Below are 57,671 nucleotides of genomic sequence, written 5' to 3'. Positions count from 1 at the left end.
GTAAATAATCGTCACACGGTTTTCTACGTCGGCGTCACGTCAGACCTATACGCCAGGGTCACCGAGCACAGAGAAAAAGCTTATCCGCGGAGCTTTACTGCCAAATACGATGTCAGCAAGCTTGTTTATTATGAAACTTTTTATTCCATAGAAGAAGCTATCGATCGGAAAAAACAAATCAAGACTTATTCGAGAATAAAAAAAATTGAACTCATCGTGGCGTTTAATCCTGGATGGGATGATCTGTATGAGACGGTCAAGTATTGGTAACGATGTTGCTTTACGAACTGAAATGAGCACGGCGGATGCCGATAGCGCTATCCCCGATTTGAAATGCAGCACAGATCCAGCGTGCTATCCACGGGGTTCCTTGAAAGCGTGTGAGGCCAGAGGAAGCTTGTGCCTGCGGAACGACGTGCCTTGTCGGAAGGCTTGCAGGACTTAACGACATTCTTTAGTCCTCCCCTCCAAATTGGAACATTCTCCGCAAAAAAAATGTATATAACCAAACCTACTGGGAACATCTTCATGGAAATTGGAATTGACAGTTTTGCGGCCATACAAAAAGATAAAGTTGACAACACGGGCATTTATGCGATCGAGGCCATGGGCCAACTGCTCGAAAAGATAGAGCAGGCCGACCAAGTGGGGTTGGATGTGTTTGGTGTGGGCGAACATCATCGAAAGGAGTTTCTGGACTCGGCGCCCACGGTGATCCTGGCGGCCGCCGCGGCCCGCACCCGGAACATCCGGCTGACCAGCGCAGTCACCGTATTGAGCGCCGCCGACCCGGTGAGGGTGTTTCAGAACTTTGCCACATTGGATCTGATCTCAAAGGGTCGTGCCGAAATGGTGGTGGGGCGGGGTTCGTTTACGGAGTCGTTCCCGCTTTTTGGATTGAACATCCAGGACTACGACAAGCTCTTTGCCGAGAAACTTGACTTGTTGCTGACCATTCGCGACAACGAGCGCGTGAATTGGTCGGGCAAATTCCGCGCGCCACTGACCGGCCAGGCGGTTTATCCACGCCCCGTACAAAATCCCATACCGATATGGCTAGGCGTTGGTGGCACCCCCGCCTCGTTTGTGCGCGCCGGAGTGCTTGGCCTTCCGTTGATGGTGGCCGTCATTGGTGGCGAAACCCATCGGTTCCGCCCGCTGATCGACATGTATCGCGAAGCGGGAAGCAAGGCCGGTCATTCACCCGACCGCTTGAAAGTGGGTCTGCACTCCCTGGGCTATGTGGCCGACACCACGAAAGAAGCCCTTGATGATTTCTATCCCGGCTATGCCCGCACCTTTACCGAGATCGGCAGAGAGCGCGGCTGGCCGCCGGTGACCAGAGCGCATTTCGACGCGCAGGCAAGCGCGCGCGGGGCTTTGATCGTAGGCAATCCGGAGGAAGTAGCAGAGAAGATCATCCGCCACAGCGAAGCACTGGGAGGTATCTCCCGCCTGACGTTCCAAATGGACAACGCGCATTTGCCGCAGGAAAAACTGCTGAAGTCCATCGAACTTATCGGCACGCGTGTAGCCCCCATCGTTAGAGGCAAATGATCGGAACGCCCGGTCTATTTTCCGGGGCAAGTTCGCTTCAGGATGCGGTCGGGCACTTTGGCACCGAGATCCTTTGCTTTTGTGTAGCTCTTGCAGGCGTTTGCCATGTCCTTCTGTTCGTCGTAAAGACTTCCCGCTAAGAAATAGACGAGGCTGTCATCCGGGTGGGCTGCCAACACTTTGTCGTAGTCGGCCAGGGCCAGTTCGAAAAGTGCCAGAAACTGGCTGCAATATCCGCGCACCAGGAGGGCTTCCCGATAGTTGGGCTTCAGGGCTATGGCTTTTTCAAACTCGGGAATAGATTCCAGGCATTGCTCTTTGAAATTGCGGACTTTTGTTTTGAAAAGGAATGTCAAGACAAGACCTTTTTGATAGAAAGCTTTTGCACTGTCGGGGCATTGCTTGATGTATTGCTCGATTTCTGACAGGGCGTTATAGCGGGAGCCTTGCATCATCCACAATTCGGAGAGATAGAAGTGCGCTTCATTTTCCTTGGGATCATTTCGCAACGCCCGCTCTATATCCGCTGTGGCGTCCAGCCACATGCTCAATTGCTTCTTCAACAGACCGCGCTCCAGAAAAAGTATGGCATTGGTCCGGTCGCGCGAGATGGAAACATTCAGATCATCGATCGCCTTCTCCATTCTTACGCGATCATCCTTGGGAATTTTTGTGGCCAGCAGTTCGAGGGATAATTCCCGTCGTCCTGAAGCGGCGTCTACGGAGGAAACGATCAGGTTCAGATCAAGGGGAGGAAATGTCTGGCAGGTTGCTCTTCCGGCAAGGGCTAAAAAGAGCAGCAAAGTAATTTTCTTCATAGACCGTTCATGATAGATAACGTGGCGTCAATAATAGATAAAAACTTTGAATTCTTTTAATACATATCTTTAACCGATCATTTGCCGATCCGGGGGCAAAACGTTTGACATCGTCTATCGCATTTCAAACGGGTGCGTCATGATTTTTAACGACTCAACGTATGAGCAACAAATTATTCAGTGGACTGGGATTACCGCAGGATGAACTGATCGTGTTTAAAGAATCCTTGTCGGCACGCCAGTTGAGAAGGGGGGAGTACTTTATCACCGAAGGACACAACCCAGCATTCACCTGGCGCTGATTGAAAGTGGATACCTGCGAACTTTTCACTTGGACAAACAAGGCAACGAGATCACCACCGAGTTTAATGGCCCCGGCAAATTTTGCAGTTCATACTATAGTTTCTATTCGCAGCTCCCCTCCTATGAATCCATCGAAGCGGTAACGGATTGCCGCCTGTTCCTGATCAGCTTCCCCGTGCTGCAGAAACTCTATGCGCATAGTCTTCAACTCAATGTCATGGGGCGAAAAGTGCTGGAGAAAGCCTGTATGGAGAGGGACTATTTTCTAAAAAGAATTATCCACCTTCCGGCCAAAGACAAATATGAATGGTTTCTGCAGGTGTACCCCGAGGTATATAAATCTGCCCGGCTGCAAGACATCGCCTCATTCCTGGGCATAAAGCCGGAGACGCTCAGCCGCATCAGGCGAAAACTATCCCTGAACCAATAGCACAAACCGCGTGGTTCACTTTTTGACCTAGGTCAAAAAATCCCCGGTATGGGCGGTGTTGCTTTGCATATAAATCAGAAACACCATGTATGCCATCAACCACGCGGCAACCAGCTTGCTGCTCAAAAAAGACCGGCAGGCCGTTCCCATCCTGCCCTTGCTCATCTCCACCCAGGTCGTTGAATTGTTCTGGGTCGTTTTTAACTACCTGGGCATCGAACACTTTTCCGTGTCGAACGGAAAGCTTCACCTGGACTTTCTTCCCTATTCACACTCCATCTTCTCCAGCGTCCTGTTGTCGCTGATCTCCTATGGCATCATCCGTTGGATCATCCGGAACAAGCCGTTGGCCTTGCCCTTCGCGCTGGGTGTGCTGTCGCACGTGGCGCTGGATATTCTTTTTCATGAGAAGGACATCCAGCTTTCGCCGTTTAGCCAGACGCCCGTGTGGGGGTTGGGCATCATCTCCTTTCCCTTCCTGAATTTTGTGCTTGAATTTCTCTACGGAATATTTTGCTGGTGGTATTTCAAAGGCAACACTCGCCTCCTGGCGGCCATCTTGATCTTTAACGTATTGGACTTGCCCGTCATGCTGGCATCGGGAGAATCGCTGGACATATTCATCGTCCATCCTGCCCTTTTACCCACATTTATTTTGCTCCAAATCCTGATCTCCTGGTACCTGGTGGCAAAATTCAGCAGGACCTAACCCGGACGCCATTGCTTTATATCCCAGTCTCCGCTTGGATCTGTCGAAAAGTCATCCCAATGTGGTAATCCGTTTCGATCCTGGTTTCCTATTGGAGCACGTCGCATATTATGTTTCACTTTTCTCCTCCGATTTTTATGAGGACATACGGAATTCGAAGGCATTTCGCTAATTTGCGGAGGCAGTTTTGTCGAATACGAAACGATGGAGTAAACGAGGTTAGCGAATTCTCAAACTGCCACACCCCCTATTTATTTGGCAGCCCTTGTTCATATGTTCATCCTGAAGGAAAATCCGAGGTCTAAGCATCCGAATGCTATTTTTGAATCCATGCCCGTAGTGTGGAGGACTGGCAAAGTATGAAGGACGAGTCCATTACCCTGGAAAGTCTTCAGAAAGAACTTTCTGCGGTGCGCCTGAAACTGAAAGAGAAAGAGGCGTTATTCAACAGCATTACCGAGAGCACACTGGCGGGCTACTGGATCTTTAACATCCCGGAGAACACCATGTTCATCAGCCCTCACCTGAAGGCGATGTTGGGTTATGAAGACTCGGAACTGGAGAACTCGACCGAGACCATCAACCGGCTCATGCATCCTTCCGATCTGCCCGACACCTATGCCCTGCTGGGAAAACACCTGGAGTCCGATGGCGCGATCCCCTTTGAGATCGAATGCCGGTATAAACACAAAGACGGGTCGATCGTGTGGGTGATCTGTTCGGGAAATATTGTTGAACGGGACGAGCAAGGAAAGCCGCTCATCATGATCGGTTGCCACATCGACAACACGGAACTAAAAAAAGCCGAGGGCATTGCCAAGTACGCCAACGAATTGGAGCGGAAAAATACAGAAATGGAACAGTTCGCCTATGTGGCGTCACACGATCTGCAGGAACCCCTGAACACCATACAAGGCTTTATCGCCTTGCTGACCAACAAGCTCTCGCAAAATCCGGATCCAGAAGTTTCGGCGTACATCGGCTACATCCAGCAGGGCGCGACCCGGATGTCGGGCCTGATCCGTGGACTACTGGAATATTCCAGGATTGGAAAAGACAACGTGATGTCGAAGGTCAATTGCCAGGATGTCTTGGAAGAGGTGAAAGCCGATCTCAGCCAGTTGATCAAAAACTGCGACGCCACGATCGAAGTGGACGAATTGCCCGCAGTGATGGGCTACAGCATGGAACTGCGGATCGTGTTTCAGAACCTGATCAGCAACGCCCTTAAATTCAGAAGCCATGAACCACCCCGGGTGAAAATTTCATGCACCAAGAAAGGGGAATATTGGAATTTTTCTGTGGCCGACAACGGCATTGGCATAGACCCCGCCCATCACGAAAAAATATTCAGGCTCTATCAACGGCTCCACCCGCGGGGTATGTACGACGGCAACGGCCTGGGGCTGGCCCAATGCCACAAGATCGTGACCGAACTTCACAACGGGCAGATCTGGGTTGAGCCGAATACACCCCAGGGAAGCGTCTTCAATTTTACCATACCTTAGGGGATATGACCAAAGAACAAAAACTGGATCTCGTCCTATTGATCGACGACGACGATGTGGTCAACATTCTCAACACCATCATGTTGCGTCAGACGGGGCAGGTGGAGTCCATACTCGCCATACAGTCGGCCGAAAAAGCATTGGAGACGCTGTCCACTTTCCAGCGCGAAAACAAATGGCCCGCGCTGATCTTTGTCGACATCAACATGCCCGGCATGGATGGCTGGGAATTCATCGACCAGTTCAGAGAAAATTTCTCACCCTATAAACAGAAATGTGTCATCTGCCTGCTCTCCAGCTCGCTCGATCCGCGCGACAAACAGAAGGCAACCCAATCGGACATGGTGGACCACTATGCTTCGAAACCTCTTACGAAGGAAGTCGTTCATACCCTCTGGAAGAAGTATGTCGACTTCGTGACCACGTAACACCAACCCCATGGCCTACAGCGAAAAATTGGCCGACCGCCTTCGCGAACGATTCAACGAGCTCCATCCCGTGGAAGAAAAAACCATGATGGGCGGGCTCGTCTTCATGTACAATGGGAAAATGTGTGTCGGCGTAATGAAGGACGAGTTGATGTGCCGCATCGACAAGAATTTTCATGCGCAGGCCATTGCAAAGAAAGGCTGCCGGACCATGGATTTTACAAACCGGCCAATGATCGGGTATGTTTTGATTGATGAAAGTGGGATGAAATCGAAAAAGGATTTCGATTATTGGATCGATCTTTCGCTGGCACATAACAAAGATGCGAAGGCGTCTAAAAAGACCCCGAACAAGAAATCTTCATTGAAGAAACCTAAAAAATAGGTAAGCTCAGACCATTATTACCTTCTGCGCAACGACACTAATTTACTTACTCCGACTGCTATTGAAAAGAAAATCAATACGTCTATTATCAATTTCCCATAGCGCAATCCCAAATCCAATTCAGCATAATTTCCTTTGCCGCTAAAACCTCTATAAAAAATGAAGGGGAAGCCGACTTCAAGGAATCCGTCAGAACTCATTTTATTTTTGCTGGTCATTATTAATAACAAAATCCACGAGAGAAATACGATCAACAGGATGGTGCTTCTTTTCATTGTCAAGTTGGATTTGTTTATTTCCCTGGCTTCGTTTTCGTTTGCCATGATTAATCCAAACCGAGATCACCGGTGATGCTATGGGACAACTGAATTTCGTTGGCGGGTATGCCCGAGGATTCACTTAAAATGCGGATGACTGTTTCTTCAATCTCCTTTATATGCACAGCCTTTTCGGGGCGCGCTGAGATTTTGGAGTAGACACAGTTCACAATATCCTGCACGGTATAGATTTGCCCAGCCTCCTGGTCGGGGATAGCGATATTAAAATGTTTCTCCATGTTGATGATCAGCTCAACGGTGTCTAGACTCATAGGCGGGTATTTTTGCTTCCAAAGATAGTCAACAGGAAGTACTCGAAGGTAGTCAACAGGGAAGTACTCGCGCCCCTTCCTACAAAGCACGTCGTTCCGCAGGCACGCCCTTTCTCTGGCTTCGCACGCGTTCAAGGAACCCCGTGGATAGCGCACTGCATCTGTGCAGCATTTCAAAGCGGGCGCAACGCACTCGGTGTTTGCCGGTTTTCGTTTCAGCCCACGTGCAAGTTATCCAGTCGCAGCGCTCTCGAAATTCGGGATGTCTTGAACTACTGGCGCAGGTTTTTATAACACTCGTGCCTGCGACATGACGAAGCACTGCCGGCCTTCCAACAAAGCATGTCGTTCCGCAGGCACGCCCTTGCTCTGGCTTCGCACGTGTTCAAGGAACCCCGCGGATAGCGCACTGCATCTGTGCAGCATTTCAAAGCGGGCGCAACGCACTCGGTGTTTGCTGGTTTTCGTTTCGGCTCGTGCGCAGGTTATCCACGTTCACTGCTCTCGAAATTCGGGATGCCTTGAACCGCGGACGTAGGTCTTTAAAAAACTCGTGCCTGCGGCATGACGCTGAACCCCCTTCACACCACCCCATAACCCACTTCCTTCACACCAAACACCCGCTCCCTCCCCTCCATCAAAACCCTCAACCTCCCCGACTCATCCACCCCTACGATCATTCCTTCCGCGAGCACACCTTCCACCTCAAACGACAAAGGCGTGTTCAATCCGTACAACACCTTCAAATAATCCTCCATCAACAAAGCCATCTTCCCCTCGCGCAATTGCAAGTAACGCGCCTCCAGAAATTTCAGTAAACTCTCCAACTCTGCCTGCAGATCAAATTGCATCCCGGTCAAAATGCTTAACGACGTCGCCGTCTCGGTGCCGAATTTCTGCTGATTCACATTCAATCCGATGCCCACCACCACGTGCGAGAACTTATTTCCCGAAATCTGGCTTTCCACCAGTATACCACATATTTTTTTGGAGCCGACGTAAATGTCATTGGGCCATTTTACACGAACGGCAGTGCATCCTTTGGCCGCCAGGTAATCGCGGAGCGCCAGCGAGGTGAAAATATTCAGGTAAAATTGGTCCTTTAGGGCCAGCGTGGCAGGTTTCAGGATCAGGGAGAACGTAAAATTCTTGCCGGGTTCGGCTTCCCAGCCGTTTCCGCGCTGGCCTCGGCCGGCCGTTTGATTCGGGGTGATCACCAAAGTGCCTTCCGCCGGCCCGGAATTCTGGCAAAGTTGCAGGGCCAGGGTGTTGGTGGAATGACATTCCGGCACAAAAACAAGGTTTTTTCCAAGGAAAAGCGTACTGGCGGGAATTTTATACAAGGTATTTTTGATTAGTTTTGTGGGTTAAACAAAAAACGAAGATAGATTAATGGCTAAAAAAAGGAAGGGAGCCAGCGCCGAAAAGCTTAGCGATGTGATTGTAAAGGGCATGCAGGAGAAAAAGGCCACGGATATTGTGATCATGGACCTTCGCAAGATAAAAAATGCCGTTGCTGACTTCTTCGTGATCTGTTCCGGAAACTCCGACAAACAACTGGATGCTATTTCAGACTCCGTAGACGCCGAAGTTTTCAAGACACTGAAAGAAAATCCCTGGCACACCGAAGGAAAAAACAATAAAGAGTGGATGCTACTCGACTATATTGATGTAGTGGTCCACATCTTCCGTAAAGACCGGCGCGAATTTTATGCGTTGGAAAGACTTTGGGGTGACGCGGACATTACCGAAATTGAAGACGGTAAATAAAAACCAATTCATTCACAACACGTTATTGATTTGATATTTTAAAAATTGACGAGGAAATAGATAATGGCTGACAAGAAAGAAAATAATAAGCCCCTTTTACCCAATAAACCACCCCGTGGCAACTACCAGGTTTGGGTCATTCTGGCCACCCTGGCGGTGATCTTTGGAGTCATGTATTTCAGCAATTCGAGCAACCTGCAAGACCTGAACTACGACGATTTCAAGACGATGGTGAGCAACGGTGACGTTAAAAAGGTGGTGCTGGTTCAAAACCGGAAGTTCGTAGAAGTAACGCTGAAACCCGAAGCGCTGAATAACGTCAAATATAAGGAAGACCTCAACAAAGGCATGCTTAGTACGCCGAACAATAGCGGCCCGCACTATATCATGCACGTGGTAGATGCCGGCAACTTCGACCAGGAGTTCCGTACCTACCGCAGCACGCTTCAAGAAGCAAAAAGGCCCGAATACAAACCCGAAGACCGCGAAGACTACTTCCAGCTCTTCGTGCAATGGGGCTTCCTCTTCCTGCTCCTGTTTGGCTTCTGGATGCTGATGCGCCGCATGACCGGTGGCGCCGGCCCCGGTGGACAAATCTTTAACATCGGCAAATCCAAAGCCGCCCTTTTCGACGCCGAAAGCAAGGTGAAAATCACTTTCGCCGACGTAGCCGGCCTGGACGAAGCTAAGGAAGAAGTAAAAGAGATCGTAGACTTTTTGAAAACCCCCGGCAAGTTCACCAAGCTGGGTGGTAAAATACCCAAAGGCGCCCTCCTCGTAGGCCCTCCCGGTACCGGTAAGACCTTATTGGCCAAAGCCGTTGCAGGCGAAGCAGGCGTTCCCTTCTTCTCGCTCTCCGGCTCCGACTTCGTTGAAATGTTTGTCGGCGTGGGCGCGGCCCGCGTGCGCGACCTCTTCAAACAAGCCAAGGAAAAAGCACCTTGTATCGTGTTCATCGACGAAATTGATGCCATCGGACGGTCCCGCGGACGCGGTCAATTGCCCGGTGCCAACGACGAACGCGAAAACACACTGAACTCCTTGCTGGTTGAAATGGACGGCTTTGCCACCGACAGCGGTGTGATCATCCTGGCCGCCACCAACCGTCCCGACGTACTGGATTCGGCCTTGCTGCGCCCCGGACGTTTCGACCGCCAGATCAGCATCGACAAGCCGGACATCGTCGGACGCGAGGCGATCTTCAAAGTACATTTGAAGCCCATCAAGCTTGATCCGAGTTTGGATCCCAAAAAACTTTCGGCACAGACCCCGGGTTTTGCCGGCGCCGAAATTGCCAACGTATGTAACGAAGCGGCGCTCATTGCCGCCCGCAGAGATAAGAAAGCTGTAGACATGCAGGACTTCCAGGATGCCATCGACCGTGTGATCGGTGGTCTGGAAAAGAAGAACAAGATCATTCTCCCCGAAGAGAAAAAGATCGTGGCCTTCCACGAAGCCGGTCACGCCGTGGCAGGCTGGTTCCTGGAGCATGCCGACCCGCTGGTGAAAGTGAGCATCGTACCCCGCGGTGTAGCCGCACTGGGCTATGCGCAGTATCTCCCCCGCGAGCAGTTCCTGTATCAAACTGAGCAAATGACCGACGAGATGTGTATGGCCTTCGGTGGCCGCGCAGCAGAAGAAATTGTCTTCGGCAAGATCTCGACCGGCGCGCTCAGCGACCTCGAACGGATCACCAAAATGGCCTACAGCATTGTGACCATCTATGGTATGAACCCCGCCATCGGAAACATGTCGTTCTACGACTCCAAACAATCGGACTACGCGTTCCAAAAACCGTACTCCGAAGCCATGGCCGAGAAGATCGACGACGAGGTGAAGAAAATAATCGATGCGGCCTATGCCCGCACCAAGCAGTTGCTGATCCAGCACCGTCAATACCTTGACCTCATCGCCAAGGAGTTGCTGGAGAAAGAGATCCTGTTCCAGGCCGACCTGGAGAGACTCATCGGCAAACGCCCCTTCGAGAAGCTGACCACTTACCAGCAGTTCACCAACGGCCAGGGTAAGTATGAGAAGAAGGCACTCGAGAACGAGCAGCCGGGTGTTGACCCCACCCCGACGCTGGAAGGCGATGCGCCCGAGGAAGCGAACTAGCTTGATTTAGACATTTTAATCTTACTTTTGAACTCAGGTGTCCTAAGAAGCACCTGAGTTTTTTTATGATCGAACCCGTCGCCAGCCTTCACGGAAAGAAAATATTCTTTGCTTCCGACTTTCACCTGGGTGTTCCCGACCACGCCACCAGCCTGCAGCGCGAAAGACGCATCGTGGCCTGGCTGGAGGAAGTGCGGCATGAAGCCCACAGCATCTACTTGCTGGGCGACATCTTTGATTTTTGGTTTGAATATCGTCACGCCATCCCCCGCGGGTTCATCCGCCTGCAAGGCAAGCTGGCCGAGCTGCGCGATGCGGGTATCCCGATCGTGTTCTTCACCGGCAATCACGACATGTGGATGTTCGACTACTTTCCAACGGAACTGGGCATTCCCATCTTCCGCGACCCACAGGTGCTGCAAGTGGGCGCACAAAAATTACTGATCGGTCACGGCGATGGATTGGGTCCCGGCGACCACACCTATAAGTTCATCAAGAAGTTTTTTAACAGCAAGTTGTGCCAATGGTTGTTTGCGCGCCTCCACCCCAACTTTGGCATAGGCATTGCAAACTATTGGTCGCGCAAGAGCCGCCTGGGCAATCAGAAGCGCGAGGAAAAATTTGAAGGAGAAGAGGGCGAGTTTCTCTGGTCGTATTGCAAAGACCTGGAAAGCCGCGAGCATTTCGACTACTACATTTTTGGCCATCGCCACCTTCCGCTCGACCTGCAGATCGGCCCCAACAGCCGCTACATCAACACGGGCGAGTGGGTGAATTTCACCACCTACGCCGAATACGATGGACAGCGCGTAGAACTTAAAACTTTCAAATCCCCTTCATGAAATACCCTCTCCGGTTTTTGTTTTTGATCTCTGTGCTCGGCCTCGCTGAAGCATCGGCCCAGGTAAAGATCAAATCCATTTCCCTTAGCGATACCATTATTTACGCCACCGTAGACAGGCCCGGCGACCTGTATGTGATCACAAAGGGTGGACAAATACAACGCTTCGCACCGGATGCAACATTAGGTGTGGTTTACAAACACGGTCCCGTGCCCACCCAGTTCGATCCCCGTGATGGCTCGAGGCTGTTTGCTTATTTCCGGAACGACCGTCATTATGCTTTTTATAATCCATCGTTCGACATGACCGCCTCCTATCATCTCGATTCGTCATTCGTGATTGAGCCCTGGTTGGTCACCATCTCCGGCGACCATGACATCTGGGTGGTCGATGCCGCCGATGGTAGTTTGAAAAAGGTCACCCAGGCCACCGAGACCGTCGATATAGACGTGAAGATCCCTGCCGGGCTTTACAAGGATATCAAGGCATTTACGTCCCTCCGGGAGTACCAGGGATTCGTTTTCCTGCTGCAGCCACACAAAGGCATTCAGGTTTTTAGCAGGATGGGAAAATGGCTCAGGACCATAGAAAGCCCCACCCTGAACAGCTTCAACTTTATCGGTGAAGAGCTCTATTATATCGAAAAGGACCGGCTCAAATTCTTCAATTTATTCACAGCCGAAACCCGTGAACAACCCCTTCTCCAGCCCGCCCACTTCGTACTGGTCACGGATGAGCGGATCTATAGCGTTAAGAACAAGACAATCGATTTTTTTACGCCAAAACCCTAATACCGTACTATAAAACTGTTCATTTTTGAACATCTTTGTACTCTCAGGGACAGTCGTGTCCGCTTTATGGGCGAAATTCGCTTGATTTCGAAGTTGGCACAAAATTCCCTGGAGATGATCATTCACCCTAAATCTACTATACACTGTGAATCCTGAAGGCGGCAAAATTTTAATGATCGACGATGATGAAGATGTGTTGCTGGCGGCCAAGATGTTGCTCAAGAAGCAAGCCCACCATGTGATCATTGAAAAGAATCCAAAGAAAATTCCCTTCCTCCTCAACAACGATAGCTACGATGTGATCTTGCTAGACATGAACTTTAGCAAGGACATCACTAGTGGCAAGGAAGGTTTTTATTGGCTGGAGCAGATCCTGGCCCACGACCCCACGGCCGTGGTGATCCTCATCACCGCCTTTGGCGATGTGGAGATGGCCGTGCGCGCCCTCAAACAAGGTGCGACCGATTTCATTCTCAAGCCCTGGCAAAACGAAAAGCTTATTGCCACCATCGCCACGGCGATCCGGTTGAAGCAATCCTATAACCAGGTAGACAAGCTGAAGAAAGCAAAGGAGATGCTGGAAGAACAGATCAGCAAGCCTTTCGCCGATATCATTGGCGACAGTGGCTCCATCAAGGAAGTGTTCGCGCTCATCGACAAGGTGGCCAAGACCGATGCCAACGTGCTGATCCTGGGCGAGAACGGCACGGGCAAAGAACTCATCGCCCGCGCCATCCACCAACGCTCCCTGCGCAAAGACAACAGCTTTGTGTCGGTAGACATGGGTGCCATCACGGAGACCCTATTCGAAAGCGAATTGTTTGGCCACAAGAAGGGCGCCTTCACCGACGCCCGCGAAGACCGGCCCGGACGGTTCGAACTCGCCAACGACGGCACCTTGTTTTTGGACGAGATCGGCAACCTGAGCATGAGCCTGCAAAGTAAATTATTGAGCGCCTTGCAAGCCCGCGTGGTGACGCGTGTCGGGGCCAATCAAGCCATCCCCGTGAACATCCGGCTGATCTGTGCCACCAACATGCCCCTCCATAAGATGGTGCAGGAAGGCACCTTCCGCCAGGATCTTTTGTATCGCATCAACACGGTAGAGATCCGCGTGCCTCCGCTCGGCGAACGCGTGGAAGACATTCCGCTGCTGGCGCAACACTATCTTGCTTATTACGCCAAGAAATATCACAAGCTCGTGAACACGATTGCCAGCGAAGCCCTCGACCGTCTGAAACGCTATGCGTGGCCGGGCAATATCCGCGAGCTCCAACATGCCATCGAACGCGCGGTGATCATGACCGATTCGGCCACGCTGCAGGAGAGCGATTTTCTCCTCAGCCGATCGCTGACATCCGGCCCTGCGAACAACACGCTGAACCTGGATGAAGTGGAACGCACGGCCATTGCCAAGGCGCTGCAAATGCACAATGGCAACATCTCGAAAGCCGCCGACGAACTGGGATTGACGCGTGCCTCGCTGTACCGTCGAATGGAGAAGTATGGACTTTAATTTCAACTGGAAAACACCTGTACTCCCAAGGGTAGCGTTCTTATCTGCCTCCATATTTCTTTTTGCATTTTTTGCCTTTTCCCGCGGCGACTGGATGTATGCCCTCATCTTCCTGGCGGTGAGCGCCTACCAAATCAAACTGCTGGTGGAATACCTCGACCGTTCCAACGAGAACATGGCCTCGTTCCTCGACTCCATCCAATTCGACGACCTCTCCTATTCTTTCAAGACCGAAAGCGACGACCCCGCCGTGAAGCGGCTTCACCAGGAAATGAATGAGGCGATGCTCAAGCTGCGCAGCTCGCGCCGTGAAAAAGATTCGGAATTTCTTTTCTTCAAAAATATCGTGATGCACGTGGGGATCGGCCTCATCGTGTTCAAGGAAGACGGCAACATCGAAATCTTCAACAGCGCCGCGCGCAAGCTGCTCAAGATCAACCGCGCCGTCAACATCCGCGACCTGGCCGAAGTGAGCGACACCCTGGTGAACGTGTTCGAGAAGCTGAAGACGGGCGGCCGTGAGTTGGTGCGCCTCAAGATCGGCGAAGAACTGGTACAACTTTCCATCTATGCCATCGAGCTCACCCTGCGCAACGAGAACGTGAAGCTCATTTCCATTCAGAACATCCAGAGTGAATTGGAAGAAAAGGAAATGGAAGCGTGGCAAAACCTGGTGCGCGTGCTCACCCACGAGATCATGAATTCGGTGACGCCCATCTCTTCGCTGGCGGGCATCGTAGAAGAAGAATTAAAACCTCACGTCAAGGAGGACTACAGCGAGCCCCTCACCAAAGAACAACTCGGCGACATCCACCTTTCACTGCAAACCATCAGCAAGCGCAGCGAGGGACTGATCCATTTTGTAAAAGAATTCCGCAGCCTCACCAGCATCCCAAAGCCCCGGCCCGTGCAAATCGACATCCGCACGTTGCTGGAGGAACTGGCCATGCTGCACCGCCGCGACCTCAACGATCGCGGCATCCAACTCTCCATCTCGGTCTACCCCGAAGACCTCACCCTCTCGGCCGACAAGAACATGATCGAGCAAGTGTTGATCAACCTGATCCGCAATGCCATCCAGGCGTTCGAAGACCAGGAAGAGAAAAAGATCGAGATCAAGGTGTTTGTCAATGAGAAGTCGCGCGCCGTCATTTCGGTAAAAGACAACGGAACGGGCATTGATCCCGAGGCCATGGAAAAGATCTTTATTCCCTTTTTCACCACTAAGAAATCGGGCTCGGGCATCGGGCTCAGTCTGTCCCGGCAGATCATGCGTGTCCACCAGGGCACGCTGACCGTGAAATCTACTGTCGGGAAGGGCACGGAGTTTTTTATGCGGTTTTGATCCCTACTTTATATTGTGTTCGCCCGCCGCTTCTTGTTGGTGGGACACCAACAAGAGGGTTTTTCCCCCGGGCTTAAATATTCCCTTCGCCTTCGAGATACAGCTCACACCCACTTGTTGGTGTCCCCACCAACAAGTTATCGGGAGCCAACCGCCAAACCGCTCACCACCCGCTCTTTTCACCACAGCAAACACCCCGAAAGTTCCATCCCAAACCCACTTGGAGGGCAAAAGCGGATTTAATACATTTACCGAAACAGTTTTATCGCTATGCAAGACATCCCGCAGAAAGTGACAAAAATATTGACGGAAAAGCTGGGTATCGCAGAATCGGAAATCACCCCCGAAGCCAACTTCGTAAAAGACCTTGGCATCGATTCGCTGGATTATGCAGAGATCGTCATGGAATTCGAGCAAACGTTCGACATCCGGATCCCGGACGATGACGCTGAGAAGATGCAAACCTTTGGCCAGGCTGTGAAATACATCCAGGAGAAGGTCAAGAAGTAGACTTCCACCATACGTCATCCATAATGGCACGCGGTCAGGTACCGGGTGCCATTTTTCATTTCAAACGGTGGAAGATGCTGGGCATTTTGCGGAAGATCCTGATCTTCAAGGCATATGTCCCCAACCGACCGGTGGAGAACTTCAAAAAAATGAGTAACGTTGAAGGCGAAAATCCACCGCATGAAAAAGGCCCTGTTCATCGTAAACAAATATGCCGGCACCGGCTACCAACCCAAACTGGAAGGCCGCATCATCGACACCTGTGTCAAGAACGACGTGGAGTGTAGCATCGAGTTCACCCGCGACCGGGGTCATGCCACGGAACTTGCGCGCGACGCGGTGGGGAAAGATTATGCATTTGTTGTGGCGGTGGGTGGCGATGGCACCTTGAACGAAGTGGCGCAAGGCCTGATCAACACCCCCCTCCCCATGGGCATCATTCCCCGGGGTTCGGGCAACGGTCTCGGCCGACACCTCGGCATCTCGGTGAAGACCCACACGGCCATCGACCAGATCTTCAGCAGCCGTGTGTTGGGCATGGACACCTTCCAGGTGAACGGCAAGTTGTCGCTCAACGTGTCGGGTATCGGTTTTGATGGACACATCGCCAATCTTTTTGCAAACCACACCCGGCGTGGTCTCGCGGGTTATGCCTCCATTACCATTCGTGAATTCATGAAGTTCAAACCCTTCGAGGTGGAGATGGAGTTGAATGGCAAAACGATCCACGAGCGCGCCTTTATTATCGCCTTCGCCAACTCGTCGCAGTATGGCAACAACGCCCGGGTGGCTCCGGCGGCTTCCGTGCGCGACGGACTGCTGCACATCAACATCATGAAAAAAGTGCCGGCCTACCGCATGGATTTTGTCTACGCCATGTTTGCCGGCCAACTGAAAACCTCCGCCATTTGCCAGATCCTCGAAGCACCGGCGATCCTCCTCAAAACCAAACACCCCGTGGCGTATCACGTCGACGGCGAACCGTGTGGCGAGCACGACCGGTTCGACATCCGGGTGATGCCCGGCGCGCTACAGGTACTCGTACCGGAGCGCGCGTTTCATACGGTTTGATCAAAATACCTCGGCACGGGTGACACCCAAAGTGAAGGCTATTCGTTTATCTTTACTTCAACCCTAACCAATAACTCATTATGAGAAAACTACTATTCCTGGCGTGCAGCTTGTGCCTGAGCTTGCCGCTATTCGCCCAAATGGCCTTGCCGCCCAGTGGCGGCAATCAGAAATGTACCGTCACGCAATGGATCGGCCCCGCCTCGGTTTCCATCACCTACAACAGTCCCGATGTTCACGGCCCCAACGGAGAAGACCGCAAAGGTCACATCTGGGGGGAGTTGGTACACTATGGTTTTATCGATCAGGGCTATGGCACCTCCAAAGCCGCTCCCTGGCGTGCAGGTTCCAATGAAAACACCACGATCACCTTCTCGAACGATGTGAAGATCGAAGGCCAGGCCCTCAAGGCCGGCACGTATGGCGTCTTTCTCGACGTCGAGAAAGACGGCCCCTGGACCTGGATCTTTTCCAACAACTCCACCAGCTGGGGCAGCTACTTCTACAGTGACAAGGAAGATGCCCTGCGGGTGAAGACCACTCCCGTGGATGCTCCGTATACCGAATGGCTCACCTACGGTTTTGACGACCGCCAGCAAACCTCCGCCACGGCCTATCTGCAATGGGAAAACCGCCGGGTCCCGTTCAAGATCGAAGTGCCCAATGTCAACGACATCTATGTGGCAAAACTTCGCGGCCAACTGGAAGGCACCACCGTCGGTTTCACCAACCAACCCTGGATGACTGCCGCACAGTTCTGCGCCCAGAACAAGGTGAACCTCGAAGAAGCTTTGCACTGGGCCGACAATGCGATCAGCGGAACCTTCATCGGCGTTGAAGATTTTAATTCCCTCCAAACCAAGGCGCAGGTTTTGCAGGCCATGGGCAAGGATACGGAAGCAGACGCCGTAATGGATAAAGCCATTAAACTACCCAGCGCCACGGTGATGGCCGTGCATCAATATGGACGGGCCTTACTGGCTTCCGGTAAAAATCAAAAAGCGATGGACGTGTTCAAGCTCAACCGCCAATTGCATCCCAACGATATGTTTACCACGTACGTGGGACTGGCACGCGGCTTCACGGCCATGGGCGATAAGAAGAGCGCGATCAAAAACTGGGAGCTGGCCATCAAGAACATTCCGGAAGACCAGAAAGCAAACGCTCCCGCCTATGAGGCTGAGCTAAAAAAATTGAAAGGCTGATTTGCTGTGATGAAATGACTGACGTTTGCCGTTAAACGACTTCTTCTTCGTTCACGAGGTTGGTGTCTTGCCGGACGGTGAATGTGAAGGTGGATCCTTTGCCCAGTTCGCTGGTGGCCCAAATGGATCCACCATTTTTTTCTATGAACTCTTTGGTCAGCAACAAGCCGATGCCCGCGCCTTTTTCCTGAAACGTGCCGGGGTTGGAGAAGTGTGTTTCCACATTGAACAATTTCCGAAGGTCGCTGGAGGTCATGCCCACGCCAGAGTCGGTGATGGAGATCTCGACCAAGTCGCCTTTCAACTTCTCGCGCACGATGATGAGACCGCCCGGTTTGCTGAACTTCAACGCGTTGGCCAGCAGGTTGCGGATGATGAGGCTGATGTGATTCCGGTCGACCAGCACCGACAGGGATTCATCGATCTCGTTCACCACGGTGATTTCTTTCTGACGCGCGATCTCCTCATAGAGCTGGATCTTTTCTTCTACCAGCGGGCGTACCTTCAGGAATGTAGGGTTGCTTTGAAGTCCATTCAATTGCGACTGAGCCCAGAACAATAAGTTGTCGAGGTCCTCACGCACGGAGTCCAGGTTTTGACGGAGCTTGCCCGTCGTGGTCAGGAACTCTTCCCGCGTCAATTCTTCAATGCTCATAATATCCATCAGACCGCGCAGGCTGGCCAGGGGACTTCGCAGGTCGTGGCTGATGATGGAGAACAGTTTGTCTTTTGTGATGTTCACGTTGCGCAGTTGCTGCGCCTGGTGTTCGATCTCCAGGTTCTTGGCGGCCAGTTGATCGTTGGCCCGTTTCTTTACGCGGTTGTTATAGAGCAGCACAAACGCCAGGATGGCCATCAACACAAAGGATCCCACGGAAAAATAGATCAGGCTGCGCTGCACGTGCAGCTCTTCCTTTTTCAACAGCGAATCCTTTAGCAACAACTCGATCTTGGCTTCTTTCATTTCCGAATCAAAGCGCGCTTGCATCAGGGCCATTTGTTCGCCGCTGCGTTGGTTGTACAATGAATCGTGAACAGCCAGGTATTGGGTTTGATAATCGAACGCCTTGCCGATCTCCTTTTTTGAGGCATAGATATCCGACACCAGCTTCAGCGAGCGTTCCAGTTCGTTTTTAAATTCGTGTTCGCTGGCCAGGGAAATATTTTGCAACAAGAAAGAAAGCGCCCGTTCGGGATCGCCGCGCAGATAATAGGCCTTCCCCATGCGGTGCAGGGTTGACACTTTCAGAAACACGTTGCCCAGTTCGTCGGCAATGCTGATCACGTGGTGAAATTTTTTGAGCGCGCTTTCGTATTGTTTGTCGTGCACGTCGATGTCGCCCAGGGTGCGATACGAAAATCCAACCAGGAAGAGTTTGTCTTTGCCGTGGCTTGTTTTCAGCGCACGTTCGGCGTATACCTTGGCCGAGTCGTAGCGCTCCATCCCCAGAAAACTGAACGCCACGTTGTTTGTGCTTCGCGACATCGCCACGCTGTCGCCGATCTGTCTGCTTACTTCGTAAGCTTTCTTGAAGTTGGCGATGGCCACCAGGAATTGTTTTTGTTCATAGCTGATCGCCGCCACGTTGTTAAGGCAACGGGCAATGGCCGATCCGTCGTTGAATTTTTCAGCAATGGTAAGCGCGGCGGTAGAGAGCTCGAAGGCGCGCGAATAGTCGCCTTTGCGATAGTGGATCCAACCCAGGTTCTCCAGGGCTTGTCCGAGGCCGCGTTCGTAGTTGAGCACGAGGGCCAGGTCGTGAGCCTGGCGGCCGTACTCCAAGGCTTTGTTGTTGTCGCGCTCACGCAGACCGGTCACCAGTTTATTGAGAAGCCACACCTTGGTGGTGTCGGAGGGAATGTTTTTTAAAAGGCTTTCCAGGCTATCCGTTTCGCTTCTTTGGGCAAAACAGAAAGCAGACAACAATAATAGCAAACAGACGACTAAGGTCGTTCGGTGTAACATAGGGGAAGCTCCAATTCCGTTCATGCAACTTCGCCAGCCCCCGTCTCAAATTCCACTCAAAAAAACATGAAAACCTACATGCCGGGCTTCTATAAAAAAGAACCATAAAATGCCTTTTTATTCGCCGGATTTATCAAAAACGACCGCAAAAATCAATTTCCTCCATTCCAATGGGTTGGCCGGGAGGCGCTACCAGGGGGATGTCCTTTTTATACTCGTCGGGATTTTCCTGGAATTTTTGAATTTGGGCCAGAGCATACGTATAGTGCGCTTTCCAGTCCTCTTCCACCACCGTTTGGAAGCGTGGTGTCATCCACGCTTTGATCTGTTCGAGCTTTAAATAGGCAATGGCCCGCACCTGTGCAGAGGCGTTGTTGTCGAGGGCCAATTGGATCAAATTGGTCAAAAGGACGTCGTTTACCGTGATTTGGAGTGCGCCTTCGTAGCCACTTTTGCGCGGTGCCTTGATGGTGGCCAGGATCACTTTGTCGATCACTTCCTCCAGCGAGGGTTGCTTGGGATCGCGGGCGTGATACTCTACCAAGCGGCCGGCGCGGGCGGGGTGTAGCAGCAAACTCAGGGTTATTTGGGAGGCGCTTTCCGCGGCGCCCAGGGCGTCGAAGGTGAGTTCGGTGCGGATCTTGATCACTTCGCGGTGGCGCGTATAGCCCAAGGGACGGGGAGGTATGATCTGGAGTAATTTGTTGGGAAACATCAGCGACTGAGGCGCAATCGTTTTCAATAATACATCGAGGGCCTTGGCTTGTTCGGCGGGCGAGACCATTTCCGTCACCGGTTGGCCGTCGCCACGGAGGGCATAGCGGTAGTTCAGTCCCCCCACCAACTTGGCACATGCCTCGGTCTGGTAGCGGTGGAAGAAGTACATGGGCACCAACACTTCTTCCAACGTGGCCATGGGCGCCCCCGGCTTGATGTTGTTCTCTCCGAAGTTTTTCAATACGGCAGCGCGGATATCCAATACCCGGTTCAACTCATCGGCGGGGTCTTTGCCATTGTCCCACAAGTGGGCGTAAGGATGCGATCCTCCCAGCGGGCGGGCATCCTGGTCGGAGAGAAACGTGAGGCCGGCTTTCAAAGCTTGTTGCAAGATGTTGTTCAGGGCGGGTTCAACGGCCGTGCCCGAAGGAAAATCCTGGTAGCCATAGGTGATGGATACTTTGTCCCATGCGCCGATCTTGTCGTCGTAGGGATGGCTCAGATCAACTTTGCCATTGACCAGGGCCGCATAGGGATGAGGATAGTCCATGACTGACGCCAGGTTTTCACTGCTGGACGAATAGGCATGGGCCAGTCCCAGGGTGTGTCCCACTTCGTGTGCAGCAAGTTGTCGAAGGCGCGCCAACGCCATGGTTTCCATTTCTTTCGACACAGGCTTGCCATCTTCATAAGGAGCCAACAGGCCTTCGGCAATGAGGAAGTCCTGCCGCACGCGCAGTGAACCCAAGGTGACGTGTCCTTTAATGATCTCACCCGTGCGGGGGTCGATCACTGACGCTCCATAGGACCAGCCGCGCGTGGAGCGGTGCACCCAGTTGATCACGTTATAGCGCACGTCCATGGGGTCGGCATCTTCGGGCATCAGCTCTACCTGGAAGGCATTGGTATATCCCGCGGCTTCAAAGGCCTGGTTCCACCAGCGGGCTCCATCGAGCAACGCAGAGCGGATGGGCTCGGGTGTGCCACGGTCCAGGTAATAGATGATGGGCTCCACGGCCTCGCTGGAAGCTGCCGTGGGATCTTTCTTTTTCAGGCGGTGACGGGTGATGAAACGTTTTTCGATCGGCTCGCTGATGGGCGTGGCATAGTCATAGTAGGATATATCGAAGTAGCCTGCGCGCGGGTCGAATTTGCGCGGCGTATAATTCTGATCGGGCAACTCCACAAAGGAGTGGTGCTCGCGCACGGTGACGCTTGACGGCGATGGCACCACGCTGCGGATATAGGCACCTTCGGGTTCGCCGACAAACGTGAGCGTGGCTTCAAACTCTGAATTCTTTGGGAAGTTTTTTGTGCGGGGTGTATAGATGGCCGATCTTGATTCGTCGAGCCGGTAGCTGCCTTGCTTGGTGGCTTTCAACGTTCCTTTCACATCGTGGATGTCTTGCAGGAAGAAGCCCGTGGCATCTACCAGCACCTTGCCGCTTTCCTCCGCTTCTACTTTGAATCCATAGAGCACCGACTGCGCGAAGGCGTCCTCCACGGCCTTGCGTTCATATTTGTCGTTGGAGATGGCGCGGTAGTTATAGTTCGGTTGCACCAGCAACACTTTGGGGCCTCTCCGATCGAACTTCACGATCTGTTCCGAGCCCAGTTGTCCGCGGTCGAGACCGATGTCGTTGGAGCCGACGCCGGCAGACAGGGAATAGACATAGAGGAACTCCGTGTCGAACTTGTCGATGACCAGCCAGATCTTGTCTTGTTTTTCGTCATAGTAATATTCGAAATAGCCGGGAAGCTTTTTGAAGTTCTTCACTTTGTCGGCTATGGGCGAGGTGACGGGTGCGGGTTCGGCGTCGGCCTTCTTTTTTTGGCCGGGTGAAAGGAAGGGAACAAGCACCAACAAAAGCAGGGAGGGCAAGGTGGGTCGCATAGATTCAGGTTAATGAGTTTGAAGCTAAAAAAGAAAAAGAGTATCAAAAACTAAAAGTGGTATTTTATAAACGGAGAGAGGCCGCTTTATGGGCGGCCTCTCCTTCTTTCAAAATGCTTCTCTTTATCCTACGGCTTATACGTCAACACCCAGTTGCCGCCACCGTTTGTATAGGGTCCCTGCCCGTATTCCACGTCGGTGATCTCGCCAAAGGTGAGGGTTTGTGCTGCGGGGTCGTATACACCGCTGCCGCGCCACGAAATACCATAGTTAGGTTCGACGCCGTTCAACGTCAGGTCGTTGCAGATGTCGATGAAGGTTGCTGCACCGGCCAGGTCGTTGAAACCGCCATAGAAATCCAGGTCATAGTCGAAGTTGAAGTTGTCGATGTTATACGTGCCTCCACCCACTTTTGTGAGGTTCACGGTATAGGTGGCATCGGTGGACACCACATGGACTTCCCATTTGCCCTCGGGAATACTGGAAGGGCAGCTCACCGTATAGGTAAGGGTGACGGGTCGTTTGCTGAACACACTGGGGCTATAGCCGCCGTTGAGGTAGCGGCCGTCGGCCATTTTCATGGCGCCGCCGATCACGAAATTATCGCCCAGACTCAACGTGTCCTGGGTCACGATGTCGGATCCAAAGGCTGTCAGCAATTGGTCGAGGGTGATCTTCACGGTGGCCGGGAAAGTCGTCACATTGGTATAGGTGATCGTTTCGCTGGCGCCTGTTTCAGAATTGTTGTAGGTCACCAATACATCGACGCTGCTCACCGGCGACAATCCTTCGGGTGTTACATTGAACGACAGTATGGTCTCGGTCGGATCGAGATAATTCACTAGCCCTGAATCGTCGTCTTCCTGGGCAAAGAGCGGGATCGACCCTTGCTGGAAGTCGTCGAACAATTGCTTGTCTTTGTCCTCGCACGAGAACGTGAGCAGCATTCCGAGAACCGCCAGCGCTATATAGTTTATTTTATATTTCATAACTCTAAGATTTTTTAAAGTATATCATCAGTTAGGGTCCCAGAACACTCTGTCGGTGGTCACCGTTTTTTGTGCCGGTGCATTTTGATTCAGGTTCAAGGCATTCGCATTGTAGGCGAGCGCGACCGGGTAGCCCCGGCTGGTCACCGTGAAGGGAATGTTGTCCGTGTTGGGATCGAACATGATGGGGAAGCCCGTGCGGCGATAGTCGGTATACGTGTCAATGGCAAAGCCAAAGCTGGCGATCCATTTTTCGGTGAGGATCAGTTCCAGTTTGCCCGCATCATCGGCAGCATCATATTTGACCAGCACATCGTTCACATAGTCGGTGATATCGGCCGTCGCGATGAGCGGGGCGTTGGCGGCTTGTGCGATGGCATTGACCTTGGTAAAGGACGCCTGCATGCCCGATTTGAATAAGGCCCTGGCATCGCCGGTCACCCCGGTTTCGGTGAGGACCAACTCGGCTTGGGTATACAGCGCGTTGAAGTAGGGATACAACCGTTGGGCTACATTACCCGGACCGGTTATAGCACCTGAAGTATTTACGATACCTCCCTCATCGTCGTCGTAGCGACCGCCGATGGGATATAGCCCGAGCACGGTTTGCGAGCGGTCTTGCTGCCATCCCTGGTTCACACCTTGTGAAGCAAAGTAGATCGACAGGAATCCGTTGGTGTCGGTGTATTCCGTGGGATTCTGAGCATCGTTCGGGTCGGTGAGCTGTTTGAACCAATAGTAGGGCGTACGGGGATCGGTGATGCCGCTCAGCACATCGTTCAGCGTGCTTTTGTTCATCATGATCTCGTAGAAGTAGGGGCTGATATAGGATGGGCGATTACCCAGCGTATATTCCAACACGAAAGCAGGGTTGCGGTCGTCGGGGGAAACCGATGTGCCGTAAGCCAATTCGAAATCGTCGCCGGCCTTCATCAGGTCGCCTTCGGTCAGTAGCGCATTCACCTCGGCGGTGACGTCATCCACTAGACGGGTCTGGTTGTACAATTTCAGTTTCAGGCTCTTGGCAAATCTTCTCCATTTGGCGAGGTCGCCGTTGTAGAGCACATCGTCGCCTCCCGGAGAGAGACCGGATTCTGCCGCCAGGTTGGCGATGCCGTTGTCGATCATTTCCAATAATTTTGGATAGATCGAGGCATCGTCGTCGTATTTCGGATAGTGCACCTCGTTGCCCACGAGCGCTTCCGAATACGGAATATCACCCCACACGTCGACCATGACACTATAGGCGTAGGCCGTCAGGATCTGGGCCACGCCGACGTAGTGTGCGTCGCCGCTTGCTGTGCCTTGTTCAATGATGGCCAGGTAGTCTTCCAATGCTCCGGAATATAAATTCTGCCACGCGGTGGTGATCTGGAAGTCTTCTCCCGACACTACATACGAATCCACGCTGCCGCGTTGCACGGTTTGGTGAACCAATATGGAAGTGCTGGTAGAAAGACCGTTAGAACCGATGCCCAACGAGTTCACCATGGTCACTTCCGATTGCGTGAGCAATTGCGAAAGTTTCACCTTGCTGGGGTTGTTGGGGTCGGTGTTGATATCGAGAAAATCGCTACATCCCGACGCCATCCAGGCGCAGAGGGAAAGGGCGATGTATTTTGTGCATGTCTTCATGTTCATGATTCGTTCGAGGTTAAATTAGAAGGTAACACGCAGGTTCACGCCATAACGCTTCACCGAAGGTGCCGTGTTGTATTCTATACCGGTGTAGTTCTGACCACCGAAAGAGGTAGTTTCCGGATCGTAGTTGGAATACTTCGGGAAGTTGGGGGCTTTGTACCAGAGGTTGCGGCCGGTGAACGTGAGACTCAAAGATCCAAACGGTGTCTTTTTCAAGAACACTTTGGGCACGCTGTAGCCGAACGTTACTTCGCTGAGGCGAAGCACGGTGGCATCGAAGATGCTTTGTTTGTCAGAGGCATTGATACCAAAGCCACCGCCGGCCGTCTGGAAGTAGAGGTCGTTCTTGATGACTTGCGTGGTGTTGGGCACTTCCTTGTTGTCGACCAGGATCGGCTTGTTGGTGTTGGTGTCGCCGTAAACGCCGGGGATGATGAACGTTCCATCGCGTTCCTCGGTGTAGCGTGTCACGCCTCTTCCGACATAGAATTGGTTGGTAGCCGAGAACAGATCGCCGCCATAGCGAAGGTTGAACAAGCACGACAACGTGAATCCTTTAAAGCTGAAGGCGTTGCCCAAGCTGGCCAGGAATTTCGGGTTGGGGTTTCCAATGTAGTGGAAGTCCTTGGAGATGATGGTCGCGCCCGTGGCGGGGTCGATCAGGAACCTACCTTGATCGTCGGTCACATCATAGGTTCCTTTCAACATGCCGTATTGCTTGCCCACGGCCAGCATGGGAGTCACACTGCCACCAAACACGTTGCGCAGTACGATCTCGCTCACACCTGGCGAAAGCTTTTCAACAATATTCTCGTTGTGGGTGTAGGTGCCATAGATATTCCACGTAAAGCCGTTGGCAAGTTTAACGGGCGTGGCATCCAGTCCGAGTTCAATCCCCTTGTTCGACAATTCGCCGAAGTTGGTGATGATCTGGTTAAAGCCTGTTTCGTCAGGCAGCGCGATGGGTGCGATCTGGTCGGTGGTGTTGATTTTATACACCGTCGCTTTCACATTGATGCGGTCCCCGAAAAACGACAGGTCCGTTCCCAATTCGATGGTCGTACTGAATTCCGGCGTGAGGTTGGGGTCATACACGGTCGTACCTGTGGTAGCACCCGGATGTCCCCGGAACGGAAGGTCGTTTCCAGGCAGGGCACCTACGAGGTTACTGCTGTTGCCTTGGTTGAGGTTGTAGGTTGCTTTCAGGGAATAGGGCAACGCGTCATTACCCACCTTCGACCAGGCTGCACGGATCTTACCCATGGAAAGAATGCTCTTGTCCATCGCCAGCGCCTCTGTAAAAATAAACGAGGTGCTCACGGAGGGATAGAAGAAACTGTTTTTGTTTTTGGGCAAAGTGGACGACCAGTCGTTGCGGCCGGTCAGGTTCAGGAACAAATAATCCTTCCATCCCAAAGAAACATCACCCATCAAGCCCGCCAGTCTTCGGCGATAGTACGTGCCTCCAAACGGGGTCACCGAGTTGTAGTTGTCGATGTCGTCGATATCAAACGCGATGGAGTTCACACCCTTTACCGCCTGGCTTTCGCCGGTGCGTTGGTTTATGTTTTGTCCGATGATCGCCTTGAGACTCAGGTCGTCCGAGATGTTCTTGTTGATGGTGACCAGCAAGTTCGATTCGATCTCCTGGTAGTAAATATTGTCCAGGATGATTTGTCCGAGTCCTGCCGCACCCACGGAGCCTTTACGGGTCACTTCTTTTCGGCGGTCGTTGTAGGTGTTGATACCGATCTTGTAGGTGACGTTCAGCCAGTCCGTGATATCGTAGCCTGCGTTTACGCTGGCCGCGATCCGGTCGACGTTGCTGTGGATGCCGTTGTTCTGTGCCGACCAGTACGGGTTGTCAGCCGCCGAGCCCAGGAAGAACACGTTGCCTTGTGTGACGGGGTCATACTTCGGTTGACCGGTGATGTCCCAGCTGCGGCCCGGAAAGAGAATCCGCGAAAACGCCGAGGCACTCACCTGGTTGGCGGATCCATAGCCGCTGAGCGGTCCACGCTGTGCGGAATTTGTGTAGGAGAGGTTTCCACCGACGTGAAGACCGTTCACCAATTGCGTTTGTCCACCCAAACTGATGTTGGTCTTGTTGAAGGATGAATGCGGGATGTAGCCATCCTGCTTCAGGTTCGATGCCACGAGGGTGAGCACGGACTTCTCGTTACCACCGCTGATGGTAATGGAGTTTTCGAACACCTTTCCATTCTTAAAGAAATCTTTTACGTTGTTGGGATAGGCCCGGTAGGGCACCATCTTGGGGCCGTTCGGAAAAACAGCGGCATAGGAAGACCAGTACGGAATGGAATCATAGTCGCTTCCGTTGGGTGTCGTACTGCCATCCAGACCATAGTTCACACCGGGTCCAGGCCGGTCGAATGCAGGACCCCAGCTGCCGTTGGCTTCGGCATAGTCGCCCTTCGAGCCGGTGCCGTATTTGTTTTGATATTCGGGGAGGTTGGCCACTTGCTCGATCGCGAAACCGGAGGAGTAAGCAATCTCCAGTCCTTTGCGGGAGGCGCGGCTGCTACCCGATTTTGTGGTGATGACCACCACGCCGTTGGCGGCACGAACGCCGTACAAGGCTGCCGCGGCACCACCGGGCAGGATGCTCATCGACTCGATGTTGTTGGGGTCGATGTCGGCAATGCGGCTGGAGTAGGATGCTCCATCGGTCACTTCGTTGGAGGTGACGTTATAGCCGTTGTCGTAGGGAATGCCATCGACCACGAACAGCGGCTGGTTGTTTCCGAACATGGATTTGTTACCGCGAATGGTGATGCGGGTGGCACTGCCCGGCGCTCCACTGGAACTTAGAATGTTCACCCCGGCCACTTTGCCCTGCATACTGCGGAGCAAATCGGGTTCTGATTTTTGCGACACCTTGTCGCCACTCACCGAGTTGACGGCATAGCCCAGCGACTTGGCTTCTCTTTCGATACCGGCGGCCGTGACGACCACTTCACCCAATTGCTTCACGTCGGTGGACATCGAAATGTCGACCGAGGTCCGGCTGGCAACATCTATCTCCTGTGTGGTCAGTCCAATAAAAGAAAAGACCAATACACCGAATCCCGATGGAACGCTGACGGAATATTTGCCATCCACATCCGTGACGGTTCCGACGGACGTGCCTTGCACAATAACGTTCACACCCGGCAAGGGTGAGCCATCTTGCTCGGTCACCTTGCCGGTAACCGTTCGGTCCTGCGCCACCACACTCCAGGCAATGGCGAGGCACATACTACAGACTAGTAAAATTTTCCTCATACTTAATAGGTTTGTTTTTTGTTATTCAGATCCAACTGTTTTCGTGACTAACACTTGGCAGGTTGGATCATCAAAACTCCCAAAACAGAACGCTAAAAGAATGACTTCAAGTAGGGTATATTACTTTGTAGAAAGCTACCGCTGAATGGGTTATGAAATATTAATGGATCGGATTTCGGGCACTTCCTTCGCGTGAAAATAGGGCTGGAATGGAGGGTTGCGGCCGCCGAAATCCTGGGGCTTTGCACCGGATCGGAACACAGGGAAAGGCCACGAAGTAGCGGGGTTTGCCGTGGTTTGAGGATATTTTAGGCCAGCCAGAACTGAGGCATTCAACCTATCCGTCGTTTTTATATCGCGTAAGGTTAACCGAGGTAACGGAAGCCATAATTGACTCGCTGCGCAAACTTTCTGCCGCTGGCCGATAGGGAACCCGCAGCAGATCAAATTACATCACCAAATAGCAGGCTTCTGCTTTTTCACATTCATCCAGGTGCTATCTTTGCCACCGTTGGGCTATGCTTCCTCCAGAGCGCCAGCCAATAAAATATTGTCGGCTATTTATTATTTACGTCATACATACATTCATCTATTTCTTTATTAGCAACCATAAACCGAAATGTTATGCGAGTACTCCTCACGTCTCTATTGTCCATTAGTTTTTTTTGGGCTACGGCTCAATTGTCTGTTCCCAATGGAACGGTTACTGCAACAACCAATCCGGCGACGGGCCGTGTGGGTATTGGCACAACATCACCCGTATCCCCGCTTGAAGTACGCGTAGCAGGGGATAACACTCAAGTACAGACCGCCCTAACTATTCTACAAACTAACCCGGGAAGCCCCAATGGCACAGCGGGTGTGAGGCTTGACCTCGGGATTGGCAACAACGTCACCAATAACGGTATTCTGGGAAGAATAACCTTAAAGGAGACCTATTGGTCAACCCAACCTAAAATGTTCTTTAGCTTGTTGGACCCCAGCAGTACCATGCAGGACCGGCTCATTATCGATACGAATGGTAACGTTGGTCTCGGTGTAGTAGATCCGGACGCAACGCTTAGTGTCTATTCCAGTATTTCAGGTGGTCACCGGATCAAGATCGGTGACCTTGGTTCGGGCGCCAAAAAGCCTTCATTTTTTCTTCGTGCGAATGCTGATCAAGTGAATAAGGGGTATTTTGGTATGCAAACAGCCCCTACAGGCTATGCCAACGATTTTGCCATTATTGGTGCGGATGACGGCGGTGTACAGCGCTACCTGCATTTTGGCTATAATACTGGTGATGATCCATCGGGAACATTCAATCCTAAGATGAGCATCAATATGTACTCCGGAAATGTCGGCATTGGCTCAACCGCTCCGGACGCGAAACTTGCCGTAAAAGGCACTGTCCATGCGCAGGAAGTGAAAGTTGACCTGAGTGTTCCAGGGCCGGATTATGTTTTTGAAAGCGACTATAAGATGCCCTCGTTAAGCGAACTCAGGGACTTCATCAGCCAAAACAAACACCTTCCCGAAGTGCCCGCGGCTAAGGAGCTTGAAAAAGATGGTATCAACGTTGGGGAAATGAATATGCTGTTGTTGAAAAAAATTGAAGAGCTCACGCTGTACATGCTGGAGCAGCAAAACGAAGTCAATTCCCTGAAAGCTGAAGTTTCAGCATTGAAGAAACAAATCAAATGAGCTGTGCCTTCTGGGGTTGAATACCGGACCCGGAAATCATCACTGTAAAACGTGATGGCATCAAAGAACTTGAGATGCAATCACGTTCGCAGAATAGTAGTCGCCGTTTTCCGGCAAGTCTTTTCTCAAGGCATGAACTCAAGCCAACAAGCAAGTTTAAACACTTGCTTGTTTTTTTATCGCCCCAGCATAGAAAACCCCTGATGATGGGGGAGAATTTGCTTTATTCTTTTTCTACCTTCATAGAAACAACAGGGCTATGTTGACCGATTTGGAACGAGCGGAACTTACCGAGCAGATGGCATCTGTGCGAAGCAAAATGAACTTCATTTGCGATCTGTTGCATGTGGAGTTGATGGAAACCTCTATCCTGTCGGACCTCGACGCAAAGCAGGAACGCGAACAACTCCTGGTTAAAAAAGTGCGCGATTTAAGTAAGGTAATAGAATACTATGTTATGAATCATAAACTCCTTCCCATTAAGTCCAGAGAAAAATGAATGGGTGTAGCAAAGTAGCAGGCACCGTCCTTTAGCGTATAACGATGCCGTTGGAGTGAGGATTTCTCAGGGGCCCTTAACAGAAAGTTTTGAGCAATAAAAAAGCCCTCCCGGCTTGGGGTATAAAATGATTGACCTATTTAATAGTTTTGAACCCATTAGACACAAAGCATATAATAATATACCGTTGTCTTAATTCGCGTTTTACTTAGCCCAACGAAGGAAGCTGTTTTAGTTACACCTAGCACACAGAAGGTGTGCGTGGGTAAGATTCCTTGATCCACGAGTTAGTAATCCAGCCGGGATGAAGATCCCTTTTTTAAAACCCGTTCTTTAAATCCCGCTTCGCATGAAAAAAGTATTCAACATCGCTCTATTAGCCGTTGGCGGCATCGTGATAATAGGTGTAGTCATTGGCATTCACTGTTCCAACTGATTTATTAAGAAATACTCTGACACTTTGGTATTTTGAATCTTGAACCCACGAAATTAGCGGGAGTAATGGAAATTATATTGTATAAGTCTCCGAAGAGGGCGTTTAAACTAATTCTTATTTCCTCAGTAGTTGTAGTTTGTGCACTGTTCTTGTTGGTGACGCTCGATGTTCCAACAAGGGCTTGGTATCCGGTTATCGGTGTTTGTGGACTTGGGTATCCAGTTGCAATATTTCATCTATTCGACAGGCGACCACAAATCGTGATAAACGAAATCGGAATATTTGATCGCAGAACCTGTAAAGACTTCATTAATTGGGACGTTATTCAACGCGCATATGCTATGGACGTGTTAATCGGGGGATATGTTTGTTTGATTGTGGACAACAAGTACTTATCGTCAATTAAGAAGGCACAAGTTGATAGACCCTTTATGATCTTCCCTGAGATTGATGCACATCAAATAGATATTTCAGTTGGACAACTTGGAGTTGACGAATTTAAACTGGCTGAGTTCATTATGAAAATGAGCAAACTGAGACCGGAGAGTAGAAAAGAGAAATTGAAAATTTTGCCAACATCAGTGTCTACGCTGTTCCGAATCTAGTAAAAATCGTCAACCTTTTCGTGAAATCCCGATAATGCCGTGTCTCCCTTTATATCAACTTCGAAGTTTATTAGGCTTTTACTAGGGTCGATTTTAGAATATATCACCCAAAATGTTTTTGCTTGGCAAGCCTCTGATAATGGCTCTTCACACTCGGGAAAAATCAATTCCGTCACAATCTCCCGGTCATAGCGCACATTTCCCACGCTATAACTATACCTGATCTGCCTGGAATCACTTCCGTTAACACCACCATTCAAATCCAAATATTCAAGTATCTTTCCGTAAGTTATTAAGTAATCACTTTTAACCAAGGTCTCGTTTTGATTTGCCGAGCGGATAAGATAGAGTTGATAACCAACCACGGCGACGAAACAAATTGATAAGGGTACCCACCCCCATTTATCCTCCGTAGTCTCGTCATTTTCCATTTTCAACACCTTTGTTTTCCCTAGATCCTGTAATAGCGTTTTGAGAAACTTGTCTGGATATTTTTTTTACGGCGTCTTCGAGTATCTTTAAAAGAGGTTGATCACTATCATACTTCTTCGGCATTTGCGCCATTATCGCACGAGTAAAAAACTCCCTCATTTTTGCTAAAGGTAATAGATGTTTTCACACAGTCAGCAACTATCATTGAAGCGCCTCAGCTCCTTGGGCTTTAGGCTTAAAGAGTAAGCCTATCCCCTCTTTGATTTATCTACATAGTTCACGGTCTGTGCCAGGTCGGGGTTATCTTTTTAGGAATGCTGCAAATGTTTGAACAGTGTCAATGATTTATATCCTTCCGCGAGTCCATCAGCCTAATAGCGTTCTATTTTGATCCGCTTAATCGGTGGCTTCCACCTCTTCGTACTTTACAAACTATACCAGGGGTTTCGCACTGTCTCGGAATATGAAACGATAACCCGGCAGGCATAAAAAAAGCCCTCCCGACTGGAGGGCTCGTCCTTCGAAGAAGTTCTTTCATTAACCTAAACTTATGAAGAAATATTCTGCTTGAATGGTGAAGGACGGCAGCAAAGGTGAAACACGCATGTGAATTCTCTGTCACCCACATGGGATGAATTTGTTAATTAAAAACTCAGGCCTTCTGTGCGACTGACTACTGTTAGGATTGACTTGAGGGTGACCGGCGTTTGCCGGCAAAAGACGCCAACCCCTGTGGCCGGTTCTCCATCCCTATTTTGAAACCCCATTGAAATACCTTAAATCGGATCATAAACCTCAAACCTGCACGCCCCCTGATGTGGTCGAACGTTCACACCCATAGTCATTTTTGCGACGGCAAAGGCACGCTAGCCGACCACGTAGCGCGGGCCCAGGAGCAACGCATGGTCAGCCTCGGCTTTTCCTCGCACGCACCCCTGCCCTTTCCCTCAAAATGGTGTATGAAGACGGAGAACCTCACCGCCTACCGGGACGAGATCCAAAGCCTCAAATCGACCACCCCAGACCTTGAGATTTACGCCGGCCTGGAAGTAGACTTCATTCCCGGCATGGTGGCCCCATCCGATTTCGGCCCCCTCCTCGACTTCACCATCGGTTCCATCCATTTTGTAGAGTCATTGCCCGATGGAACCCATTGGGAGATCGACGGTCCGCATGCGCATTTCCTGGAAGGGTATGAAAAGATCTTTCACAGCAACATTCGCGACACGCTGGTGCGCTATTACGAGTTGACCCGGCAAATGATCAACGAGGCCTGCCCCACCGTGATCGGGCACCTGGATAAGATCAAGATCCAAAATATAGACGGTCAATTCTTCAACGAGCAGGACCCATGGTATGTGGATCAGCTCCGGCAAACGCTGGACCTCATCAAAAAAAGCGGCGCCATCGTGGAGGTGAACACCCGGGGACTGTATCATAAAAAATTGGACGATCCTTATCCCAGTCCCTGGATACTGCAGTTGTTGCTGGAGAAAAATATTCCCCTCACCATCAATAGCGACGCGCATCGCCCGGAGGATCTGACCAACCATTTCCCGGAAACGGCAGCGCTGTTGCACCGTATCGGATTTAAAACGATCAGCTGCTTACACGAAGGCCGCTGGAAACCCTTTTCATTCAACGCGCATGGTATTATCTACTGAGTCGCCCATCACCCGCTGGTTAAAGCAGACCCACAGTTTTTGGTTTGCCCTGTATGCCACCCTCATGGCGTTTTGTCTCTACACCTGTATTTATGCTTTCCGGAAAGCCTTCTCCGTGGCCACGTTCGAGGGCATGCGCGTCGGGGCGTTGAGTTTTAAAAGTTGGCTCGTCATCTTCCAGGTGGTGGGCTATGGCTGTGCCAAGTTCGTCGGCATCAAAATCATTTCGGAGTTGAAAGCCGCCTCGCGGGCCATGGGCATCCTGCTGATGGTGGGGCTGGCCGGTTTGTCGTGGTTGCTGTTCGCGTTGGTGCCTCCGCCTTATAATATGGTGTTTCTCTTTACCAATGGATTTCCCCTTGGTTTCGTCTGGGGCATGGTGTTCGGGTATTTGGAAGGACGGCGATTCACGGAGGTGCTGGGTGCCGGACTGTCGGTGAGCTTTATTTTCTCCGCCGGGTTTGCCAAGTCTATCGGTGGCTTTATCATGCGCGATTGGGGTGTTCCCGAAATGTGGATGCCGTTTGCGGCGTGTGGCGTATTCGTGGTGCCCTTGCTGGTGTTCCTGTATTTGCTCGACAAACTGCCGCCGCCGTCGGCTTTGGATGAGCAGTTGCGCACAAAACGACAGCCGATGAATGCGACAGAGCGCAAGAACTTTGTCGCCACCTTTTTACCGGGTATTGTTTTGTTCACCCTCAGCTACATGCTGCTTACCACCTTCCGCGACCTGCGCGACAATTTTTCGGCCGAGGTCTGGAAGTCGCTGGGCTATGGCAATTCGCCAGAGATTTTTGCCACCACCGAAACACCCGTGTCCATTGCCGTGCTCATCATTATCGGCAGCACCATGCTGATCAAGAACAACAAAACTGCTTTGATGGTGAATCACCTGATCGTGTTTGTGGGCATGGTGTTGGTGGGCGTGAGCACGTTCCTGTTTCAGCAACACCTGATCTCTCCCACCATTTGGATGATCCTCATCGGCTTGGGATTGTACCTGGGCTACATTCCATTCAACAGCATCTTCTTTGACCGTCTGCTGGCCGCCTTCCAGTATGTGGGCACCGTGGGATTCATCATGTATATCGCCGATTCTTTTGGGTACCTGGGGAGCCTGGGCGTGGTGCTGTTCAAGGAATTTGGCTTTGCGGACGTGAGCTGGCTGGATTTCTTTCTCCTGGCGGGCTATGCCGTTTCGGCTGCGGGTAGTTTGTTGATCGCCGGATCGATGATGTATTTCCATTTGAAGCACCGGCGGTGGCGATCACATCAGGTTCAGGCGTAACCCTCCCCTGCCCCTCCCTCCGCGAATATTCACCGCCCGTTTTCCGGCATTCACCTACCGGGGTCCTGAAATGGCCTTTTTGCCATAGCCAAAGCCGTTTTGTCGCCCGTTATTTACATCATAATCACAAGGCAAAATGAAAACACTTGATAACACCCTCGAAACCGGAAACAGATCACGGGTCCGTTCCCTCCTCGCCATAGTCGGTGTAGTGACCGCCATCATTGGTTCGCTGGTGTTTCTCCATGATGTCTATGGCAACGCTCGCATAGCGGCAAATGTGCCCAACGTCATGGCAGCTTCGAAGGTCATCAATGGTGATCTGCTTCTCCAGGCAACGTCAACAATTTGGTCAATCAAATAACCATGGCAGATTTTCACAGCCGCCTTAGGGTATCGGCTTAAATCTCACAACCGTCACGCCTTTGTCCAGGTTTTGAACCTCGAGACGCTCCAGGCCAACGTTCAAGTTTTCTTCCCACAGCCTCCTTCCAAATCCCATGATGTGGGGCTGGATCATTAATTTCAATTCATCCACAAGCTTAGCCTCCAACAGCGATCTCACGAGCGTTGCACTACCCTGGACCAGGATCGGTCCTCCCTCCTGCGCTTTTATGGCAGCAACCTCTTTCATTGCGTTTTGCCGGATGACGGTGGACGACTGCCAGCACCCCTCTTTCAGCGTGGTGGTGACCACGTATTTCTTTACGGCGTTCAACTTTGCGGCTACCCCCATTTCGTTATTTTTCAGCGACGACCAATAGGGATACATCATCTCGTAGGTATGTCGTCCATAGAGCATGACATCGCAGTTGTCGATGGTGTCGCGTATGGATGCGGCGCGGCTGTCGCTATGATAGGGTTCGAACCATTGGTTCATGAGGGTTGAATCGAAGATGCCATCCAATGACATCCATTCGGTGACGATGAGTTGTCTCATTTGTGATCGGTTAAATTTTTACACAACGTTAGGGCAGCCCCGTCCGCGGAAATAGAACAGACCCGTCACGGCAAGAAACTTTTTTAAAAGTCTATGGAATATACTGAGAAAGCCGGTCCAGGTATTGACTTGGGGTGAAGCCTGTGAACTCCTTGAAAACGCGGATAAAATGGCTTTGGTCTGCAAAACCGTTTTGATACGCGATGTCGCTCAGCTTGGCCTTGGGATCCAGGTGGAGTGCTTGAAAGGCAGCATCGAACTGGCAGATGCGACGGTACATTTTTGGGGAGATGCCAACGTTTAGCTCGAACAGTCGTTGAAAGGTTCTTTCCGAAACATTCAGTTCCTGCCGGATGTCGGTGAGTTGTCGCAGGCCGTTGTTTTTCAGGATCTCGGTGGTGGCAAATACGATCTTTTTATCGTCGGCGGCTTTGCGTTCCATCAGCTTTTGGATGAACGTCGTCATTTCTTCCAACCGGTCTTTTAACGCCGGTGCATTCAAAAGTTTTTCCTGCAGGCTAAAGTCGGTGGCCGCTTTTAAAAAATGGAGGTCCGCATGTTCGTCCGTCAGTTCGGCGCCACTCACATCGAACAGGGAGCGCAGGGCGTAGGGATAAAAGAAATACGCTATTAAAGTAAAGTCTCCTTTGATCACCAGGTCGCTGGGTGCAATGAGTTGCCCGTAGAGGGTGAGATGTCCCACCGGTTTACCGTTTCTTGACGCCTTGACGCTTTGAAAAACAAGTGTCGGCGCGCCGTTGGCAAAGAGCGGCAGAATGAAGTCGCTTGACCTATGGGCATCTTCAACCACCAGTATGTTTTTTACGCACCGGGAAATGGCGAAGGGCGGAAGAATGAATTGTGCTTTCATGGTCATCCGATCCGATGGTCTTTGTTCGCCATCCCACAGCGATGTTCTTGATGCACCCAAAACAAATCTTCCATCGGTCAAATTTAATGAATTTACGAAACGAATAGTCCCCATACGAGCGTCGTTTCCACCGACTATTCATATCCTTCATAAAAAGGAGAAGGCCCTCCCTGCCCTCTCCCTTCTATCAAGGATATGCATCACTCCAGATCTTGTCCCAATTTCCGATACGACACGTAGAAGAACAACGGAAAGACCAGCAGTGTTAATATCGTGGCCGTCACTAATCCTCCAATGACAACGATGGCCAACGGCTTGGAGGTTTCCGATCCGATCCCTGTTGAAAGGGCAGCCGGCATTAAACCGATGGCAGCCATCAGGGCGGTCATGATGACCGGTCTCACTCTCGTTCTTACGCCATCGGTAATGGCATTTTCCAGGGAGTGATGGGTGAACTCGCCCCTTTGGATCTTGTGCAAATTGTTTTTGAAAACGGAGATGAGGATCACCCCGTTTTGAATACAAATCCCAAACAACGCGATAAACCCAATGCCGGCGGAGATGCTAAAATTCGTACCCGTGATCAGCAACGCGGCGATGCCTCCAATCATAGCAAAAGGAACGTTCAGCAACACGATGCCCGCATCTTTTATGTCGCCAAACATCACGAAGAGGATCAAAAAAATCAGCAGCAAACTCACTGGCACAACTTGCTGCAACCGATGTGTGGCGCGCTGTTGATTTTCAAAGTCACCTGCCCATTGGACTTCGTATCCTTTATGCAGCTGAACCGATTCACTCACCTTTCGCTGGGCTTCGGCGATCGTGCTGCCCATGTCGCGACCTCTCACGGAAAACTTCACCGCACTATACCTGCGATTGTCATCCCTGAAGATCAGGCTTGGCCCCGTCAGCTTTTCGATCGACGCAATATTTTTTATAGGGACCTGGGCGCCTCGTAAAGTAGGCACCATCAAATTACCGATCGCTTCCACATTGTTTCGATACGCCTCTTCATAGCGCAAACGCAATTGGAATTTCTTTTCGCCTTCGTAGATCTGAGAGATGGCCTTGCCGCCGATGGCCATTTCAATAATAGCGTTCGCATCGGCCGTGGTGACGCCATACAACGCCATTTTTGCAGCGTCTAAATCGATGCGCAGTTCAGGCTGGCCAAGGTTCCTGATGACACCCAGGTCTTCAACACCGGCGATGTTCTTCATCACGTCATAGATCTCATTTGCCTTTTTCTCCGTTACGGGCAGTTTCTCTCCGTAGATCTTTACCACGAGCGACCCCTTTACGCCCGAGACGGCCTCTTCCACATTGTCCATGATCGGCTGGGAAAAATTCAAATTAATACCCGGGAATACATCCAGCTTTTCCTGCATCTGCTCGATGAGTTCTTCTTTTGTGATACCACTGGTCCATTGATCTTTTGGATAGATGTCCACATGAAATTCAATATTGTAGAACCCTGTGGCATCCGTTCCATCGTTCGGGCGGCCGGTCTGGGACATCACTTGTTTAACTTCCGGAAACGCCCGGATGACCTTCCTCATTTTATTTGCCAGGGCGCGCGATTCTTCGAGCGAAACACTTAGCGGGCAAGTAGCCCGGATGTAAATGGCTCCTTCGTCCAACTCCGGCAGAAATTCAGTTCCCAGGAATTTAAACGAAAACAATCCGATGGCTACCAGGGCCGACACTATTAAAAGCGACACCCTTTTATGGTGATAGGTCCAGGAGAACATGGTCATGACCCTGTTGGTGATAAACTCCACAAACGGGTTATGTTTTTCCCTGACATTTTGCCGTAGCAGCAAGCTACTGAGTAAGGGAACGAGTGTCAGTGTCAGAATCAAAGCGCCCAACAGCGCAAAGCCAAGCGTCCAGGCCAGGGGTGAAAACATCTTCCCCTCTACTTTCTGAAAAGAAAAAATAGGCAACAGGGCTGCTATGATGATCAACTTGGAAAAGAAAATGGCTTTACCCAGTTCACCTCCTGTATTTTTGACGATGCCCAATTTGGAAAGCTTATTGAACCGCTCCATCCCCATCGTACGGGCGCGCTGATCAAAAACCACAAAGAGACCTTCCACCATGACCACGGCCCCATCGATGATGATGCCAAAGTCAATTGCCCCCATCGACAGAAGATTTGCACTCATTCCCTTTAGGGTAAGGCAAATAAAGGCAAAGAGTAAAGACAACGGGATGACCATGGCCACGATGACCGTTGTGCGCCAGTCGGCCATAAACAGAAAGACAATGACCGTGACAAAAATTATTCCCTCCAACATATTGTGCAGGACGGTATGGGTAGCAAAGTCAATGAGATTATTGCGATTGTAGAAGGTATCTATTTTTACATCGGCAGGTAGCACTTTTTCATTGAGGTAATCGATCTTGGCCTGCACCCTCCTGATCACCTCGCTTGGGTTCTCTCCTTTGCGCATGACGATGATCCCTTCGACGACGTCATTTTGCAAATCCCTTCCCACCTGTCCCAGCCTGGGTAGGTTAGAAATATCCACTTCCGCCACTTCCTTTACGAGGATGGGGGTTCCATTGATATTGGTGACAATGATATTTTCGATCTCGTCCACATTATTCAACAAGCCAATGCCTCTTACCACATAGGCTTGCGAATTATCCACGATGACATCTCCCCCGACGTTGATGTTGCTTTTAGATGCGGCATTGTAAACATCTAGCGGCGTAATATTATAAGACGCCAATTCTTGCGGGTTGACTTTGATCTCATAGGTCTTTACTTCCCCTCCAAAACTAACGACATCACCGACGCCCGGTACCCCCAGGAATTGACGCTGAACGACCCAATCCTGAATGGTCTTTAATTCTTTGACGGTCCTGGCCGTACTGCTCAACGTGTACCTGAAAATCTCACCGGTCGGGCCAATCGGCGGTTGGATATCAGGCTCCGCATTGTCGGGCAGCTCAACCCCGCGCAACATGTTATTTACCTGCTGACGGGCAAAAGCATCGTCGACACCGTCTTCGAAAATGACTTTTACCACGGAAAGACCAAAGACGGTTGTTGAACGTACGGAGGTTTTTTTCTGTACCGGGTTCAGGGCCACTTCGATCCGAAGGGATACAAATTTTTCAACTTCTTCTGCGCTTCTGCCGGGCCATTGTGTAATGATCGTTATTTGCGTATTGGTAACATCCGGAAAGGCTTCGATGGGAATATTTTTAAAAGCCACGACACCCCAGATGATCAACAGGAATGTTGCCAGGAATATAAAGAGCCTGTTCTTTAGCGAGAAGGCAATGCAATTTTTGATGATCTTAAACATGGCGTTTGCTAGTTAGTACTTAATGCCTGATACAGGAATACCTGGGAATTGACGACCACTTCGTCGCCTAAGGAAAGCCCGGAAATAAAGGCTTTGTTATCCACCCTCTTGATCAGGTTGATCTCCTTTGCTTCCAGCTTGTCGGCTTTTCGCACGACCACGTAATACTTGCTATTGTCCATCACCAGCGCCTGCGAAGGAACGGCGAGGGACTTGCCGGTTGACCGGATATTCACCTTGACGGTCGCGAACATCTCTGGTTTTAATTCGTTATCCGGATTATCCATGCTGATCCGGACTTTCATGGTGCGGGTTTCGGGGTCGAGCACATTGTATATTTTATCGATCGTGCCGGGGTAATTCTTTTCAGCATTGGCTAAGGTCTTAACCGTCACCGGGTCGCCGACGTCCACCTTGTTCAAGTCGGATTCATAAACATTGGCTATGATCCAGACATTGGACAAATCCGCGATGACGAACAGATCGGAGTTATTATCTTGTCGCACCTCAGAATTATTGGTAATGTTTTTTTCAATGACAAAACCATTGATCGGAGCTTTAACCGGGTAATTCGACCGGTCGCCACCCGTTATGGAGGCCACCTGGCTGGCGCGATTCAATTCAGACACTGCATTGTTATAGGAGATCTTCGCATTCAGATATTCCCGTTCATTTGCCAGCCTGCCTTCATACATGTCCTTGGCCATTTCCAAATTCTTTCTGGCCATCGTAACATTTGATTCTGCCAGGGTCAAATTATTAGAAACCTCGGCCACTTCGATACTGTTCAGGACGGCCAACAGCTGGCCTTTTTTCACAATGTCTCCTAATTCGACATTCACGGAGTGGACCTTCCCGCTGACCAATGAAAACACCCTCACCTGCTTTGTTTCATTTGGCTGTATTTTACCGTTTAGTTTTATAAAGCTATTGTCATCCTCTAAGCTGACGGAAGCGGTCTGCAGATGATTAATAATGGAGTCCGAAATAACATTGGCCCGCTTGCCATGGAACGATCTCGGATGGGAACAAGCCGAACTAAAAATAATCAAGAGACAAGCCTGGAAATATATCAATATGAGTTTCATCGTACTGGAATTAATGGTTAAATGATGGTTTCCGAAAAATTTCAAAATCAAGATTTTGGCACGCCTGATGTATTCGCCAGGGCTACGCCGTGAAAAAAATTATCAAAACCTAGTCGTCATTTTTCACGCCAGACCAAATGCCCAACGTATCAAGACAGACACCCGGACATAGCGGAGAGCGTTAACAAAAAGCAGAAATGAGCCATAGGTACAATGACCCTATGGATCCTTTTAGCAGATTGTAATGAATGAGGTTTCGGCAATTGATAATCTGAACTGCCTAAAAAATTGTGGATAGCCTATGCTTTGGGCGGAGGAGAAGGGATCTCAAAGAAAACAGGATGGATTTTTTCTTCTTTCGTTATGGGGCAACGGATCACGCGATATAATCCGGCATCGAGATCCTTCACGGCTTGTACGTTTTGACAGAAGTATGTTCCCATTCTTACGATATGGAAATATCTGACATGGTCGTTATCTTCATCTTCCGGGGTGGCGTCGGAATTGCCAAGCGCAACTTCATAGATAAATTCAAAAAGGCTATTGATATCATCGACTTTATTGCCGTTCCGGTCGATCCTATCCACTTCATCGAACTGTGGAATGAACGCAGAAAAATTCAGGTGAATTCCGAGCAATATGAAAATCAAAACCTTTCTCATGGCATTCCCAACGCGCTCCAAGGTATAAAAACGCGATGAAGAACTACTTAAAGCAAGCTTTAATTTGTCTTAACGTATCCTTAAAAATGTCTTTGCTGAATGAAGATTTCGACGGGATGGGAACGTCTTTGGCCAGGCGTTTTTATCATCTTCTACTTTTGATCAACTCAAGCACGCCGTTAATGAACGTAAGCGGATGAACGGGATTTCCAGGCACGTATAGATCAATAGGGTATTTATCCAGAAAGGTTCTGTTCAGCGCTTTGCTTCCGGCCAGTATCCCGCCGCTGATGGCATCCGTACCGGCCAGAATAATGATCTTGGGATCCGGAACAGCATCATAACAAATTTGAGTGGGTTGTGCCATGTTCTCAGAAATAGGACCCGTGATGACAATACCGTCGGCATGGCGTGGTGACGCAACAAACTCAATACCAAAGCGGCCCATATCAAAATTAACATTACCACAGGCATTGAGCTCCAACTCACAACTGTTGTCGCCGGCGGCAGAAATTTGTCTCAGCTTCAATGATCCGCCGAAATATTCATGAATTTCCTTTCTGATTTTGTCGGGATTCAACCCCATCGGTTTATCTTCTCCGGCTTTAATGATCAGATTTTCACGTTCGTTGGTCGCCAGTTTATAGTCAGATGTAAATTTGACTTTTTCCGGATTGGCGAAAGCACATTCACCACAGAACGTGCATTTTCCCAGATCAAGAGAGAATGGATTGGAGCGTATAGCGCCGGTAGGACAGAGTTCGACCAGGGCCTGCTCGTCTACATCGGCTTGACTAATCACAGGTCTTCCCCGAAATATGCCGGGTACCTTTGCCGCCGTTACATCAGGGATAAATTGTTTGCCCTGGTGCATCACTATTTTTATATCCTCGATCATATATTACAAATCATGTCCGCAATAGGAAAGATTAAAACTTTTGTTGCACACCGGAAAATCCGAGATCTCATTGTTTCTTACGGACAGTCCCAGTGCCAGCCAATTATGGTGAGAGGGGTCTTTGATCTTGTAGTGAACGAATTCACCGTGCTCATCCGTTATGGCGCAATGACAAATTTCGCCACGCCAACCCTCTGTTAATGATATGCAAAATGCGTTGGCCTTGGGCAACCCCAGGGGCTTACGATTTTTACTTTCCCCGGGGATGTCCCTCAAGAGGCTTCTGATGTAACCAATAGACTGATTGATCTCTTCTCTTCTTATTTGTGCTCTGGAATAAACATCGCCATGGTGTTTTAGTATAGGTACGTGTTCCAGTTTAGCATAGAGGTCATGAGGGTGGGTTGCACGGACGTCGCGCCTAACGTTGCTCATGCGTGCGGCCATTCCCACCGCGCCAATTTCTGTAATTTGTCCATGGGTGACAACACCTGTCTTTTCGAATCGCGATAGCACACTGGGCAAGCGGAAGGTATTGTCGCTTACTTCATTAAAATCCTTTTCGTATACGTCCAATAGTCTTGACAGTTGATCACCTAAATCTCTAGTGAATGGAAAATTCAATTTGCCGGGCCGAATCAATCCCTTGCTAAGGCGGTTGCCGCACCAGATCTGCATGTAATTAATAATGGGTGTTCTCAACCTTCCGTATACGGCACTCCCAAGCTGATAGGCCACATCGGTACACAATGCACTAAGATCAGCGGTGTGCATGGCAATTCTTTCCAGTTCAAGCGCCAGTGTTCTGGCAAATTGCAGGTCTTCGTCGGGTGTATAGTTGCACAGGCTTTCCCACAGGTTCACAAACGCGGTGGTATGTCCAACGGCGGTGTCACCGGCAATGGTTTCTGCCAACGTGGCACGTTGTAATAATTTTTTCTTTTCCAGGAATAACGATTCAATACCCCGATGCTGAAAGCCCAGTTGAATCTCCATGTGCATGATCTGTTCACCATTGCATATAAACCTGAAATGGCCCGGCTCAATTACACCCGCATGAATAGGGCCAACACCCACTTCATGAAGTTCTTCGCTTGCAGAATTAAAGAATGGGTAATGGGCAATGGTACTTTGATGATTTGCACGGTTGAATGGAAATCGCACCGGCTTCAACCACGGATGATCAGGATAGGCTATGCCGAAGTTTTCATGGATCTCACGTTCGAATTTTTCGAATGACAGGTGATGCGCCGTAAAGGAAGGTAACGTGGCTTGTCTGTCCACCAGGGATGACGATACATGAATCGTTCCATGATCATCGTCGGCCATGCAACAAATCAGTCTTAATTTTTCCGGTACGGCAACACCATAGTAGGAAACACAATGAAAAGATGACTCTTTAACAAACGATGTGTTAACAAGAAGAAACTTTTCATAATCACTCACCGGAATGGAGGCAAGCGGTATGTTTTGATTATTTTTGATCACGACCGTTTCCATACTTCATGCGGTAAGTTTTTTATTGCTTCTTCGATCAGCGATACCAGTTGCGCGGGCGGGTTCAGTCCCAGGTAGACCAACAGCGCCAGAAAGAAAAATTGCGAAAGTGATTCTACAGCGCTTATCTTTTCGACCTGACGATCATCAAAATCAGCCGGTGCTGTAAACACCATCTTAAACATATTTTTACCAAAAGCCCAGATGATCATGGTGATCAGCGAAATGACCAAGATCAGTATCAGGACGTGATGCGATTGAAAAACACCTCTGAAGATCATAAACTCACTGATGAACATACCGGAAGGCGGCATGCCGGTAACGCAAATAAAGCTGAGGATCAGGACAAAAGCGCCTGTCGTATTGTATTTGAAATAGTTACCGATATCTAAAATACTTTTACTTCCATAAACCCTGTACACTTGTCCGATCTGAAAGAACAAGCTAACCTTGGCAAATGAATGCAGGATGAGATGCAGGATTGCTCCAAAAGCACCAATCCCCCCCGATACGATGCCCAGCAGCACAATGCCCATGTGCTCGATGCTGGAATAGGCCAGCATGCGCTTGGCGTTATTGACCTTCAGCATGTAGACCGCTGCGACAAAAATGGAAAGCACAGCCGCCACCAACATGATGACGTTCGCCCATGGAAGAATGGTCGTCTGCGCAATAATTTCGTAAAACCGGAAGATCCCGGTAAAGCCGACATTCATCAATGCGCTTGAAAAAAGGGCCGACGCCGGACTCGGCGCTTTATCTTTTGCATCGACACCGGCCGTGAACATGGGAACCAATCCGGCCTTGCAAGTATACCCGGTGAATATGAAAATAAACGCCAGCTTCAACCAGAATGGGTTAAGTTTCGGCGCGTGACTGAGCAATGCCCCATAATAAAGATCGGTTGACCCAGCTTCCTGGATGGCAACGCTCAGAAAGAGTATTCCGATAAAAGCCAACGTGATGCTAACGGAACAAACAAAAATGTATTTCCAGGTCCCTTCTATCGATCGCTCATTTCGGTTGTGATAGATCAAAGCCGAAGCACACAATGTGGTGAGTTCAATGAATACCCAGGTTAGCCCGATGTGGCTTGAGAGGTATACACCGCTCATCGCGACAATAAACATGACCCAGGCAGAGAAGTATATGGCAACATTTCTCACCAACCCATTCCGCTTCGTATGGAATACATAACTGTGATAAGCCGACGCCAGGCTGATCAGACTGAGTACGGATAAAAAAATCACGGAGAATGCATCCGCCTTAAAATAGCCCGCTTCCTCCAGGTTGAGATGTTGGTATTCGTATACCGTCAGCGAACATTGCCCTATTAAAAACAGGATCACAAGGGTATATATAACGGCCTTCTTCCGGGAGAAGAATAACACGCCACTCATGGCAAAAGCCGCTATAAGATACGCCTCAATCACGCTAGTCTTTTAAATTTCTCAGTTTATTTACGTCCATGTCCTTCAGGACGTCGCCGATTTTATTGACAAAAATTCCAAGCAAGAGTGCGGTCACAAAAATATCCAACAAGATCCCAATGTTGACCAGTGCGGGCATCTCATTTCCCACGGCAAGCGTTAAAATGAAAACACCGTTTTCGATCACAAGAAAACCCATCACGTGCGTGATGATCATTCGCCTGCTGACAATGAGATAGAGTCCCGTAAATAAGGTTGACAGCGCCACAACAAAGAAGATATTCTTGACGTGCGTATCGTGAATAGCGTTGCTGATGATAAAAGTGACAATGACAATCATCAGCGTAATGATGATCAGTGAAACAAAATTTGACAGGAAGGGCTCAGACTCCCTCGTCAAGTTGTTCTTCCGAATAACGTAGCGCAAAAAAACGGGAATGGCTATGGTTTTGAATACGATGGTTTCCAACAGGATAAAAACAAGGTTTACTACATGGAGCTCGCGCAGTTCAATGAATGCCATTCCGAATAATAGTATGCCCTGGAATACGAGCAAGTTTATGATGCTATCGAGCCGATTGGCAATGGCCAGGTAGAAAAATGTGATCGTAAACAAAATGAGCAATACGTAGGTCATATCATGAGAATTTTCCAAGGATCAATAAGACACCGAAAAAAATAACCAGCGAGATAGACGACAATGAGAAAATAAATTGTGCATTGTGATTCATGCGAAAGCGAGCTAAAAACGACTCAATCAGTCCGGCCGTAGCAGCAAATGCCACTTGAATGACAATGAATAAAAGGATGGCAACCGGCAGGCTCATTCCTGCAATGAAGAAGTTGGTCACCAAAGCACCGTACATCGCAAACTTTAAATTTGTTGCATACAAGATCAACCCCAGATCATAGCCGCTATTGTCTAGGATCATTACTTCGTGGATCATCGTGAGCTCCAGGTGTGTCTTCGGGTCATCGATCGGTAGACGACTGTTTTCGATCATGGCGATCAGCACGAAGACAAACGTAGCGAGCGTGGCGAGTGCGTATGAAAAGGCGGAACTCAGATGAAGGGACGCGAAAATTTCATGAAAGGATGTATGACCGGTGAGTAACGCAAAGGAGCCCAGGATAAGAAAAAAGGCCGGCTCAACCAGCAATGAATATAGCGCTTCGCGGCTGGCCCCCATCCCTTCAAAGGCACTGCCGGTATCCAATGAAGAAATGATCATAAAAAATTTCCCGATCGCCAGCACATAGGCAAAAAGTATAAAGTCGCCTTTAAAAGACAAAAGACTGTTACTTTCTCCAAAAGGAATTAAAAGCACAGCCATGACAATCGAACCAAAATAGACTGTGGGGGCAACTTGAAAAATGAAACTCGTCGTGCGACTGTAAACGGCGCCTTTTTTAAGCAGCCTGATGACGTCTTTTAAGGGCTGAAAAACACCCGGCCCCTTACGACCTGAAGCAAGGCTCTTGGTTCGAAGGATGATCCCTCCAAAAAATAAACTCGCCATAATGATCAGGCCAAGGCTTAGCATATTAAAGTTGCTCGATAAATGAAATAATAATCTCTACTGATTTTACAACCAATGGAATGACGATGATCGCTGTAATAAAGAGTACGCCATTCAGTACGTACTGCTGCAGGTCGCCACTCTGAAGAAATCCAAACTTGCTCAGGAATAGTTTTATGTTCTTTAATGGGATATCAATCAATTTCTCTTCAATCCGGTCATAGGGATGGGTCTTATGTTCCAATTGCGTCGGAAATACCCCGGAGACCATAATCTTATTTTTATGAATCGAAAGCAGCGGTTCTGCCAGTTTGCGATAGGTCCGGATAAAGGAGCTGGCCGTATATTGCATCTTGCTGGCGTTGCCTACATAGCCACAGCCCCACGTTGCATCCGTTCGAACAGGCCGTGATGATGTCACCATTTTCCGAATAACAAAGAGTGTTAAGACAATACCAACAAAAACAAACCCCGCAAAACTTATGGCGGAAATGCTCTCCGTGAGGGTTGTGTCCGCCGGCGTGGTGTGGTCAGCAATCAGTGCGATAGGTCTGATGAGATAATGAAGAAAAAATTGTGGAACGAGTCCAATGAAGAGTATCATGACCGCCACCAGGTATTGCGGAATCAGTTTCAACGCATGGGCTTCTCCTGGTTCTTCGTGTAACTGATGCCGGGGTGTGCCCAGAAAAACGGTACCAAATGCCTTGGTAAAACAGAGTACGGCCAGACCGCCAATCAGCACCAGGCCGATGATGGATCCCAATGAAAAAACGAGCGTGAGTGTACTGGCTTCCTTTAAGCTACTGAACAAGCCGAAGTAAATCATAAACTCCGACACAAAACCATTGAACGGGGGCAGCCCGCAAATGGCTAATGCCGCCAGAAGAAATAAGAAGGCCGAATGCGGCATTTTCTTGACCAACCCTCCAAGTTTGTCAATATCGAGCAGGTGCGTGGCCTGGTAAACCGTTCCTGCACTATAGAATAAGAGTGACTTGAAGAGCGAGTGATTAAGCACATGCAGCAGCCCGCCGCCAAAACCACAATAGATGAGCGTCGTGTTATGCAAACCCATGCCCAGCGTTCCCAAACCAATGCCAATGCCGATGATACCAATGTTTTCAATACTGTGATAGGCCAGCAGTTTTTTCAAATTGTGTTGAATAATGGCGAGCATCACACCATAAAGGCCGGAGATCACGGAGACTGTAATGATAACATAACCCATAACGATATAATCGCCATGAATTAAAAATATCATTCGCAAGAGCCCGTAGATGCCAAGCTTTATAATCACACCGGACATCATTCCTGAAATGTGAGAAGGAGCCGCCGGGTGTGCGTAGGGCAGCCACGTATGAAAGGGGACAAAGCCTGCCTTTATGCCAAAGCCCGCAAAGAATATCAGAAATAACACCAGGCTTACCAACGGCGAAAAATCCATTGAGAATTTATGGATAGCCTGAAAGTCATACGAGTTTGTTCGCGACGCTACCCAGATGAAGGCGATGGTGAGCAGGAGTATGCAGATGTGCGATTGAATCAGATAGTTGATGCCTGCTCTGATGGTCTCCGTTTTTCCATGTTCAAATATGACCAGGAAGAAAGCCGAAAGCGCCATTACTTCCCAGGCGATCAGGAAGGCTATACTATGCTGGACAACACAGATGGCCAACATAGCGGTATGAAGAATTATTAATGATATATAATGAAAACTCAGATTAGCCGGGTTGCTTTCATACGATTTCATGTATTGCCAGCCAAACCACGCACCCGTTAAAAATGTAAAATTGATCGTCAGAATGAACCAGGCAGAAAGAGAATCAAGACGAAGCGGAATTTCTCCAAAGATATACGAACCTTGCACGATAGTCTCTAAAGCGTCACCCGTTAAACAAGGCCACGCCACCGAAGTGCTTACTAAAATGTTCAGGAGGATGATCAGTACGGTAACGGGTCCCTTCCAGGTAATTTTCAGGAAGGGAATCAGTAGGAGCGCTACAAAGGAGATCCTTAAAATTTCCTTAAAGAGCATTTGTTTGCAAGTGCTGCCTTGCGTGGGTACCAAGAAATGTAAACAATTAACTGATCAAACTCAATATAAGCGTAATTATTATGGCGTGACAAACCCAACGTGGGGACACTCAGTTGGATGAGGATGAGCGCAAAGAGTCTCTGGTTCCAGCGTCTCGTTTGTCACACAAAGTCCCTTTTCCTGGCTGATTAGCACGCTGGTCTTCTTGCTTAACGTTACGGCTGCGGCCTGGTACCCCCCTTGTCAACATTGCCTTCAATATCCATGGCTGTAAGAAACAGGATCGGAATATTGACGGGTCCTTCGTTCCAAAATCATTCATCAGCGCTATTATTTTCGGCTTTATCGGTCCCGGCATGCCCCTTCCGGCATTTTGGAAACAACGAAGCTCAATACGGAAACATTTGGCACCCTACCCTGGCTGACCTTTGTGATGTTAATTTAAAAACACACAAACATGAAGACTATTTTCATCACCGGGGCGTCGACAGGACTGGGAAAGGCGACGGCCAAATTATTTCAAGCTAAAGGATGGCGGGTCATTGCTACGATGCGGAACCCGGACAAGGAAACGGAGTTGAAGGATCTTAAGGGCATCACGCTCTTGCCGCTGAATGTGACCGATGTGGCGCAAATTGAAAGCACCGTAAACCGGGCGCTGGAATTGGGCGGGATCGATGTGGTATTCAACAATGCGGGCTATGGGCTGGTAGGTCCGATGGAAGGCTACAGCGACGCAGAGATCGCGCGGCAGATCGATACCAACCTGATGGGTGTGCTGCGGGTCACGAAGGCATTCATCCCCCACTTCAGGGCACGGAGACAGGGGCTGTTTATAACGACAACATCCATGGGAGGATTGTTTTCATTTCCGCTGAGCTCGATCTACCACGCTACAAAGTGGGCATTGGAGGGATGGAGCGAAAGCATGTCGTTTGAGTTGGGACTGCATAACATCGGCATCAAGACAGTGGCGCCGGGCGGGATCGTGACCGACTTCATGAACCGCTCACTCGAAGTGATCGCGCACCCGGCTTATGAAGAAGCCAGCCGGAAAATGATGGCTCTTTTTAACGCCGACAACTTTGCCACGGCCGACCAGATCGCCACCATGGTGTATGAAGCCGCAACCGATGGAAAAGACCAGGTGCGCTATGTGGCTGGAGAAGATGCCAGGGCCCTCTATGCGAGACGCAATGCGCTGGGCAATGAAGCGTTCAGGGGCGAGATGCGAAAAATGGTTTTCGGGGATTAAGCTATTAACTTTGTCACGTGAAAAAAGAAGAACACACACCGATCCGGATCCATTCCATATCCGAGCTACACCGGATGCTGGGGCTGCCCAAGCCCCTGCATCCACTGGTGAGCCTCGTGGACAACACCATCATGAACATAGACCACGATAGCCTGCCGGGCTCGTTCGTATTCGACTTCTATAAAATCTCCTACAAGAAAACAAAGCACGGGAGAATCGGGTATGGACAGGGCTTCTATGATTTCGACGAAGGCGGCATGATCTTTACGGGGCCCAACCAGGTGATCCACATCACGGACGATGAGGAATACTCCGGCATGTCGCTGTTCTTTCATCCGGATTTTTTGAGGAACCACGCACTGGGAACCGGCATCAAGCGATTCGGCTACTTTTCATACGACGCGAACGAAGCGTTGCATCTTTCAGAGAAGGAAAAGAACATTATTTTCAATGTGTTTGAAAACATCCGCGAGGAATTGAACACTTCCATCGACGATTTCAGCCACGATGTGATGTTGTCGCACATGGAGGTATTGCTGAACTACAGCAACCGATTCTACAAGCGGCAGTTCATTACGCGCAAAGCGGTAAATCATGATCTGCTCACACAGCTGGAGCGTCTGCTGAGCGACTATTTCGAAAAAGAGGAGTCGCTCCAGCGGGGATTGCCCACGGTAGAGTACCTGGCCGAACAGCTCAATGTCTCCCCACGCTACCTGAGCGACATGCTTCGCACGCTGACGGGACAAAGCGCGCAACAGCATATTCATGAGAAATTGATCGAGAAGGCCAAAGAGTACTTATCGGCTACCCATTTATCGGTCGCGGAGATTGCCTATCATTTGGGATTTGAACGGCCGCAGTCTTTTAACAAGCTGTTCAAAAAGAAGATGAATGTCACACCGATGGAATTTAAGCAGTCGTTTCAGAACAACTAGGTGTCGCATTTAACCGGCGGCTCCTCGCAGTCATCGAATAAACGGCTCACGCTATCACTACTTCAAGTTCTTCCTCTGCCCACTTCATAAGTTGAATAATCAGTGCATCTCCGCCTTGTTGCGAGCCCAGGTGTCCAAACCTGTTTGAGCATATTGTTATCGCCCCTTCACGGCGGGCATGTCGTGAATGATGATCTTTGTCAAAAGCAGTCCACACCATAATCAATAAAAAAGCGCGCAAGGCGACTGTGTAGGTCGTCCTGCGCGCATCTCACTATGATTCATGGGTAGCCGCTCCTACTCCACCTCTATTTTCTGCATCAGCTTTAACGAAGGACCGGCCTTGAGAATGTACAGCCCCGCGGGCAGTGTTTTATCAAATACAAGTTCTTCTTTCAGCGAGCCTGATTTGCTTGTGGTCAGTATCGTTTCGAGGACCGGTTTCCCGAGCATGTCGTAGATCTGAACCGGTATGTCGGTCACGCCCTTAAAGCCTTTGATCTCCACGGTAATTTTCTTCCCGGCAGAAGGATTGGGATAAGCCCGCAACAAAACCGAGGTCATGCCGTTATACTGCACCGCCACCACTTTTGAGTAGGTGAACTTCCTGTCGAAATCGGTTTGCTTCAAGCGATAGTAGGACAGACCCGGATAAGGATCCACATCGTTAGTGGAGTAGTGATGTCCCGTTTTGGTATCGCCCAGGCTCGAAACCTTCGCCACTTCAGCGAACGTCTCGCCGTCGGATGATTTCTCCACCGTAAAGTAGTCGTTGTTCACTTCTTCGGCAGTAGCCCACTCCGTTACGACCTCGTCGCCCACGACGTTTGCCTTGAAATATAAAAGCTTGATGGGCAGGGGTGAAGTAATGTCTCCGGAGCCAAGTGAAAAGGGGCTGAAAGACGTGATCTGTGTCATGGTCACTGTGCCGGTGATATTCGATCCCGATTGCGAGAAACTGCCTCCCCCGCTAGGAAGATCCCACTGGGTACCATCCCAATGAACAACTTTCAAGTTGCCGACATTCCCAATGTCTGGCGGAATGTAGCTGCCCACATTGTAGGAGAGCGTCAGGTCGGCGGCTGTTGAACCCGCGCGCGATATCAACCAATACTCAAACTCACTTACCTTCTTCAAATTTGAATAATTGTAAATGTTGTTGGAGTATCCACCCGTGGTGGGATCGGCGCCAACATATTCGACCGACCACGTGTCGGGGCCACTGGTGTTGTTGATCTGGGCCGGACGGTATCGGTTCGCCGAAACGCTGCCCAACGGGAATATAAAGCTTGTACCTGTTAACACTTTTGTCATCGGTCCCGACACAAAGCTGCCGGCGGAGCCACCGCTGGTGGTGGCCGTAGCCGTCAGGGCAAGGCCGTGCGTAGACGATGACACCAGGTTGCCGCTTGTTAATATGAGCGTGTTGTTGACCGTTGTCGTTGCCGTACCGCTGAGCGTAACATTGTTGCCCGTCTTAGACATCGTCAGGTTGTAGAAGGCCGTAGTTCCGTTGATGGCACTTGGCCCTGTCCCGGTAAAGGTGATGGTCCCGGTCGACGCGGTGAATGTACCGTTGTTCGTCCAGTTTCCGGCCACGTTCAAATTCCCGGCCGGCGCGGTTACACTGCCGGTAGCGGAGATGATAACATTGTTAAACGTCGTTGCTGCCGAACCACCCATTGAACCCGTACCCTTAAAGGTTACTGTGCTGTTATTGCGGGTGAACGTGCCACCGTTGGTCCAACTTCCATAAACATCAAGATTGTTGGTGCCGGTGATCGTCAGGGACGCGCCGTTGTTGATCGTTATGCTTCTGCAAACCGCTCCCGCCGCATTGACGATGGGCATATTGGGCGCAGAGGAAGGCACTACGACATCGCTGGCCGACGTAGGAACCGTCGAACAAATCCAGTTGCTGGGATCGAGCCAGTTACTGCTCGTGCCACCCAACCAGTTTCCAGTGGCCGTAATGGTTATCGAACTTGTGGCGGTTATCGTGCCGCAAGGAGCCGACGGGGCAATGGTATTGGTTACGGTATAAGTGCCGGGCGTGCTGGCCGACAGGTTCACCTGACCCGTGGCGGTGCTCACGAATACCAATCCCGTGGTCGACGAAAACGTTCCGGCAACGCCACCGCCGGTGAAGGTAGGGCTTGGGTTGGACGCGTTCGGGCAATAGGGACTTGCGCCGTAATTGAAGGTGGCTACGGCAGGCGTTGTTGTTGTTATGCCTAAAGTTCTCGCTGTTCCAGGTCCGCAGCCGTTCACTGCGGAAACGCTCAGCGTTCCATTCGTTGCTGTTGCACTGAAGTTGATCGTTACCGAGTTGGTCGATCCTACAATGGTCGCTCCCGTGCCGGAGTACGACCACTGGTAAGACGTTGCACCCGCCACTGCCGGCACCGTATACACATTACCGGAAGATCCTTTACACACCGACGGAGAGGCTGTCGTGAATGCCGAAGGTTGTTGTGGCGCATAGGGGAAGGAGATCACCACCGTGCTGCTCGACGTACATGAACCGTTTGTGATCGTCCACTTCAACGTATACGTGTGTCCGGGAGGGCCACCAAAAAGGGCGTTGTAATTGGCGGCGTTGGGCGTGTTGAACCAACCGCCCGTTCCGGCAGTAATGGTCCACAAACCGCTCCCCACCGTCGGATTGTTCCCCGACAAATTCAAGCTGGTGGCATTACACAACGATTGATTGGAGCCGGCAACCGACGGGGTAGGCGAAGCATCCGTCGTTACAGCGGTTCCATCTACGTTACCGGTAACCGTACTGTTGTTGTACTTAAACCCGGTTAATTGGTAGGATCCCGCTGCCGATGTGGGCAACGTGAAAGGAAGCGATGTGACCACGATCGGCGTTTGTGCCACGCCGTTAAAATTGTAACTGATCGTATAATTCAACGTGATGGGCGAGTGCGTGGTGATGGTCACGGGAATTCCGGCCGTTCCGCACACCGCTCCGGTGGGCGACAACACGGCAAGGGGCGTGGTGTCGGTGATGCTCCCCAGTGAATAGTTTTTCGGCGTGGTCGAAAGGCTCACGTTGCTTGTCGTGGTGGCGTTGCCCAGGTTGTTTACACCCGTGGCCGTAGACGCCAGTCCTACCCACGATGACGTTCCCGTATTGTATTCGGTAACCTCCAGATCCGATATGCCATTCACGGTCATGTATCCATTCAGATCACTTTGCGCATCCCAGGCAATGCCCACCTTCGCTGCTTTTGAAGCGGTAGCGGTTACCGTCCAATACTCAAGCCTGTCCATTTTAACGATGGGTGCCGTAACCGACGATGCCGTGGGGTTGGGGGTAAAATACTGTGCTGTAAAGAGCGAAGTTCCCGTCGAGGCCGAGGTAAGCGTAAAGGTGTGACCCCTTACCGAACCTTGCCCGAGTGGATAGACGAACGCGTCGCCGTTCACAATTTGTTTTTTCAGCGGACCGTTGATGTACGACGTGGCGCTACCGCCGGTAGGTACTACGGCCGAGGAAGAAGTGTTGAGAATGCTCAGGCTATTGGTCGACGTCGTAGTGACAATACCGCTCGTCAGCGACAAGTTTCCGTTCACTTCAATGTTTCCGTTTGTGCCGATAGAAAGTCCGGCACTGTTATCGATCTCAAGATTGTTAAAGGCATTCGCGCCCGTAAAATCGCCCGTTGCGCCACCCAGTGTTTGGGCTGCCGAACCCGAGAAGGTAACGGTAGCCGTACTGCCGCTACCGCTCAGGAAGGCTCCCGTGTTATAACGCTCCATCGAACCGTTGACGGTGAGCGTCCGGTTGTTCACACTGTTGTCCAGCGTGGGGCCGTCTATTTTGAGCGTGTTGCAAATCGTCAGGTCGGTGTTGGGCAAAATTCTTGTTCCTGTGCCGCTAAACGTCAGGTTGGGTATCGAAGTAAAGCCGTTCAGGATCAGGGTATAGCTTCCGGTACCGCCGTATTCGATCGTTCCTGTGCCGAGGCAATCCAGGAAAGGTGTGAAATTTCCGGCGGGCAAATTGGCGCTTTCCAAATAGACCGTTCCCGTACCCAAGGTAGCGTCGCCATCGACCGTACCAAAGTTGTGGCCGTAGGTAGGCGACAGAATGGACAGCTTGCCGGTGCTTTGAATAACGGTGGTGTAGGCAAAGCAATTGTTTACGGTAGTGGCCACGTTATTTTGAATGATAACGTTGTAGCCGTTCGGCCCACCCACCGGGCAGGGAGGCGACGCCCCCACCGGCGTCCATATGGTATTGTCCGACCAGTTGCCGTCACTGTTGGAAATATAGGTAGGGATCTGACTCGGTATGGCTGGATCCTCGCCGGCGGTATAGTCACCATTCAAGTTGCTCGAACCCGCCGGGAAAGGGAAAGTTATCTTGTGGGTCGTCTCGTTCACGTTGTCGGTCGCAGCGCCTACGGCCGCCTTGCTCCAGTACGTTCCCGGAAGCTGCAGCCAGCCCGCCACATAATCGGACTCCGTTCCGTTCACATCGGTCGCCAGGTAATTCAGCACCAGCGTCCCATCAAAGCCAACAATACCGGAGCTCGAAACGCTGAAATAATAATCCAAAACTTTGCTCGGATCGATCACCGTGGGTTGATACGAATCAACCGGCGCTACCTTGATGTAGCCGATCGCACCACTGGCATTGATGGTGAAAACGGCTGGCGTGTATTTCGATGTCACACCTACGGGATACGTAAACGTTGTGGTCGACGAAATGATCGGGAAGAATTTTGTCAAGCCCAGGCTGGTGGCCACACCGTCGGTCATGATCATTTTTGTGGCGCTGAACGACGAACCCGAAATGTTTGCCGTCGTGTTCAGGATGAGGTTATTCGATTTGATGTTAAAAATACCATTGGTCATCACCAGGTTGTGGTCGAGTGTAATGTCGTTCAACAAGGCCACGTTGTTCGAATTGTTGATCTCCAACCGGTTGAACGAACCGGTACCCGAAACTTCTTGCAAAGACGAACCCGCCATGCTGATACCGCCCGTGATGTTGTCGTCTGAATAAGCGCCGTTGTTAACGAAGGCGCCGTCGGTCAACACGGTGACCTTGTTGGCGTTCAGCAACAGGCTTCCGCTGCCGATCGTGAGATCGTGATTCACGGTAAAGCTGTTGTTGACGGTCATGGTAATCGAGGGGGACACGGTCAGATCATAGAAGTTCGTCGCCGACGTTCCGCTGATGTTCTGCGTCGTACCCGTAAAGGTGGTCAGGTTGGTGCCATACACATAGCTCGCCGTGCTTCCGTTATTCACCAGGTCCTGGTTGATGGTCACGTTCCGGTTGTTGGCGTTGAAGAAACTCTTGTTGTTCGAAAGCGTCAGGGTTCCTTTCAGTACCAGCGGGTTGGTCATCAACGTAACGGTAGCGTTGGTTCCAAGAGCACCACCGGCCGTCACCGACAGGTTGTTCAGCGATGCCGTTGCATCCATCGTGTAGTTCTGAACGGTGTTGGGAACCGTGTTGGAGAAAATGATCGTACCGCCCGTAACGGTAGAACTGGAAGGCCTGATGTACAAGTCGCCAAACGTAGTACCCCCGCCTCTTTGCAGCGTCAGCGTACCTGCCGACATATTGAATTGACTGCCGGTATTGAGCACTTCCAATTTTGCCCGTGTCAACGATGTGGCCAACCCGCCCGCCGAACTGTTACCGTTGATGGTCACCGTTCCATTGGTTTGCGTGTAGGACAATGCGCCGTTCGTCGATGCGGTGGATCTCCGGATCTGCCCGTTCACCGTCAGTGTTCCGCCCGTTACCTGGATGGCCGCGGAGTTACCCGAGTACTCGATATCATTGTTGAACGCTGAAGTCCCCACTTGTCCAACATACACGTTCCCACTCACCACGGTAAGTTTTCCACTCAGCAACAGATCGCTGGCATCCGCGCCGTTACTGGCGATGAGCACGTTTTTGTTGTTGCTGTTGGTGTAGTTGATATAGAGGCCTGCCGTCGAAGGTATGTTGAGGTTTGTAGCCGCAGAAATAGCAAAATCCGTGCTGGGGTTCGGCCGCTGATACTGCAGTGTTCCGTTTTGCAACGTTAGCCAGTTATCGGGAGGTGTGGTCAGCGTACCGGCGATGTTCAGGTTCAATGTGGTGGCTTGCGATGTTCCTTTGTTCACCGTAACCGAACCGAGTATGGTGGTCGGCGTTCCCACCGTGTTGGTGATGCTCGCCGAGTTATTGCCATTGAAGATGACC

Annotated in this window: 47 protein-coding genes (2 of these 47 cut by a window edge); 25 read left to right on the top strand and 22 right to left on the bottom strand. The window is 50.5% G+C overall.

Going from position 1 to position 57,671, the window contains the following annotated elements:
• Positions 1–270: the 3' portion of a GIY-YIG nuclease family protein gene (locus BUB30_RS25065; RefSeq protein WP_073139907.1), read on the top strand. Its footprint begins 30 nt before the window's first position; only the last 270 of its 300 coding nucleotides appear in the window; its start codon lies beyond the left edge, outside the window; its stop codon occupies positions 268–270.
• A gap of 258 nt (positions 271–528) precedes the next feature.
• On the top strand, positions 529–1,557 hold the full coding sequence (locus tag BUB30_RS25060; RefSeq protein ID WP_073141152.1) for an LLM class flavin-dependent oxidoreductase: 1,029 nt from the start codon (positions 529–531) through the stop codon (positions 1,555–1,557).
• 14 nt (positions 1,558–1,571) lie between these two features.
• On the opposite strand, the gene BUB30_RS25055 is transcribed toward BUB30_RS25060, so the two are convergent.
• Complete coding sequence (locus BUB30_RS25055; RefSeq protein ID WP_073139904.1) at positions 1,572–2,375, bottom strand: tetratricopeptide repeat protein; 804 nt, start codon at positions 2,373–2,375, stop codon at positions 1,572–1,574.
• 161 nt (positions 2,376–2,536) lie between these two features.
• Between BUB30_RS25055 and BUB30_RS35690 the strand changes: the two genes are divergently transcribed.
• The 6 genes from BUB30_RS35690 (at position 2,537) to BUB30_RS25030 (ending at position 6,138) form a co-directional block, all read left to right on the top strand.
• On the top strand, positions 2,537–2,677 hold the full coding sequence (locus BUB30_RS35690) for a hypothetical protein (RefSeq protein WP_245804170.1): 141 nt from the start codon (positions 2,537–2,539) through the stop codon (positions 2,675–2,677).
• Positions 2,662–3,108, top strand: a complete 447-nt coding sequence (locus BUB30_RS25050) for a Crp/Fnr family transcriptional regulator (protein ID WP_317044231.1) — start codon at positions 2,662–2,664, stop codon at positions 3,106–3,108. Before BUB30_RS35690 ends, BUB30_RS25050 begins: the two co-directional genes overlap by 16 nt.
• Positions 3,109–3,193: 85 nt before the next feature.
• Positions 3,194–3,817: a metal-dependent hydrolase gene (locus BUB30_RS25045; protein ID WP_073139900.1), complete on the top strand. Its 624-nt coding sequence runs from the start codon at positions 3,194–3,196 to the stop codon at positions 3,815–3,817.
• Positions 3,818–4,176: 359 nt separating this feature from the next.
• A complete protein-coding gene (locus BUB30_RS25040) occupies positions 4,177–5,325 on the top strand; it encodes a sensor histidine kinase (RefSeq protein WP_143165079.1) in 1,149 nt (382 codons plus the stop codon).
• 5 nt (positions 5,326–5,330) lie between these two features.
• The gene (locus BUB30_RS25035) at positions 5,331–5,753 is read left to right on the top strand and encodes a response regulator (RefSeq protein ID WP_073139894.1); all 423 of its coding nucleotides are present in this window, start codon (positions 5,331–5,333) and stop codon (positions 5,751–5,753) included.
• 10 nt (positions 5,754–5,763) lie between these two features.
• Positions 5,764–6,138: a TfoX/Sxy family protein gene (locus BUB30_RS25030; RefSeq protein WP_073139891.1), complete on the top strand. Its 375-nt coding sequence runs from the start codon at positions 5,764–5,766 to the stop codon at positions 6,136–6,138.
• Positions 6,139–6,155: 17 nt separating this feature from the next.
• Here the strand turns inward: BUB30_RS25030 and BUB30_RS25025 are convergent, their stop codons facing one another.
• The 3 genes from BUB30_RS25025 to BUB30_RS25015 form a co-directional block, all read right to left on the bottom strand.
• A complete protein-coding gene (locus BUB30_RS25025) occupies positions 6,156–6,461 on the bottom strand; it encodes a hypothetical protein (RefSeq protein ID WP_073139888.1) in 306 nt (101 codons plus the stop codon).
• Between the two features lie 2 nt (positions 6,462–6,463).
• Positions 6,464–6,727: an acyl carrier protein gene (locus BUB30_RS36000; protein WP_073139885.1), complete on the bottom strand. Its 264-nt coding sequence runs from the start codon at positions 6,725–6,727 to the stop codon at positions 6,464–6,466.
• A gap of 581 nt (positions 6,728–7,308) precedes the next feature.
• Positions 7,309–8,070, bottom strand: coding sequence for a biotin--[acetyl-CoA-carboxylase] ligase (locus BUB30_RS25015; protein WP_073139883.1), 762 nt, complete (start codon positions 8,068–8,070; stop codon positions 7,309–7,311).
• Positions 8,071–8,119: 49 nt separating this feature from the next.
• On the opposite strand from BUB30_RS25015, the gene rsfS reads away from it, so the two are divergent.
• The 9 genes from rsfS to BUB30_RS24965 all read left to right on the top strand — a co-directional run bounded on the left by rsfS (position 8,120) and on the right by BUB30_RS24965 (position 17,892).
• The gene (gene rsfS, locus BUB30_RS25010) at positions 8,120–8,497 is read left to right on the top strand and encodes a ribosome silencing factor (protein WP_073139880.1); all 378 of its coding nucleotides are present in this window, start codon (positions 8,120–8,122) and stop codon (positions 8,495–8,497) included.
• A 63-nt stretch (positions 8,498–8,560) separates the two neighbouring features.
• Positions 8,561–10,612 (top strand): ATP-dependent zinc metalloprotease FtsH, encoded by a 2,052-nt coding sequence (ftsH, locus tag BUB30_RS25005; RefSeq protein ID WP_073139877.1) that lies wholly within the window; start codon positions 8,561–8,563, stop codon positions 10,610–10,612.
• A gap of 65 nt (positions 10,613–10,677) precedes the next feature.
• Positions 10,678–11,454: a UDP-2,3-diacylglucosamine diphosphatase gene (locus BUB30_RS25000; protein ID WP_073139875.1), complete on the top strand. Its 777-nt coding sequence runs from the start codon at positions 10,678–10,680 to the stop codon at positions 11,452–11,454.
• A complete protein-coding gene (locus tag BUB30_RS24995; protein WP_073139873.1) occupies positions 11,451–12,245 on the top strand; it encodes an NHL repeat-containing protein in 795 nt (264 codons plus the stop codon). Before BUB30_RS25000 ends, BUB30_RS24995 begins: the two co-directional genes overlap by 4 nt.
• 172 nt (positions 12,246–12,417) lie before the next feature.
• Complete coding sequence (locus BUB30_RS24990; protein WP_073139872.1) at positions 12,418–13,761, top strand: sigma-54-dependent transcriptional regulator; 1,344 nt, start codon at positions 12,418–12,420, stop codon at positions 13,759–13,761.
• Complete coding sequence (locus BUB30_RS24985) at positions 13,751–15,106, top strand: sensor histidine kinase (RefSeq protein ID WP_073139870.1); 1,356 nt, start codon at positions 13,751–13,753, stop codon at positions 15,104–15,106. The genes BUB30_RS24990 and BUB30_RS24985 overlap by 11 nt, the downstream gene beginning before the upstream one ends.
• Positions 15,107–15,376: 270 nt before the next feature.
• Positions 15,377–15,616 (top strand): acyl carrier protein, encoded by a 240-nt coding sequence (locus BUB30_RS24975; protein ID WP_073139866.1) that lies wholly within the window; start codon positions 15,377–15,379, stop codon positions 15,614–15,616.
• Positions 15,617–15,796: 180 nt separating this feature from the next.
• Entirely contained in the window at positions 15,797–16,687 is an 891-nt protein-coding gene (locus tag BUB30_RS24970; RefSeq protein WP_073139863.1) for a diacylglycerol/lipid kinase family protein, read from the top strand.
• Positions 16,688–16,767: 80 nt separating this feature from the next.
• A complete protein-coding gene (locus tag BUB30_RS24965; protein WP_073139860.1) occupies positions 16,768–17,892 on the top strand; it encodes a DUF2911 domain-containing protein in 1,125 nt (374 codons plus the stop codon).
• 31 nt (positions 17,893–17,923) lie between these two features.
• Here BUB30_RS24965 and BUB30_RS24960 read toward each other — a convergent pair whose 3' ends face one another.
• From BUB30_RS24960 to BUB30_RS24940, 5 genes are all read right to left on the bottom strand, one after another.
• Entirely contained in the window at positions 17,924–19,858 is a 1,935-nt protein-coding gene (locus BUB30_RS24960; protein ID WP_221408801.1) for a tetratricopeptide repeat-containing sensor histidine kinase, read from the bottom strand.
• Positions 19,859–19,991: 133 nt separating this feature from the next.
• Positions 19,992–22,469: a zinc-dependent metalloprotease gene (locus BUB30_RS24955; protein ID WP_073139855.1), complete on the bottom strand. Its 2,478-nt coding sequence runs from the start codon at positions 22,467–22,469 to the stop codon at positions 19,992–19,994.
• Between the two features lie 128 nt (positions 22,470–22,597).
• Complete coding sequence (locus BUB30_RS24950; RefSeq protein ID WP_073139852.1) at positions 22,598–23,458, bottom strand: hypothetical protein; 861 nt, start codon at positions 23,456–23,458, stop codon at positions 22,598–22,600.
• A gap of 27 nt (positions 23,459–23,485) precedes the next feature.
• Positions 23,486–25,099, bottom strand: a complete 1,614-nt coding sequence (locus BUB30_RS24945; protein WP_073139850.1) for a SusD/RagB family nutrient-binding outer membrane lipoprotein — start codon at positions 25,097–25,099, stop codon at positions 23,486–23,488.
• Between the two features lie 18 nt (positions 25,100–25,117).
• Positions 25,118–28,384, bottom strand: a complete 3,267-nt coding sequence (locus BUB30_RS24940; RefSeq protein ID WP_073139847.1) for a SusC/RagA family TonB-linked outer membrane protein — start codon at positions 28,382–28,384, stop codon at positions 25,118–25,120.
• 624 nt (positions 28,385–29,008) lie between these two features.
• Here BUB30_RS24940 and BUB30_RS24935 point away from each other — a divergent pair.
• From BUB30_RS24935 to BUB30_RS24925, 3 genes are all read left to right on the top strand, one after another.
• A complete protein-coding gene (locus BUB30_RS24935) occupies positions 29,009–30,070 on the top strand; it encodes a tail fiber protein (protein WP_143165078.1) in 1,062 nt (353 codons plus the stop codon).
• A gap of 259 nt (positions 30,071–30,329) precedes the next feature.
• Entirely contained in the window at positions 30,330–30,569 is a 240-nt protein-coding gene (locus tag BUB30_RS24930) for a hypothetical protein (protein WP_073139841.1), read from the top strand.
• A gap of 468 nt (positions 30,570–31,037) precedes the next feature.
• Positions 31,038–31,610: a hypothetical protein gene (locus BUB30_RS24925; RefSeq protein ID WP_143165077.1), complete on the top strand. Its 573-nt coding sequence runs from the start codon at positions 31,038–31,040 to the stop codon at positions 31,608–31,610.
• Here BUB30_RS24925 and BUB30_RS24920 read toward each other — a convergent pair.
• Positions 31,607–32,041, bottom strand: coding sequence for a hypothetical protein (locus tag BUB30_RS24920; protein WP_073139835.1), 435 nt, complete (start codon positions 32,039–32,041; stop codon positions 31,607–31,609). The two genes, BUB30_RS24925 and BUB30_RS24920, sit on opposite strands and share 4 nt — an antisense overlap.
• A gap of 816 nt (positions 32,042–32,857) precedes the next feature.
• Here BUB30_RS24920 and BUB30_RS24915 point away from each other — a divergent pair.
• The 3 genes from BUB30_RS24915 (at position 32,858) to BUB30_RS24905 (ending at position 35,358) form a co-directional block, all read left to right on the top strand.
• The gene (locus BUB30_RS24915; RefSeq protein ID WP_073139833.1) at positions 32,858–33,706 is read left to right on the top strand and encodes a histidinol-phosphatase; all 849 of its coding nucleotides are present in this window, start codon (positions 32,858–32,860) and stop codon (positions 33,704–33,706) included.
• Entirely contained in the window at positions 33,690–34,994 is a 1,305-nt protein-coding gene (locus BUB30_RS24910) for a DUF5690 family protein (protein ID WP_073139832.1), read from the top strand. The genes BUB30_RS24915 and BUB30_RS24910 overlap by 17 nt, the downstream gene beginning before the upstream one ends.
• A gap of 136 nt (positions 34,995–35,130) precedes the next feature.
• Positions 35,131–35,358 (top strand): hypothetical protein, encoded by a 228-nt coding sequence (locus BUB30_RS24905; RefSeq protein WP_073139830.1) that lies wholly within the window; start codon positions 35,131–35,133, stop codon positions 35,356–35,358.
• A 24-nt stretch (positions 35,359–35,382) separates the two neighbouring features.
• On the opposite strand, the gene BUB30_RS24900 is transcribed toward BUB30_RS24905, so the two are convergent.
• The 11 genes from BUB30_RS24900 to BUB30_RS24850 form a co-directional block, all read right to left on the bottom strand.
• Positions 35,383–35,934, bottom strand: coding sequence for a dihydrofolate reductase family protein (locus BUB30_RS24900; RefSeq protein WP_073139827.1), 552 nt, complete (start codon positions 35,932–35,934; stop codon positions 35,383–35,385).
• Positions 35,935–36,025: 91 nt separating this feature from the next.
• Positions 36,026–36,886, bottom strand: coding sequence for a helix-turn-helix domain-containing protein (locus BUB30_RS24895; protein ID WP_178377194.1), 861 nt, complete (start codon positions 36,884–36,886; stop codon positions 36,026–36,028).
• 119 nt (positions 36,887–37,005) lie between these two features.
• The gene (locus BUB30_RS24890; RefSeq protein WP_073139824.1) at positions 37,006–40,128 is read right to left on the bottom strand and encodes an efflux RND transporter permease subunit; all 3,123 of its coding nucleotides are present in this window, start codon (positions 40,126–40,128) and stop codon (positions 37,006–37,008) included.
• 8 nt (positions 40,129–40,136) lie between these two features.
• Positions 40,137–41,216: an efflux RND transporter periplasmic adaptor subunit gene (locus BUB30_RS24885; protein ID WP_084138385.1), complete on the bottom strand. Its 1,080-nt coding sequence runs from the start codon at positions 41,214–41,216 to the stop codon at positions 40,137–40,139.
• A 299-nt stretch (positions 41,217–41,515) separates the two neighbouring features.
• Positions 41,516–41,878 carry a hypothetical protein gene (locus BUB30_RS24880; protein WP_073139822.1) on the bottom strand — a complete coding sequence of 121 codons (363 nt, stop codon included), beginning with the start codon at positions 41,876–41,878 and terminating at the stop codon, positions 41,516–41,518.
• Between the two features lie 145 nt (positions 41,879–42,023).
• Positions 42,024–42,776 (bottom strand): NADH-quinone oxidoreductase subunit B family protein, encoded by a 753-nt coding sequence (locus tag BUB30_RS24875; protein WP_073139819.1) that lies wholly within the window; start codon positions 42,774–42,776, stop codon positions 42,024–42,026.
• Between the two features lie 3 nt (positions 42,777–42,779).
• Positions 42,780–44,276, bottom strand: coding sequence for a hydrogenase large subunit (locus tag BUB30_RS24870; RefSeq protein ID WP_073139816.1), 1,497 nt, complete (start codon positions 44,274–44,276; stop codon positions 42,780–42,782).
• Positions 44,261–45,673, bottom strand: a complete 1,413-nt coding sequence (locus tag BUB30_RS24865; protein ID WP_143165076.1) for a proton-conducting transporter transmembrane domain-containing protein — start codon at positions 45,671–45,673, stop codon at positions 44,261–44,263. The genes BUB30_RS24870 and BUB30_RS24865 overlap by 16 nt, the downstream gene beginning before the upstream one ends.
• Positions 45,674–45,707: 34 nt before the next feature.
• Positions 45,708–46,340 carry a hypothetical protein gene (locus BUB30_RS24860; protein WP_073139810.1) on the bottom strand — a complete coding sequence of 211 codons (633 nt, stop codon included), beginning with the start codon at positions 46,338–46,340 and terminating at the stop codon, positions 45,708–45,710.
• Between the two features lies 1 nt (position 46,341).
• Positions 46,342–47,223, bottom strand: a complete 882-nt coding sequence (locus BUB30_RS24855) for a respiratory chain complex I subunit 1 family protein (protein WP_178377193.1) — start codon at positions 47,221–47,223, stop codon at positions 46,342–46,344.
• A 25-nt stretch (positions 47,224–47,248) separates the two neighbouring features.
• Positions 47,249–49,261: a proton-conducting transporter transmembrane domain-containing protein gene (locus BUB30_RS24850; RefSeq protein ID WP_073139805.1), complete on the bottom strand. Its 2,013-nt coding sequence runs from the start codon at positions 49,259–49,261 to the stop codon at positions 47,249–47,251.
• 457 nt (positions 49,262–49,718) lie between these two features.
• Between BUB30_RS24850 and BUB30_RS24845 the strand changes: the two genes are divergently transcribed.
• On the top strand, positions 49,719–50,516 hold the full coding sequence (locus BUB30_RS24845) for an SDR family oxidoreductase (protein WP_073139803.1): 798 nt from the start codon (positions 49,719–49,721) through the stop codon (positions 50,514–50,516).
• Between the two features lie 17 nt (positions 50,517–50,533).
• A complete protein-coding gene (locus BUB30_RS24840) occupies positions 50,534–51,454 on the top strand; it encodes a helix-turn-helix domain-containing protein (protein WP_073139800.1) in 921 nt (306 codons plus the stop codon).
• Positions 51,455–51,751: 297 nt separating this feature from the next.
• On the opposite strand, the gene BUB30_RS24835 is transcribed toward BUB30_RS24840, so the two are convergent.
• Positions 51,752–57,671 carry the 3' end of a hypothetical protein gene (locus tag BUB30_RS24835; protein WP_073139797.1) on the bottom strand. 6,698 nt of this gene lie beyond the right edge of the window, so the window shows 5,920 of its 12,618 coding nt (coding positions 6,699–12,618); its start codon lies off the right edge, out of view; the stop codon is at positions 51,752–51,754.

It is taken from the genome of Chryseolinea serpens, assembly GCF_900129725.1.
GTDB classification, from domain to species: Bacteria; Bacteroidota; Bacteroidia; order Cytophagales; family Cyclobacteriaceae; genus Chryseolinea; species Chryseolinea serpens.
Note: the sequence above shows the minus strand (reverse complement) of the source record. Positions and strands in the feature narration are given on the sequence as shown.

Excerpts from the sequence above, each read along its gene's own strand:
- BUB30_RS36000 (WP_073139885.1), bottom strand. The coding sequence starts at position 6,727 with ATGAGTCTAGACACCGTTGAGCTGATCATCAACATGGAGAAACATTTT.
- BUB30_RS24915 (WP_073139833.1), top strand. The coding sequence starts at position 32,858 with ATGTGGTCGAACGTTCACACCCATAGTCATTTTTGCGACGGCAAAGGC.
- ftsH (WP_073139877.1), top strand. The coding sequence starts at position 8,561 with ATGGCTGACAAGAAAGAAAATAATAAGCCCCTTTTACCCAATAAACCA.
- BUB30_RS24950 (WP_073139852.1), bottom strand. The coding sequence starts at position 23,458 with ATGAAATATAAAATAAACTATATAGCGCTGGCGGTTCTCGGAATGCTG.
- rsfS (WP_073139880.1), top strand. The coding sequence starts at position 8,120 with ATGGCTAAAAAAAGGAAGGGAGCCAGCGCCGAAAAGCTTAGCGATGTG.
- BUB30_RS24885 (WP_084138385.1), bottom strand. The coding sequence starts at position 41,216 with ATGAAACTCATATTGATATATTTCCAGGCTTGTCTCTTGATTATTTTT.
- BUB30_RS24940 (WP_073139847.1), bottom strand. The coding sequence starts at position 28,384 with ATGAGGAAAATTTTACTAGTCTGTAGTATGTGCCTCGCCATTGCCTGG.
- BUB30_RS24970 (WP_073139863.1), top strand. The coding sequence starts at position 15,797 with ATGAAAAAGGCCCTGTTCATCGTAAACAAATATGCCGGCACCGGCTAC.
- BUB30_RS24910 (WP_073139832.1), top strand. The coding sequence starts at position 33,690 with ATGGTATTATCTACTGAGTCGCCCATCACCCGCTGGTTAAAGCAGACC.
- BUB30_RS24960 (WP_221408801.1), bottom strand. The coding sequence starts at position 19,858 with ATGTTACACCGAACGACCTTAGTCGTCTGTTTGCTATTATTGTTGTCT.
- BUB30_RS24975 (WP_073139866.1), top strand. The coding sequence starts at position 15,377 with ATGCAAGACATCCCGCAGAAAGTGACAAAAATATTGACGGAAAAGCTG.
- BUB30_RS24985 (WP_073139870.1), top strand. The coding sequence starts at position 13,751 with ATGGACTTTAATTTCAACTGGAAAACACCTGTACTCCCAAGGGTAGCG.
- BUB30_RS24990 (WP_073139872.1), top strand. The coding sequence starts at position 12,418 with ATGATCGACGATGATGAAGATGTGTTGCTGGCGGCCAAGATGTTGCTC.
- BUB30_RS24870 (WP_073139816.1), bottom strand. The coding sequence starts at position 44,276 with ATGGAAACGGTCGTGATCAAAAATAATCAAAACATACCGCTTGCCTCC.
- BUB30_RS24945 (WP_073139850.1), bottom strand. The coding sequence starts at position 25,099 with ATGAACATGAAGACATGCACAAAATACATCGCCCTTTCCCTCTGCGCC.
- BUB30_RS24995 (WP_073139873.1), top strand. The coding sequence starts at position 11,451 with ATGAAATACCCTCTCCGGTTTTTGTTTTTGATCTCTGTGCTCGGCCTC.
- BUB30_RS24865 (WP_143165076.1), bottom strand. The coding sequence starts at position 45,673 with ATGAGTGGCGTGTTATTCTTCTCCCGGAAGAAGGCCGTTATATATACC.
- BUB30_RS24880 (WP_073139822.1), bottom strand. The coding sequence starts at position 41,878 with ATGAGAAAGGTTTTGATTTTCATATTGCTCGGAATTCACCTGAATTTT.
- BUB30_RS24900 (WP_073139827.1), bottom strand. The coding sequence starts at position 35,934 with ATGAGACAACTCATCGTCACCGAATGGATGTCATTGGATGGCATCTTC.
- BUB30_RS24845 (WP_073139803.1), top strand. The coding sequence starts at position 49,719 with ATGAAGACTATTTTCATCACCGGGGCGTCGACAGGACTGGGAAAGGCG.
- BUB30_RS25040 (WP_143165079.1), top strand. The coding sequence starts at position 4,177 with ATGAAGGACGAGTCCATTACCCTGGAAAGTCTTCAGAAAGAACTTTCT.
- BUB30_RS25030 (WP_073139891.1), top strand. The coding sequence starts at position 5,764 with ATGGCCTACAGCGAAAAATTGGCCGACCGCCTTCGCGAACGATTCAAC.
- BUB30_RS24855 (WP_178377193.1), bottom strand. The coding sequence starts at position 47,223 with ATGGCGAGTTTATTTTTTGGAGGGATCATCCTTCGAACCAAGAGCCTT.
- BUB30_RS25035 (WP_073139894.1), top strand. The coding sequence starts at position 5,331 with ATGACCAAAGAACAAAAACTGGATCTCGTCCTATTGATCGACGACGAC.
- BUB30_RS24965 (WP_073139860.1), top strand. The coding sequence starts at position 16,768 with ATGAGAAAACTACTATTCCTGGCGTGCAGCTTGTGCCTGAGCTTGCCG.
- BUB30_RS25060 (WP_073141152.1), top strand. The coding sequence starts at position 529 with ATGGAAATTGGAATTGACAGTTTTGCGGCCATACAAAAAGATAAAGTT.
- BUB30_RS24905 (WP_073139830.1), top strand. The coding sequence starts at position 35,131 with ATGAAAACACTTGATAACACCCTCGAAACCGGAAACAGATCACGGGTC.
- BUB30_RS24875 (WP_073139819.1), bottom strand. The coding sequence starts at position 42,776 with ATGATCGAGGATATAAAAATAGTGATGCACCAGGGCAAACAATTTATC.
- BUB30_RS25025 (WP_073139888.1), bottom strand. The coding sequence starts at position 6,461 with ATGGCAAACGAAAACGAAGCCAGGGAAATAAACAAATCCAACTTGACA.
- BUB30_RS24930 (WP_073139841.1), top strand. The coding sequence starts at position 30,330 with ATGTTGACCGATTTGGAACGAGCGGAACTTACCGAGCAGATGGCATCT.
- BUB30_RS24860 (WP_073139810.1), bottom strand. The coding sequence starts at position 46,340 with ATGACCTACGTATTGCTCATTTTGTTTACGATCACATTTTTCTACCTG.
- BUB30_RS25045 (WP_073139900.1), top strand. The coding sequence starts at position 3,194 with ATGTATGCCATCAACCACGCGGCAACCAGCTTGCTGCTCAAAAAAGAC.
- BUB30_RS24890 (WP_073139824.1), bottom strand. The coding sequence starts at position 40,128 with ATGTTTAAGATCATCAAAAATTGCATTGCCTTCTCGCTAAAGAACAGG.
- BUB30_RS24955 (WP_073139855.1), bottom strand. The coding sequence starts at position 22,469 with ATGCGACCCACCTTGCCCTCCCTGCTTTTGTTGGTGCTTGTTCCCTTC.
- BUB30_RS24850 (WP_073139805.1), bottom strand. The coding sequence starts at position 49,261 with ATGCTCTTTAAGGAAATTTTAAGGATCTCCTTTGTAGCGCTCCTACTG.
- BUB30_RS25000 (WP_073139875.1), top strand. The coding sequence starts at position 10,678 with ATGATCGAACCCGTCGCCAGCCTTCACGGAAAGAAAATATTCTTTGCT.
- BUB30_RS35690 (WP_245804170.1), top strand. The coding sequence starts at position 2,537 with ATGAGCAACAAATTATTCAGTGGACTGGGATTACCGCAGGATGAACTG.
- BUB30_RS24920 (WP_073139835.1), bottom strand. The coding sequence starts at position 32,041 with ATGGAAAATGACGAGACTACGGAGGATAAATGGGGGTGGGTACCCTTA.
- BUB30_RS25055 (WP_073139904.1), bottom strand. The coding sequence starts at position 2,375 with ATGAAGAAAATTACTTTGCTGCTCTTTTTAGCCCTTGCCGGAAGAGCA.
- BUB30_RS24935 (WP_143165078.1), top strand. The coding sequence starts at position 29,009 with ATGCGAGTACTCCTCACGTCTCTATTGTCCATTAGTTTTTTTTGGGCT.